Consider the following 55,475-nt stretch of genomic DNA (forward strand, 5'->3'; position numbering starts at 1 on the left):
CAGTCCTTCCAGCCCGACGGCGGCGGGACCTCCGTGCAGCCCTACGCCGACGTGTTCGCCTCCGAGGCGTTCCGGCGCGCCCTGTGGACCACGGTCTGGCTGGCGCTGGGCTCGACCGCCGGCTGCCTGGTGCTGGGCTTCCTGCTGGCGCTGGTCATCGCGTTCGTCCCGTTCCCCGGTGCGAAGGCGGTCGCCCGGTTCATCGACGTCTACCTGTCCTTCCCGTCCTTCCTGATCACGCTGGCGCTGCTGTTCCTCTACGGCACCACCGGCATCGTCGGGTCCGTCCAGTTCCTGACCACGCCGTGGGGCGTGCTCCTGGCCGAGGTCACCTACTTCACACCGTTCGTCATGCGTCCCCTGCTCGCCGCGTTCGCGCAGCTCGACACCGCACAGCTGGAGGCGGCCGGTTCGCTCGGCGCCCGCGCGCCGCGCATCGTGCGGCAGATCATCCTGCCGGAGGCGCTGCCCGCGCTCGCCGCCGGCGGCAGCCTCGTCCTCGTGCTGTGCCTCAACGAGTTCGGCATCGTGCTGTTCACCGGCGCCAAGGGCGTCACCACCCTGCCGACCCTCGTCTACGGCAAGGCGATCCTGGAGTCCGACTACCCGGGCGCCTGTGTGGTCGCCGTCGTCAACGTCCTTCTCTCCGTGGGCCTGTACGGCCTGTACCGGGTGGTGAGCCGTCGTGCTGGTGCATAGCCGCGGGGCCAAGGGGGCGATCTGGGCGGTGTTCGCGCTGCTCTTTCTGCCCCTGTTCGCGCTGCCCCTGCTCGTCGTCCTCGGCGCTTCCTTCGCCACCCACTGGTCGGGCGTCCTGCCCTCCGGCCCGACCGCCGGCCACTACCGTGCCGCAGCCCGCGGCGAGTCCCTCCAGGCGCTCACCACCAGCCTGCTCACCGCGCTCACGGCGAGCGTGCTCGCCCTCGCCGTCGGCACCTGGGCGGCGCTGGCCGCGGCGGCGCTGAGGGAACGTCACCGACGGCTGCTGGATGCCCTGTTCGTCCTGCCCGTCGCCGTGCCCTCGGTCGTCGTCGGCCTGTCCGTGCTGGTCGCCTTCTCCCGGCCGCCGCTGCTGCTCAACGGCACCCGCTGGATCGTGATCCTCGCCCACACCCTGCTGGTCACCGCCTTCGCCCACCAGTCGGTGTCCGCCGCGATCCGCCGTCTCGACCCGGCCTACGAGCAGGCCGCCGCCGCGCTCGGCGCGAGCCCCGCCCGCGTGCTGTGGCGCGTCCGGCTGCCGCTGCTGCTGCCCTCGCTCACCGCCGCCGCCGGCCTGTGCTTCGCCCTGTCCATGGGGGAGCTGAGCGCCACGATGATGCTCTACCCGCCCGACTGGACCCCGCTGCCCGTCCTCATCTACGCGGCCACCGACCGCGGCGCCCTGTTCGCCGGGTCCGCCGTCGCGGTGGTCCTCATTTCGGCGACGCTGCTCGTGCTGTTCGCCGTCTCCCGCATCCGCACCCGAGCGACCTACCGCTGACCGACGCCCTCTTTCCAGTACGGGAGTTCACCTCGCCATGCCCAGAAACACCCTCACGATCGCCACCGCCCTCGCCGTGCTCGCCGCCCCCTTGCTCACCGCCTGCGGCGGTTCCTCCGCCGCCGCCGACGCCAAGGCCGTCACCGTCTACAGCGCCGACGGACTCAAGGGCGAGAACGGCGACGGCTGGTACGACCGCGTCTTCAAGGACTTCGAGAAGCAGACCGGCATCAAGGTCGAGTACGTCGAGGGCGGCTCCGGCGAGATGGTGCAGCGCGCCGTCCGCGAGAAGAGCAACCCGCAGGCCGACGTGCTGGTCACCCTGCCGCCGTTCATCCAGCAGGCCGACGGCAAGGGGCTGCTGCAGAAGTACGCCCCGAAGGGCTCCGAGCACGTCAGCGGCGCCGACAAGGCCGCCGACGGCACCTGGACGGCCGTCGCGAACAACTACTTCGGGTTCGTCTACAACACCAAGCTGCTTCCCAAGGCCCCCAGGACCTGGCAAGACCTGCTGGACCCCACGTACAAGAACAAGCTCCAGTACTCCACCCCGGGCGTCGCCGGGGACGGCACCGCCGTCCTGATCAAGGCCATGCACGACTTCGGCGGCAAGCAGGCCGCCCTCGACTACCTGGGCAGGCTCCAGGCCAACAACGTCGGCCCGTCCGCGTCCACCGGCAAGCTCGCGCCGAAGGTCGACAAGGGCGAGCTCCTCGTCGCCAACGGCGATGTGCAGATGAACCACGCCCAGTCCAAGACCATGCCCAACCTCGGCATCTGGTTCCCGGCCGGGAAGGACGGCAGGCCCACCACCTTCGCGCTGCCGTACGCGGCCGGCCTGGTCACCAAGGCCCCGCACGGCGAGAACGGCAAGAAGCTGCTCGACTTCATGCTCGGCCGGGCCGCCCAGCGGCAGGTCAGCGAGATCGGCGGCGGCTTCAGCGCCCGCACCGACGTCAAGACCACCGACGCGAACGCCATCGCGCTGGCGAGGCTGATGGACGGCGTCCAGGTCTTCGAGCCGGACTGGGCCGACATCGACAAGAACCTCACCGCCTACGTCGACGACTGGAAGTCCGCGACCGGCAGCTGACCCGGCGCACCGCCCACCAGCCGAGATCACCGTCCTCCGGCGGGGTCGGGATCAGCCGGCCCTGACTAGGCTGGGGGGCGTCGGTACGCCGTGGTTCCGGCGCCCCCAGCCCGTGTAGGACCGTACGTACGCAGGAGACGCAGCACATGGCAGACCGCAAGCCCATCGAGTCGTGGCTCACCGACATGGACGGCGTCCTGATCCACGAGGGAGTGCCGATCCCCGGCGCCGACGCCTTCCTGAAGAAGCTGCGCGAGTCCGGCAAACCGTTCCTGGTCCTGACCAACAACTCCATGTACACCCCGCGTGACCTGCACGCCCGCCTGACCCGCATGGGCCTGGACGTGCCGATCGAGAACATCTGGACCTCGGCGCTGGCCACCGCGAAGTTCCTGGACGACCAGCGCCCCGGCGGTTCGGCCTACGTCATCGGCGAGGCCGGTCTGACCACCGCGCTGCACGACATCGGCTACATCCTCACCGACCACGAGCCCGACTACGTCGTCCTCGGCGAGACCCGCACCTACTCCTTCGAGGCCATGACCAAGGCCGTGCGGCTGATCAACGACGGGGCCCGGTTCATCTGCACCAACCCGGACGAGACCGGCCCCTCCACCGAGGGCCCGCTCCCGGCGACCGGCGCGGTGGCCGCGCTGATCACCAAGGCGACCGGCAAGCAGCCGTACTTCGCGGGCAAGCCCAACCCGCTGATGATGCGCACCGGCCTGAACGCCATCGGCGCGCACTCCGAGACCAGCGCGATGATCGGCGACCGGATGGACACCGACGTCCTGGCCGGCATGGAGGCCGGGATGCAGACCTTCCTGGTGCTCACCGGCCTGACGACGTCCGCCCAGGTGGAGAACTTCCCCTACCGGCCCTCGCACGTCGTGGACTCCATCGCGGACCTGGTCGACCTGGTCTGACCCGGCCGTCGCCGGCCCGGGCGGGCCCGGGCCGGGCGGAACCTCACCCGGACGGAGCAATATCGGCGCCCCCGGGGATGCGTCGGCGGTCCCGGACGGGGAGCCTCCAGATAACTGGAGGTACACGATGGGCTCACTGAAGGTCACTGTCTGTGCGGGCGCCGCGGTGCTCGCCGCGCTCACCCCGGCGGCGTACGCGGCGGACACAGGCGCGGTCTCGGTGTCCCCTTCCTCACCCGCCCCCGGCGCCGACGTCTCGCTGAGCGTGCGCGGCTGCGCCGCCCGCACCGCCACCGCCGTCTCCCCCGCGTTCGTCGTCGACGCCCACCTCGCCGCCGCCGACGGCACGCTCACCGGGGAGAGCAAGATCCGCTCCACCGCCACCCCCGGCGCGTACGACGTGAAGGTCACCTGCGGCGACCGCACGGTCACCGGCAAGGTCACCGTCGTGCGGAGCGGCGGGCACCCGAGCCCTCCCGCGCACGAACCGCCGGCGTCCGCCCCGGCCACCCCGATCGCCCCCGTCCACGCGGGCGGCGGCGGCACCGCGCGGCTCACCGCCGAGCGCACCGCGCGCATCGCCGCCGCCGACGCCCACGCCGAGGGGCCCGGCCTCGGGCACGCCGTCATGGGCCTGGTCCTCGCCGGTGTCGCCGCGACCGCGGTGGGGGTGCGGGGTGTGGCCCGCCGGAGCCGCAGGACCCACTGACCATGGCGGACATCGAACGCTCCTCCGGCACCGCGCGCCTGGTCATGGGCCTGGCCTGGGCGGTCCTGCTGCTGGGGCTCTGGCTGTGGGGGATGAAGGTCACCGACGTACGGCAGGGCATGTCCGCGCCGACCACCGGCGACATGGCCGCCGCCGGCCGCCCGCCGCTCCCCGAGCTGCCCCCGGCCGCCCGGCCCCTCAGGGGCGCCGCGCCGCAGCGCATCGACATCCCCGACCTGGGCGTGCAGGCACCGGTCGTGGGGCGCGGCCTGGACGCCCAGGGCGCCATCGACCCGCCGCCCTTCGACCAGGCGGCGGTGGTCGGCTGGTACGCGGGCGGTGCGGCACCGGGCGCGGCGGGGACCGCGCTGATGGTGGGGCACGTCGACACCGCGACGAAACCGGCCGTCTTCTACAGGCTGAGCACGCTCAGGCCGGGCCGCACCGTCCGTGTCGTGCGCGCCGACGGTCACGTCGCCGAGTTCACCGTCGACGACGTCGAGGTCCTGCCCCGCGACCACTTCGACGCCCGGCGCGCCTACGGCCCCCGTCAGCCGGGGCGCGCCGAGCTGCGGCTGATCACCTGCGGCGGCACCTTCGACAAGGCGAGCCGCAGCTACACGGCCAACGTGGTCGTCTCCGCCTATCTGACGGGCACCCGGCTGTAACAGCTCGCCGACCGTCCGCCCGGTGGACCTCGTGGGCGTCGCGGGTCGTATGCCAGGATTGAGCCCCGAGACGAGGCCACCCGAGGGGGAGTTGGATGTACCGCAAGAGGGGGGTGGCGGCAGCGCTGGGGGCGGCGCTGCTGATCGCCGGTTGTTCCTCCGGGAGCGGTGACGACAAGGAAGGCGCGGCGGCCGCGCAGATCACTCAGCAGCCCAAGGAGGCCGATCCGTTCTGGGTCAACCCGGACGGAACGGCGGCCCGGCAGGTCGCGGCCTATCTGAAGGACGACAGGCGGACGGAGGCCGACCAGATCCGCAAGATCGCCGAGCAGCCGACCGGCGAGTGGATCGGCCCGGAGAACCCCGAGGCCGAGGCGCGCGGCTTCACCGAGGCCGCCGACAAGGCCGGCCGCACCGCGCTGCTGGTGCTGTACGACATCCCGCACCGCGACTGCGGCCAGTACTCGCAGGGCGGCGCCGCCGACGGCGACACCTACCGCGCCTGGATCGACGGCGTGGCGAAGGGCATCGGCGACCGCGCGGCCACGGTGATCCTGGAACCGGACGCGGTGCTGCACTTGGTGGACGGCTGCACCCCGGACGAGTTCCACGAGGAGCGCTACGACCTGCTCAAGGGCGCGATCGCCAAGCTCAAGTCGCTGAGGAACACCAAGGTGTACCTGGACGCGGGCAACGCGGGCTGGGGCCATCCCGACCAGGTCGTCGAGCCGCTGAAGTGGGCGGGCGTCGACCGGGCCGACGGTTTCGCGGTCAACGTGTCCAACTTCTACTCCACCAAGGACTCGATCGCCTACGGCAGGCAGCTGTCGGCGAAGACCGGCGGCAAGCACTTCGTCGTCGACACCAGCCGCAACGGCAACGGCCCCTACACCGGCGGCGAGACGAACGAGCGCTGGTGCAACCCGCCGGGCCGGGCGCTGGGCGAGCCGCCGACGACGAAGACCGCCGACCCGCTGGTCGACGCCTACCTCTGGGTGAAGCGCCCCGGGGAGTCCGACGGGGAGTGCAAGGGCGGCCCGAAGGCGGGTCAGTGGTGGGCGGACTACGCCCTGAAGCTCGCCGAGGCATCCAAGTAGGAACGGCAGCACGAAGGGGCGCCCCCGGCAGCGGGGCGCCCCTTCGTCGTGCACGGTGGTCGAGACGCCCCCTAGGGGACGCGCACCCACTGCGCCGTGCTCGGCGTGCCCTGGTCGTCGTCCACGAACAGCATGTACCAGCCGGACGGGACGAGGTTGCGGTTCTTCGGGACCGTCACCGTCACCTTGTCGCCGGACACCGTGAAGTCCAGCGCGACCGAGCGCTGGTCGACGTCCGTGACGTGGGTCGACGCGCTCGGCCGGATCAGCCGGGCCTTCTTGATCGTGGCGGCGTGCTGCGAGGTGAACGTGCCCGAGGCGCCGCGCTCGATGGTCTGCGGGCCGCCGGACAGGTCGGGCCGCGCGTCCCGGTACAGATAGGGCGGCGTGTAGATCTCGATGCGCTGCTCGAACTTGCCCGGCTTGGTGTTGGCCTTGTCGCCGTAGAGCGAGTCGGAGCCGAAGAACATCACCCGGCCGTCGGGCAGCAGGATCGACCCGGAGTGGTAGTTGCGTCCGACCAGCGGATCGGCGACCGGCTTGAAGGCGTTGGCCTTCGGGTCGTAGAGCCGTGCCTGGAGGATGTTGGAGTCGCCGCGCCCGCGGTAGTCCTCCGAGCCGCCGGAGACCAGCACGCTGTCGTCCGGGAGGATCGAGGACTGCGGGTAGCGGGTGCCCTTCTCCAGCGTCGGGCCGTCCACGAACTTCGGGTCCTGCTGCTTCAGGTCCACGATCCGCGTCCGGTTGCTGGACAGCTTGGACTCGCCGACCCCGCCGCCGCCGATCACCATGTACTTCTCGTCCTGGGCCGGCGGCAGCAGCACCGTGCCGGACGTCTCCATCATGTTCGCGTCGCTCAGGCCCGGGATCTTGGTGAACTTGTTGGTGTCCACGTCCCAGACGCCCGGCTCACGCCCGACGTTGTCGGGTCCGTAGCCGGCGTTGGAGCCCGAGTAGAAGATCTTCCCGTTCTCCAGCAGGAACAGCGCCGGATAGGTGGGGAACTGACGGACCGACTTGGTGTAGGACCACGTCCTGGTCTTCGGGTCGAAGACCTCGTTCTTGCCCGGGACCAGCTGGCCGATGTCGTCGAGACCGGAGACGCTGAGGACCTTGCCGTCGCTCAGCGTGGTGAGCGTCGGGTACCAGCGGGCCTCGTTCATCGGGTCGACCTTGATGTATCTCTCGGCGACCGGGTCGAACTCGTAGGCGTCGCGGATGCCCTGGAAGTCCTTCTTGTCCAGGGCGAGCTTCTGCGCGATGCCGTAGGTGTTGCGGGCGTCGGCGCCGGACAGCCCCTGGATGCGGTAGTTGTCCTGGGTGCCGGTCTCGTACTTCTGCCCGCTGCGCTGCGCCTCGACATAGATACGGCCGAGCCCGGGGTCGTTGCGCAGGAACCTTCCGGCCTGGTCGAAGACCTTCTTCGCGCGGGGTACGAGCACCGGGTCCTTGGAGACGAAGGTCTTGCCGTTCTCCTTGCCGGTGAACCGGGTGCCCGCGGGCAGGGTGATCGGCTTGTCCGGGTTCTCGTTGTGGACGATCATCAGGCCGCCGGCCTTGGTGACGTCACCCTTGAGCTTCTCGTACCGCTTGGTACCGCCCGCGATGAGCAGGTTGCCGTTGGCCAGCTGGGTGTGGCCGGTGCAGAACAGGTCGCTCGGCGTGGGCACCTTCTTGATGGTGCCCTTGACCGGGTCCCAGATCCGGGTGTCGAACTTCTTGGCGTCGAAGTTCTCCTGGTTGTTGCCGGACCCGGCGACGAGCAGGATCTTGCCGGTGTGCAGCAGCGCCGCGTGAATGGTGTTCTGGCGGTACTCCTCGGGGAACTGGACGATGTCCCAGTGGCCGTTCTCCGCCTTGTACTCCGGCTTGTTGATCTTGTAGTCGTGGTACTTCGCGGTGCTGAAGCGGTACAGCCACGGGCCGTTCATCCCGGCCAGCGCGAGAACCACCGCCGTGCCTATCGCGAGTCGACGGGCGCGGCGGCGGCCGGCTCGGTCGTTCATTCCTTACGTCCCCCCAGCCCACCAAGGGCGATCTGCATGGTCTGGTCGTTGCCGGAGCCCGGCTCGGCCCACTGCGGGCGCGGGGCCGGGCCGTGCGGCGCGTACGGCACCGCGGCCGCGTGCGCGGGTGTCCCGTGCGCGGGTGTCCCGTGCCCCGGGGCCGGCGGGACCGCGTCCTGCGGTGCTCCCGCCGCGTGGGCGGCCCGCTTCTTCGCGGCCTGCCGCAGTTCATGGCGCCAGACGAAGATCGGCGCGGCGGTGATGAGCAGGGCGAACGTCGCCCAGATGATCATCGCCGGGTGTGAGTGCCCGAGGACGAGGCCCGCGGTGATGGAGCCGCCGAAGATGGCGATGAAGTACCAGTGGTAGCGGAAGGTGCCGAACCAGGTGTCCGGGCTCGCCGAGTCGCCCTTGGGCGTGACCACGAACTTGCTCTTGCGGCGCAGCAGGGAATCGATCAGCGCCTTGGCGTACAGGGGCGCCGACAGCGCGGACATCACCATGCCGGCCACACCGCCGGAGCCCTCGGGCTCGTGCGGGGAGACGTTGTGGCGCCGGTTCCAGATGTACAGACCGATCTGCAGCGCGGAGGCGTTGCCGTAGAGCATCAGCCACACGGTGGGGTCGATGTTCACACCCGAGGCGCCCAGACCCAGGAACAGGGCGCAGCTCAGGGCCGCGAGGATCCAGTTCAGGGCGGACATCGGATAGAAGATGATCATCATCGTGTAGTTGAAGAGACGGCCGGGCGGCAGTGTGCCCCAGCCCTTCCAGTACTGCTTGAGGATCGTCTCGTACGTGCCGCGCGACCAGCGCATCTGCTGGGTGAAGAAGTCCGTCCAGGCGGCCGGGCCCTCGCCGACGGCGAGCACGTCGGGGGTGTAGACGGACTTCCACTTGCGCCCGGTGACGGGGTTCTTGTGGCGGTGGATCTCGAACCCGGTGGCCATGTCCTCGGTGATCGAGTCGTACAGGCCGCCGATCTGCTTGAGCGCCCTGATGCGTACGGCGTTGGAGGTGCCGACGAACATCGGGGCGCCGTACTTGTTGCCGGCGCGCTGGATGAGCGCGTGGAAGAGGAACTGCTGCGACTCGGCGGCCTTGGTCACGAACGAGTCGTAGTTGCCGTACACCTGCGGGCCGATGACGAAGCCGACGTCCGGGTCGCGGAAGAAGCCGAGCATCCGCTCCAGGTAGTTCGGCAGCGGCACGTGGTCGGTGTCGACGGAGGCGAAGAAGTCGTAGTCGTCGCCGTGGGCGTCCAGCCAGGCGTTGTAGTTGCCGTGCTTGGTCTTCGCCCGGTGCGGGCCCTTGGCCTGGTTCCACTTCGCGACGCCCTTGCGGGAGAAGTGGTGCACGCCGAGCCGCTCGCACACGGCCTTGACGTCGGGGTCGTCGCCCTCGTCGAGCAGCCACACGTGCAGCAGGCCCCGGTGGCGCAGCCGGACGGCGGCCTCCAGGGTCTTGGTGACCATCTCCAGCGGCTCCTTGCCGGGCACGAAGGAGGTGAGGAAGGCGACCCGGGTGCCGGTCTCCGGCACGACCGGGACGGGATCGCGGGCGACGAGCGTGGCGTGCGCGTTGGACAGCACGTTCAGGCAGCGGAAGAACTCGATCAGGCCGATCGAGACCAGCATGACCACGTCGAGGGCCGGCAGGAAGTCGAAGGCCGGGTAGTCGCGTTCGGTCCAGTGTTCGGGCTGGAGCAGCCAGAAGAGCAGGACCAGGGAGAGTATGGGGGCCGCGGCCAGCATCAGGGCGACCCGGATGCGGTGCGGCTCCTGGGAGATCAGTGAGCGGTACTGAACGGTGTACGGCTTGTGCGGATCGGGCTGGGTGAGGGGCCCGGCCAGCCTGCTGTAGTGCTCGTAGTCGTATCTCGGCAGGTTTCTCTTGATCCGCCGGAAGGTTCCGGTGGTGCTCATCCGGTGCGCGGGCACCCTGAGCTGAGTGGTCTGTGACGGGTCGGAGCCGTGCCGGGCGCCCGTCGGCGTCGACGTCATGAGTCATCCCCCCACACGCAGGTCAGCGCGTGCTTGTTGGTTGCTTCACCCGCTTCGGTCCCCCTCGACCGTCACGGATGGTTCAGTGGCGGGCCGCTGTCCCCATGTGTCGTCCCAACCCTGTAGACATGGAAAGGCAGCGTTCCGGTTGCATGATGCCCCCTCGGCATCAGCAAGGTGAACGGGGCCCCCTTCTCCCCGCGACATCCGCGCAAAACGGCCCTCAGCCCCCCAAGTGCCGTGTATACGCGTCTTGTTGTCGTCCAGGGTTCTATGGGTTCGGCATGATCGCAAGACGCGAAACACGGTGTTTACCGGTCAAACGCGCTCATTGTGATGCCGGTGGGGGGCGTGGGGGAGCGCAGGGGCGCAGAACGAAACAAGACCCCCCGCCGAAGCGAGGGGTCTTGCTGTCGGTGCGCCGCCAGGGACTCGAACCCCGGACCCGCTGATTAAGAGTCAGCTGCTCTAACCAACTGAGCTAGCGGCGCCTGCTGACGTCGACAACTCTACAGGACGCCCAGGAGTGCCCCTGACCACCCGTGCCGTGTCCCTAATGTCATGAAATGGGAAAGTCGTACATCATTCGGACCGTCACCATGCGCTTCCGCAAGACCGTTGGGAAACTGATCAGCGTGTACAGCCCTGGACAAAACGGACCGGAGTGTGAGGCAGATCGCATGAACAGTCCGGTATTCGAGGAAATCGATCCTGCGAGCGACTGCGGCTGCCCCGGCTGTGCCCGGCTGCACCGGCCCGCCCCGCCGTCCTCCCCGACCCCCGGCCCGGCCGCCCACCGGGTGGTGATCGTCGCGGCCGCCGCCTCCACGGCGCTCGCCGCGAGCGGTGCCGCACCCGCCCTCGCGGCCCCGCAGGCTGCCGGCCGGCCCGGCGTTCCCGCAGGGGACGAGCCGCAGACCCCACAGGGCGGCAAGGCCCCGCTGCACGGGCCGGCCGGTGCTCCGGCGGCACCCGCCGCCCCGGTGAAGCTGCCGCCGATCAGCCGTACGGAGATCATCAACCGGGCGAAGGTGTGGGTGGCGGCCCAGGTGCCGTACAGCATGTACGCCTACTGGTCGGACGGGTACCGGCAGGACTGCTCGGGCTTCGTGTCGATGGCCTGGCACCTGCCCGGCAACGAGTGGACCGGCAGCCTCGGCCAGTTCGCCGACCGGATCACCAAGGAGGAGCTGCAGCCGGGGGACATCCTGCTCTTCCACAACACCGCCGACCCCGAACAGGGGTCCCATGTGGTGATCTTCGGCGGCTGGACGGACTACACGCACACCTACTACCTCGCCTACGAGCAGACCCGCCCCACCACCCGCCGCCAGGCGACCCCCTACCCGTACTGGAGCAACGCCACCAAGTACCTGCCCTACCGCTACAAGGGCGTCACCGAGGGCGCGGCCGGCGCCCCGGCGGGCAGCGGAGGCACCGAGAAGGACGCCACCGCGTTCCCCGGCGCGGGCTCCTTCGGTCCCGGCGCGGACAACGCCCACGTCACCCGGCTGGGTCAGCTGCTCGTCAAGCGGGGCGGTGCCCGCTTCTACAGCTCCGGCCCCGGGCCCGTGTGGACGGACGCCGACCGCAGGGCCACCCAGGCGTTCCAGCAGGCGCAGGGCTGGACCGGCGCGGACGCGGACGGGCTGCCGGGCCCCAGGACCTGGGCGCTGCTGGTCACCGGCACGGGCCGGGACATCCCGCCCCCGGGCGCCCCGGCACCGGCGACACCCCCACCGCCGGCCACCCCCGAGCCCCCGGGCAGGCCCGCACCGCCGGGGACCCCCGCGCCGCCGGCCCCGCCCAGCGCGCCGCCGCCCTTCCCCGGCGCCGGCGCCTTCCGCCCGGGCGCGAACAACGCCCAGGTCACCGCGCTCGGCCGGCAACTGGTGAAGAAGGGCTTCGGCAGGTTCTACACGTCCGGCCCCGGCCCGCGCTGGAGCGAGGCCGACCGCAGGGCCGTCGAGGCCTTCCAGCTCGCCCAGGGCTGGCGGGGCGCGGCCGCCGACGGCTACCCCGGCCCGGAGACCTGGCGACGGCTCTTCCGGTGACATCACCCATCCGCAGTGGTTGGAGGCACGCATTGAGTACGGCCACGACACCCGAGTCGGAAGGGAGCGCGGACGCCGCCGCGTCCCGCCCGCCCCGGCTGATCCAGAACGAGGCCACCACCGAGATCCCCGTCCACCTTCTCTTCCGGGACGACCCCGACCCGCAGCCGGTGCCGGTGCGCCCCACCGTCGTGGCACGCCGCCGGGGCACCGGTGAGCAGCCGCGCGTGCGCCGCCCGGCCCCGGCGGCGCCGCGCCCCGCCGCGCCGCAGGTCGATGCCGAGCTGGTGGAGCGGCGGGCGCGGGTGCTGCCCGGCGCGGTGGGCGTGCTCGCCGGGATGTGCGGGCTCGCCGGGTGCGCGGCCGCCACCTGGTGGGCGGGGCTGGTGCCGCCGCTCGCCGCGCGGGCGCTGCACCTGCCGGAGACGCCGGACGCCGGGCTCGGGCCGGCGCAGTGGGCGGTGTACGCGGGGGCGGGCGCGCTCGCCCTGTTCGGCTTCGGCGGGCTGGCGCGCGGACGGACCGGACGGGCCTGGGTGCTCGGGCTGTTCGGCCGCTACCGGGGCACCGTCCGGCGCACCGGACTGCTGTGGGTCAACCCGCTGCTGCTGCGCCGCGGCGTGGACGTACGGCTGCGGCACTGGCGCGGCGAGCCGATGCCGGCCGCCGACTCCAGCGGGGTCGCCCTGCGGGTGGTCGTGCTGGTGGTGTGGCGGGTGCGGGACACCGCGCGGGCCGCGCTCGGCCTGGAGGACCACGAGACGTTCCTGCGCGAGTGCGTCGAGGTGGCGCTCGCCCGGGTGCCGGTGGAGGTGCCCGGAACCGGGCACGCCCCGGCGGAGTCGACCGGGGACACGCTGACCCGGCTGGTCGCGGCGGACGTGGCGCCGGTCGGTCTGGAGGTGTTCTCGGTGCGGCCGCTGCGGGTGGAGTACGCCCCGGAGGTGGCCGCCGTGATGCAGCGCCGGCGGCTCGCCGTGCTGGAGGCCGAGCACCGGGCGCGCGTGATCGGCTCGGTCGTGGACTCGGTCGAGGACACGGTGACCCGGCTGACCGTGCGCGGCCTGGTGGCGCTGGACGACTACGAGCGCAAGGCACTGGTGAAGGACCTGACGGTGGCGTTCTGCGCCGGGCGCCAGGAGGGCTGAGGGAACGGGGGAGCCGGGCTCTGTGATTGGTCTGGACATGTTCAACGGGCGGCAATAACCTCGGACTTGGTCTAGACCTACCTGCACGGCTCACTGAACTCCCCACATCCCAGGAGCGGCAGCATGCGCACAAGGACCAAGCTCTACGCCGCCGTGGTGGGGCTGGCCACGACCGGAGCGATCGCGCTCTCCTCCGGCGGGGCCAGCAGCCACGGCTACACCGATCTGCCGGTCAGCCGGCAGAAGGTCTGCCAGCTCGGCACCGTCTCCGACTGCGGCGACATCCAGTGGGAGCCGCAGAGCGTGGAGGGCCCCAAGGGCTTCCCCGCCGCCGGACCGGCCGACGGCCGGCTGTGCTCGGGCGGCAACACACGCTTCGCCGAGCTGGACGGCCCGCGCACCCCGTCGGGCGGCGCCTGGCCCACCACCAAGGTGACCGGCGGTCAGAGCTACACCTTCCGCTGGCAGTTCACCGCGATGCACGCCACGACCGACTTCAAGTACTACGTCACCAAGCCGGGCTGGAACCAGGACCACAACCTCTCCCGGTCCGACCTCGACCTCACCCCGTTCCTCACCGTCCCCTACGGAGGCCGGCGCCCGCCGTCCACCCTGTCCCACAGCGGCACCCTGCCGAGCGGCCTCAGCGGCCACCACGTGATCCTCGCGGTCTGGACGATCGCGGACACGGGCAACGCGTTCTACGCCTGCTCGGACGTCACGTTCTGAGGCTTCCTTGAGCCACGGCCCCGGCCGGCGCGGGTAGGTTCCTCCCACGCCGGCCGATCGGGACCGGCGCGGGGTCTCGGGGGGCCGCAGCGGAAGTAGCGTTCTATGCCGTACCGCTGCTCATGATCACGGGGGCGGTCCACGGCGCGGTCAGGGTGCTCGGCCGCGCCCGGCGGATCAGCCGGACCTGGAGCGACGGCCTCACGGCCGAGGCGCGCTGTCTGCGGACGTACACGACGACCAGCGGCGGCGGGGACAGCGCGGTGCACACGCACCTGCACCATGTGTACGAGTTCGTCAGCCGTGACGGGCGCAGGATGCGCTTCGACGAGAGGGGCGGGCCCGGTACGACGCTCGTCGGCGACATCGTGACCGTGCGGTATCCGGCCGACCACCCCGAAGGGGCGACGGCCCTGCCGCCCGCGCCGGGGCGGCTCGCGACGGAAGCCGGCTGTCTGCTGTCCGTCCTCGGTGTGGTGGTCGTCGTCTGCGTGGGTTTCATGATCGCGGCGCACACCATGTTCTCCGTGGCCGGCGGCGCCCTGCCGTAACGCCGAAGGGCCCCTCGCTCTCGCGAGGGGCCCTTCGGTATCGTGCGCCGCCAGGGACTCGAACCCCGGACCCGCTGATTAAGAGTCAGCTGCTCTAACCAACTGAGCTAGCGGCGCATGACTCCCGCCGACCGCTTCACCAGGTGTTTCTCCCGGCCCGCGGGCGGCGACGAAGAAAATACTACCTGGTCCTCGGGGGTGCTCGTGACCACCCGGAGCGGCGGCCCGGCGGCCTAGATCGTCAGTGACAGCAGCAGGGGAGCGGCGCTGCGGTTGAGGGCGTCCGCCGCCGTGCGCAGCCGGTGCGCGTGCTCCACCGGCATCGACAGCGCCAGGCACCCCACCGAGGTGCCCGCGGTGATCGGCACGGCCGCGCAGACCGTGCCCACCGCGTACTCCTGCAGGTCGAGCACCGGAACCGTCGGTGGCTGCGCCTCCAGACGGGAGAGCAGCAGCTTGTCGCTGGTGATCGTGCGCGAGGTGAGACGGGCCATCTTGTGCCGGGAGAGATGGTCGCGGCGGCCGTTGTGGTCGAGCTGCGTCAGCAGGCTCTTGCCGACCGCGTGGGCGTGCGCGGACTCCCGGAAGTCCACCCACTCGTTGACCGGGGGAGCCCCGGGCCCGGCGGCGTACTGGGTGATCCGCACCTCGCCGTCCACGTACCGGCTGATGTAGACGGCGGCCCGCACCGAGTCGCGCAGCCGGTCGAGGGTGCGCTGGAGGTGGGCCCGCAGCGCCTCCTCCCGGCCCTGGGCGGAGCCGAGCCGGGCGAGCGCGTCACCGGCGGCATACGCGCCACCGGTGATCTGCTCGACGTATCCCTCCCGGCGCAGCATCCGCAGCAGCGGGGTCAGCCGCTCGGTGGTCAGGCCCGTGCGGCGGGCTATCTGGGCGTCGGTGACGCCGGCGGTGTGCCGGGCCACGGTCTCCAGCACGCGCAAGGCGTCCTGTGCCGCGTGGTACGGCGCGGTCGGCTCGTTCATCAGCGCCACGGTGTCTCCCCCTGCGGTCGCTTTCAGGCCGTGATCCAGAACCTGGACCCCCTCCACCATAACGGGCAAGCGCCCTGCAGGGAGAGGGTGTTGGCGAGATTGCACCGCTCTCAACTGGGGCAACGACCCTCCGGCATATGTCCGGGTCATGACCCAGTGCGGAGACCTGGGGTGTTGGCACGCACACGGCGCGTAGTCGCGGCACGGGTCACAGTACGGCGCTCAGGAATTCCCGCGTGCGCTCCTGCTCCGGGTCGTTGAAGATCTTCTCCGGCGGCCCCGCCTCCACGATCCGGCCCGCGTCGAACATCAGCACCTGGTCCGAGATGTCCCGCGCGAAGTTCATCTCGTGGGTCACGCACAGCATCGTGATGTCCGTGCTGCGCGCGATGTCACGCAGCAGGTCCAGCACCCCGGCCACCAGCTCCGGGTCCAGCGCGGACGTCACCTCGTCCAGCAGCAGCACCTTCGGCCGCATCGCCAGCGCACGCGCGATCGCCACCCGCTGCTGCTGCCCGCCGGACAGCCGCGTCGGGCGCGCGTCGCACTTGTCGGCCAGGCCCACCAGATCCAGCAGCTCCCGGGCGCGCGCCTCCGCCTCGTCCTTCGACAGGCCGAGCACGGTGACCGGCGCCTCGGTGATGTTCCTCAGCACGCTCATGTTCGGGAACAGATTGAACTGCTGGAAGACCATGCCGATCTTCTTGCGGACCTCACGGCACTGCCGCTCGCCCGCCGGGAACAGCTGCTCCCCGTCGACGGTGATCACGCCCTCGTCGGGCTTGGTGAGCGTCATCAGCAGTCTCAGGATCGTCGTCTTGCCGGAACCGGACGGTCCGATCAGCGTGACGTGCTTGCCGGCGTCCACGGAGAAGTCCAGGTGGTCCAGGACGGTGTTGTCCCCGTACCGCTTGGTGACCTGCTCCAGACGCACCAGCGGACCGAGGTCGGCGGGCGTGGCGGTCGGCTGCTTGCTGGTGTCAACGGACAAGGCGTCGCTCCAGGGTGCGAAGGAGAAGGGAGGCCAGATAGGAGATGACGATGAACGCGGCACCGATCACCGTCAGCGGCTCGGTGAACCGGAAGTGCTGCTGCGAGTACAGCCGCGCCTGACCGAGCATCTCCAGCACGGTGATCACCATCAGCATCGGCGTGTCCTTGAGCATGGCGATCACGTAGTTGCCCAGCGCGGGCACCACGCGGCGCACCGCCTGCGGCAGGATCACCGCCGTCCAGGTCCGGCGCACCGGCAGGCTGAGCGCGGTCGCCGCCTCCCACTGCCCGGGCGGCACCGCCTCGATCCCGGCCCGGTAGACCTGCATGGTGTACGTCGAGTAGTGCAGGCCGATCGCGACGACACCGGTGGTCATCGCCGACATCGTCACGCCCCACTCGGGCAGCACGTAGAAGAGGAAGAACAGCTGCACCAGCAGTGGGGTGTCCCGCACGAACTCCGTGACCACCCCGACCGGCCAGCGCACCCACCGCGTCGGCGTGCGCATCAGCAGCGCCCACACCAGGCCCAGCGCGAACGAGATCAGCGAGCCGAGCACCAGCGCCTGCACGGTCACCAGCAGGCCGTCCCGGAAGTGCGGCATGAAGCCGCTGACGGCATTCCAGTCCCAGGTCACGCGACACCAGCTCCCTCAGGCACCCGCACCGGGTCCGCCTTCTTCTCCGGTGCCCGGCCGACCCCGGCCTTCAGCCGCCTCTCCAGCCCCCGCATCCCGCGGGTGAGCAGGAACGCGATCACGAAGTAGATCAGCAGCACATACGTGTAGATCTCCGCGCTCTCCTGCAACGCGAGGCGGACCAGGTTGCCGTTGAAGGCCAGGTCGCCCATGCCCATCACCGACACCAGCGCGGTGCCCTTGAGCAGCTCGACCAGCAGGTTGCTGAACGGCGGGATCATCTCCGGGACCGCCTGCGGCAGCAGGATCTTGCGCATCCGCTGCCCCGGTGTGAAGCCCAGCGCGATGCCGCCCTCGCGCTGTGCCGGATCGACGGCCTTCAGCGCGCCGCGCACGATCTCCGCACCGTACGCGCCATAGGTGAGACCGAGTGCCAGCGTGCCCGCCCACAGCGGCACCAGCTGCCAGCCGAAGGCCGGCGGCAGCACGAAGAACACCCAGAAGATCATCACCAGCGCGGAGGTGCCGCGGAAGACCTCCGTGTAGAAGCCGGCCAGGAAACGGACGATCCACAGCCGGTGGGTTCGGGCGACACCGACGGTGAACGCCACCGCCGCGCCCAGCAGCGCGCTGCACACCAGCAGCTGGAGCGTGACCCACACGCCCTTGAGTACGAGTTCCCACAGTCCCGAGGTCATCCGCCGCACAGCTCCTTCGCGGTCAGATCGGTCATCTCGGCCCGGGTGAAGCCGAACGGCGCCAGGATGCGCAGCAGTTCGCCGCTCTTCTTCAGCCGGTGCAGCTCGGCGTTGAAGGCGTCCCGCAGCGTGGTCTCGGTCGGACGGAACGCGAAGGCGCCGCCGTCGACATGCGGCTTGCCCTTCACCAGCGGCGCGAACGGCTCGGTCGCCTCCGCCTTGGACGACCTCTTCACCACGTCACGGGTGGTCACGGCGGTCCCCGCGAACACGTCCACGCGGCCGGCCTCCACCGCGTTCAGCCCCGCCACCTGGTCCGGGACGATCAGGATGTCGCTCTCCCGGTAACCCGCCTCGACCGCGTACTGGATCTCCGCATAACCGGTGCCGGTCGCGAACCTGGCCTTCTTCGCGACGACGTCCCGGTAGGTGTGCAGACCCTTGGGATTTCCCTTGCGGACGATGAAGGAATCGAGCATCTGATAGTCGGGATCGGCGAAGATCACCTGCGCGCAGCGCTCGGGATTGACATACATGCCGGCGGCCACGACATCGAACTGCTGGGAATTCAGCCCGGGTATGAGCGAACCGAACTCGGTCGGTACGGGCTGCACCCTGTCCACCCCGAGCCGCTTGAAGATCACCTTGGCCAGTTCCGGTGCCTCACCGGTGAGTTCACCGTTCTTGTCGATGTATCCGAAGGGAATCTCACCGGCGATCCCGAGCCGTACGACGCCCTGCGCGCGCAGCCGGTCGAGCAGGTCACCGCCCTTCCTCGTGGACGCGGTCGCCACCCGTGAGCAGCCCGCGGCACCCAGTGCGCCGACCGCCGCCACCCCCGCGAGCAGCGACCGGCGAGTGGGTCCGGTTGTGTGTGCGCCATGTCTTGCATGACCGTGTGGTGGAGCCATGGCGGCGCTGCTACCCAACTGAACCCGAGGCATGCACCATGGATTTCATGGCGGATCGCTACCTCGAAGTGTCCCTGGTCAAGCGTCAGATCCACTGCACGGCGAAGCTGCTGGACGACCGCGCGCCCCTCACCTGCGCCACGGTGTGGAACGCGCTGCCGCTGGCCGGCGACGTCTACCACGCCAAATACGCCCGCAACGAGATCTACGCGCTTTTCCCACCCTTTGCCGCGACCGAACCACCCCTGGAAAACCCGACGGTCACCCCGATTCCCGGAGATCTCTGCTATTTCTCCTTCGCGGGCGCCGAACTGGGCACCAACGCCTACGGCTACGACCGTGAGGTCCGCGCCGGCACCACCGTCGTCGACCTCGCCCTGTTCTACGAACGCAACAACCTGCTGCTGAACGGCGACGTGGGCTGGGTGCCCGGCATCGTCTGGGGCCAGGTCGTCGACGGCCTGGACGCCATGGCCGAGGCGTGCAACGACCTGTGGCGCACGGGCGCGGCGGGAGAGACGCTCAGCTTCCGCCGCGCCTGACAGCCGCCCGCTCAGGGGGTCGTGGCGCCCGCCTCGTACAGGGCGTGCGCGGCCCGCAGCACCAGGTCGTCACGGTGCCGGGCGGCCACGATCTGCAGGCCCACCGGCAGCCCGTCGGCGTCCGTGCCCACCGGGACGGACGCGGCGGGCTGCTGGGTCAGGTTGAACGGATAGGTGAACGGCGTCCACCCCGTCCAGCGCCTCATCCCCGAGCCGCCCGGCACCTCCGCGCCCGCCTCGAACGCCGTCAGCGGCACGGCCGGCGTCAGCAGCAGGTCGTACGCCTCGTGGAAGCGGCCCATGCGCCGCCCGAGGTCCATCCGCACGTCCACCGCGGCCAGGTACTCCAGCGCCGACAGCCGAGCCCCGGCCGCGCAGACCTCCCGCAGCCCCGGATCCAGCAGCTCCCGCTGACGCGGCCTCAGCTGCTGCGCCACCCGGGCCGCCCCCGCGAACCACAGCGTCTCGAACGCGTCCACCGGGTCGGCCACGTCCGGGTCGGCCTCCTCGACGTACGCGCCGAGCCCCGCCAGCCGCTCCACCGCGTGCCGCACCGCCGACGCGACCGCCGGCTGCACCGCGACCTGCCCGCCCAGCGACGGCGAGTACGCCACCCGCAGCCCGCGCACCCCCTCGCCGAGCACCTCCCTGTACGACAGCCCGGCCGGGCCCAGCGCCGACCAGTCCCGGGTGTCCGGAGCGCCGATCACGTCCAGCGCGAGCGCCGCGTCCGCCGCGGTACGGGTCATCGGGCCGACGTGCGACAGCGTGCCGTAGGCGCTCGCCGGGTACAACGGCACCCGGCCGTACGTCGGCTTCAGAGCGAAGATCCCGCAGAACGCCGCCGGGATGCGCACGCTGCCACCGCCGTCCGTGCCCAGCGACAGCGGGCCCGCGCCGAGCGCCACCGCGGCCGCGCTGCCGCCGCTGGAACCGCCGGCCGTACGGGACGGGTCGTGCGGGTTGCGGGTGATCCCGGACAGCGGCGAGTCCGTCACGCCCTTCCAGCCGAACTCCGGTGTGGTCGTCTTGCCGACGAACACCGCCCCGTGCTCACGCAGCCGGGCCACCGAGGGCGCGTCCTCCTCCCACGTCCCCGCCGGGTCGATCGTGCGCGAGCCGCGCAGGGTGGGGTGGCCGCGCAGCAGCAGGATGTCCTTGACGGTCACCGGCACCCCGTCCAGCAGCCCGGCAGGCTCCCCGCGCCGCCACCGCCCGGCCGACGCCCGCGCCTGCTCCAGCGCCTCCTCGGGCAGCAGCCGCACGAACGCGTTCACCTGCGGCTGGATCCGCTCGGCCCGTTCCAGCACCGCCCGGGTCGCCTCGACGGGATCGAACTCGCCCTTGCGGTAGCCCTCGACGAGCTCGGTCGCGGTCAGGTCGGTGAGTTCCGTCATGCACAGCCTCCCAGGGGCGTCGGTGAGGGGGACGTCAGTGGCCGGGGACGTATCCGCGCTGCTTGTCGACGACGTTGAGCAGCGGCCGCCCCGCCGCCCAGCGCTCGTACAAATCCACGAACTGCGCGCCCAGTTCGTCGCGCCAGCCGATCGTGTCCCCGCTCATGTGCGGCGAGACGATCAGGTCCCGCGCCCGCCACAGCGGGCTGCCGGCGGGCAGCGGCTCGTGCGCGAACACATCCAGCGCGGCGCCCGCGATCCAGCGTTTGGCCAGCGCCTCGGCGAGGGCCTCCTCGTCCACCAGCGGCCCGCGGCCGACGTTCACGAAACACGCCGACGGCTGCATCATGCCGAAGCGGCGCGCGTCGAACATGCCCCGGGTCTGCTCCGTCAGCGGCGCCGCGCAGATCACCCAGTCGGCGCGGGAGAGCAGGCGGTCGAGATCGCCGGGGCCGTGGACGCCGGTGCGCGGGGTGCGGCCCACGAGCGCGGTGGTGACGCCGAGCGCCTTCAGCAGCCGTGCGATCGCCCGCCCGATCGGCCCGGAGCCGACCACGCACGCACGCGTGCCCGCCACCCGCCGGGACTCCCGGTGCCGCCACTCGCCCTCCTGCTGCAGCCGGAGCGTCCGCGGCAGATCCTTGGCCATCGCCAGCACCAGGGCGGCGACGTACTCGGCGATCGGCTGGTCGAAGACACCGCGGGCGTTCGTCACGACGGTGTCCGACTGCGCGAGCTGCGGGCACATCAGATGGTCGACGCCCGCGCTCGCCGTGTGCACCCAGCGCGGCCGCGCCCCCTCGCCGGGCCAGGCGTCCCGTACGGCGGTGGAGGTGAAGTCCCACACCAGCAGCACGTCCGCCGCGGGCAGCCGCGCGGCGAGGCCGGCGGCGTCGGTGTGCACGATCCGCGCCCGGCCGGTGAGACGGCCCAGGCGGGGCGGGGGGTCGGCGTCGAGGACGAGGAGCGTGGGCGGGGCGGTGGTCATGCAGGGGCCGTTTCTCCGGGGACCGGGCGATGATCTGGCGTCTGACATGCGCGGATTGACCACGCTCGCACCGGAACCTACCGTCGTCAACAGGGCCACGCGTACGATCCGTTGCCCTGTCGTCTCCCACCGTGAGGCGGTGCCTGTCATGGAGGCCATGTTTCTGGGCGGCCCCCGCCCGCAGCGCGGTGTCGGTGTCGTCGCGCCCTTCGACTTCGCGCTCGACCGGGAGTTGTGGCGCTGGACGCCGGACGAGGTGTCGCTGCACCTGACCCGCACGCCGTACGTGCCGGTCGAGGTCAGCCTCGATCTCGCCCGGCTGGTCAGCGAGCACGAGACGCTCACCGACGCCGTGCGGACCCTGATCGCCGTGCATCCGGAGGTCGTCGCCTACGCCTGCACCTCCGGCAGCTTCGTCGGCGGGATCACCGGGGAACGCGCCATGTGCGAAGCGATGACCGGGGCGGGCGCGGTGCCGTCCGTGACCACGTCCGGGGCGCTGCTGGAGGCGCTCGCCGAGCTCGGTGTGCGCCGGGTGGCGCTGGTGACGCCGTACACGGTGTCGGTGACCCGGTCACTGCGGGCGTACGTCGCGCAGGCCGGGATCGTGGTCACCGGGTGCGTGTACATGGGGCTGACCCGGCACATCTGGAAGGTGCCGTACCGGGACGTCGTGGAGATGGCCCGGCGAGCCGTCCGCACACCGGGGGCGGACGGGGGGCCGCAGGCGCTGTTCCTGTCCTGCACCAACCTGCCGACGTACGACGTCATCCCGCAGCTGGAGGCGGAGCTGCGGATCCCGGTGATCTCGGCCAACCAAGTCACGATGTGGGCGGCCCTGCGTCGGCTGGGTACCCGCGCGGTGGGGCCGTACCAGGCGCTGACCGACCTCTCGGCGCGCGCCTGGCCCCCCGTACTGCCGGACGGACCGCAGGAACAGCAGGAAGGGCGAACATGACCGCACTCGGATTCCTCTACCCGGGTCACTCGGCCGAGGACGACTATCCGCGCATCGAGCAGCTCCTGGGCAGTGACATCCGGGTGGACGTCGTCCACACGGACATCGGCGAGGACGCGCACCGCGTCGACGCGCTGCTGCGGATGGGCGCGGCGGAGCGGCTGGCGCCGGGCGTGGAGGAGCTGCGGCTGGCCGGGGTCGAGTCGGTGGTGTGGGCGTGCACCAGCGCCAGCTTCGTCTACGGCTGGGAGGGCGCCCACGAGCAGGTGCGCGCGCTGGCCCGGGCGGCCGGGATGCCGGCCTCCTCGACGTCCTTCGGCTTCGTGAACGCGGTACGGGAGATCGGGGTGGGCACGGTAGCCGTCGGTGCGACGTACCCCGACGACGTGGCGGAGCTGTTCGCCGGCTTCCTGCGGGCGGCCGGCGTGGAGGTCACCGGGGTGCGCAGCTCGGGGATCGTCACGGCGGCGGAGGTCGGCACCTGGGGCGAGGCGGAGGTGCTGGCGCTGGCCCGGGCCGCGGACCACCCCGACGCGCAGGCGGTACTCCTGCCGGACACGGCCCTGCACACGGCGGCCCACGTACCGGCCCTGGAGAAGGAACTGGGCAAACCGGTCCTCACGGCGAACCAGGTCACGGTCTGGGAGGGCCTGCGCCTGACCGACCGCCGAGTCAACGCTCCCGCTCTGGGCTCCCTGTTCCTCCGCGAACCCCTGATCCAGGCGTAACGGCTCCACCGGTCACGGGCCCCCCGGAGCGAGGCGGATCCCACCGGGACTCCGCCCCGGACCCCGGGGGCCCGCCGCCGGGCCCCACCCGCCCCGGCCCGCGCGCCGCAGGCGTGACCGCAGCGGCCACCGGACGGTGACGGGCCGCCGCAGGCGCAAAAGGGGCGCGGGGAACTGCGCGACCAGCCACGACGCAACCCGCACAGGCCGCCGCAGGCAACACCTCCCACCCCGGTGGCCTCACAACGCCCCCGCGGGGAGCACACCCCCCGGAGGGAATAACCGGAGACCCCCTCCTGTTAGCCCAGCGGCAGCGAGACCGTAGCGAACCCGTACCCCCAGGAGGACCCACCGTGGCCGTATCCGAACCCGCCGGCGACGAGATTCGGGCCGTGGCCAAGGGGAGCGCGCCCGTCGCGCTGTCCGTGTTGGACCTGGTCACCGTAGGCGCCGGCCGCACCGCGTCCGACGCGTTGCGGACCAGCGTGGAGCTGGTGCGGCTCGCCGAGGCGCGCGGGTTCCACCGGTACTGGGTCGCCGAGCACCACTCGATGCCCGGCGTCGCCTCCTCCTCGCCCGCGGTGATCCTCGCCCACCTCGCCGCCCACACCGACCGCATCCGGCTCGGCTCGGGCGGCGTCATGCTGCCCAACCACGCGCCCCTCGTCATCGCGGAGCAGTTCGGCACGCTGGAGGCCATGGCGCCGGGGCGCATCGACCTCGGGCTCGGCCGGGCCCCCGGCACGGACGGGGCGACCGCGGCGGCCCTGCGCCGCACCGATCGCCTCAACGAGGGCGCCGACGACTTCCCGCAGCAGCTCGCCGAGCTGACCCGGTTCCTCGACGACGACTTCCCCGACGGGCACCCGTACCGCAGGATCCACGCGGTGCCGGGCCCCGTCCAGGCCACTTCGCCCGGCGGGGTGCAGTCGCCGCACCGGCCGCCGGTCTGGCTGCTCGGCTCCTCCGGCTTCAGCGCCCGCCTCGCCGGCATGCTCGGCCTGCCGTTCGCCTTCGCGCACCACTTCTCCGCGCAGAACACCGTCCCGGCCCTCGACCTGTACCGCGAGTCCTTCCGGGCGTCCGACGTCCTCGACGAGCCCTACGCCCTGATCGGCGTGGCCGCGCTCGCCACCGAGGACGAGCGGGAGGCCCGGCGCCAGGTGCGGGCCGCCGCGCTGAACATGATCCGGCTGCGCACCGGACGGCCGGGGCTCGTGCCCACGCCGGAGGAGGCCGAGGCGTACGAGTTCAGCCCGATGGAGGAGGAGTTCGTCACCTCCTGGAACGCCAACGTCGTCCACGGCACCCCCGACGCGGTGCGCTCCGGGCTCGACGATCTGCAGAAGCGCACCGGTGCCGACGAGTTGATGATCACCGGCAACGCGCACAGCGGGGATGTGCGGGTGCGGTCGTACGAACTGATCGCCGACGCCTACGGTTTGCCGACCACGTCCGGCTGAACCCCCGGCGTCGCCAGCAGCGCGGAGATACGATCCGGCGGCACCGGGCGGGAGTACAGCCACCCCTGCCCGGTGTCGCAGCCGATGAGGCGGAGACGGTCGGCCTGCGCCGAGGTCTCCACGCACTCGGCGGTGACCGTGAGCCCGAGCCGGTGCGCGAGCTGGATCATCGCCTCGACGATCACCTCGTCCGCGGGGCTCGGATGCGCGGCCGGGTCGTCGTAGCGGAAGCCGCGGACGAAGGAGCCGTCGAGCTTGAGGACCTTCACCGGCAGCCGGGACAGGTACGCCAGGTTCGAGTAGCCGGTGCCGAAGTCGTCGATGGCGATCTGCACGCCCATGTCGCTGAGCGCCTTCAGCGTCTGCAGCGGGCGGCCCGCCGAGCCCATCACCGCCGACTCCGTCAGCTCCAGTTGCAGCAGATGCGGCGCGAGCCCCGTCTCGGTCAGCGTCCGCGCCACATCCGCCACCAGGTCGGAGTCCCACACCTGACGGACCGCCACATTGACGCTGACGAACAGCGGCGGCTCGTCGGGGTTCTCCAGCTGCCAGCGCCGGGCCTGCCGACAGGCGGTGGCGAGGATCCAGCGGCCGAGCGGGACGATCGAACCGTCCTCCTCCGCCAGCCCGACGAACCGATTCGGCGGCAGCAGCCCGAACTGCGGATGGTTCCAGCGGACCAGCGCCTCCACCCCGTGCAGCCGGCCGTCCGCCATGCCCACCAGCGGCTGGTAGTCGAGCACGAACTCCCCGCGTTCGATGGCCGGCCGGAGCGTGGAGGCGAGTGCCTGACGGGTCATCAGATGCGCGTTGCGCTCGGGGTCGAACAGCGTCCAGCGGTCCTTGCCGTCCGCCTTTGCCCAGTACAGCGTCGTGTCCGCCGCCTGCATCAGCCCGGTGGCCGTCGTCCCCGCCGCCTGCCGTTCCACCACACCGATCGACGCCGAGACCGACAGCCGCTGCCCCGCCAGGTCGAAGGGCTCCTGCAGCGCCTTCAGTGCCGACTCGGCGAGGTCCGCGAGCTGCTCGGTGCCGGTCGAGTCCTCCACCAGCAGCGCGAACTCGTCGCCGCCCAGGCGCGCGACCAGCGGCACACTGGTACGGCCGTGGCCGGCCGCGTCGGCACAGCGGGTCAGGCGCTCGGCGACGGCGGCGAGCAACCGGTCGCCGACGCGGTGGCCGAGGGTGTCGTTGACCGCCTTGAACCCGTCCAGGTCGAGGTAGCACAGGCCGATCCGGCCGGTCCCGCCCGTCTCGTACGTCTCCGCCTCCAGCGCGGCCGACTCCAGTGCCGCCGACAGCCGTTCGAAGAACAGGGTGCGGTTGGGCAGCCGGGTCACCGGGTCGTGCATCTGCAAGTGCCGTAGCTGTGCCTGGAGTTCACGCCGGGCGCTGATGTCGGCGACCGACAGCAGTGCGCCCTCCTCGCCGGCCGGCAGCGGGGAGACGGTGACCTGCGCCCACAGGGAGTGGCCGTCGGGGTGCTTGAGCCGGCGCGTGCAGCGCAGCCGGTCGCGGCGGCCGGCGAGCACCTCGCGGTAGGCGGTGCGGGTGCCGGTGTCGGAGGCGAGGTCGAGCAGGTCCGACGCGAGCCGCCCGGTGAGGCCGGCCCGGTCGCCGCCGAGCAGTTCCCCGAGGGTGTCGTTGGCCTCGACGACCAGGCCCGCGCGGTCGACGACGGCCATGGCCAGCGGGGCGGCCGTGAAGGCGGAGCGGTACGGCGGCTCGGCACGGGCAGGGGTGGCGCTGTCACTCTCTGTCACGACTGACCCGTCGGCATCTGCCGCAGGTGTCGACCCTTCGGACGTTCCGCTCACCGCTCGCTCCCGCAGTGCACTCGATCGCTGTCCGCGCAGGAAAGTGTGCCGATCATAGAGGCTGGCCCCGGGCGGTACCAGCCATGGCCCGTTCCCGTGCGGCCCGCGCGGGCCCCCCGACCGAGTGGCGGATCGTTTCTGTTCGCAGGTGGGCGGCCTGCGCAGCCCTCCGACCGAATGTGACGTTCCGTGAACGCTTCGGGGGTGTCGCCCTGACGGACGCTCACTCGTCCGGGTCAGATAAACAGGGCATACGACAATGAATCCCACCAGGCTGGGTGCGGCGTCCCGTGAACCGCACCCGGAGGTCCCCTTGTCGCGTCAGCTCGCCCTGCGAAGACTGGGCCGAAGAACCCGCAGGGGCCTCAAGTCGGCGCTGGAGCCGCCCCGGCTGCGCAGCACCGCGGCCGTGTTCACCACCATGTCCGCGCTCGCCGCGACCTCCCTGCTCGGCGCCCCGTCGGTCGCCGAGCCCTTCTCCACCGAGCCCTGCACCCTCCAGCGCACCGACGCCCACCACTCCGAGGGCGTGGACACCTGGAACGCCGCCTACCCGCGGCCCGTCCGCGCCCTGAACGCGGTGATGGTCTTCCTGTCGTTCCCCGACGCCGCCCCGCTGACCACCCCCGCCGAGCTGACCGCCGACCACTTCCCGGCCACCAGCGACTACTTCCGCCGCGCCTCCTACGGCCGCTTCACCCTGACCGCCCACCCGATGCGGCACTGGATCCGCATGCCCCGGCCGTCCACGGCGTACCGCATACAGCGTGACTGGAGCGCCGGCCTGCGCGCCCTGTACCTGCGCGACGCGCTCAGGGCCGCCGACGACCAGGTCGACTTCTCCCGCTACGACATCGTGTACTTCGTCGCCGACCCGGACGCCCCCGGCGTCGACTCCGACGCCACCAAGGTCGTCAACCTCGACACCCCGCTCCGGGCGGACGGCACGGACATCCGCCGGGTGGTGACGGTCTTCGAGCGGCACCCACCGGACCGTCTGGTGCTCGCCCACGAGACCGGGCACGTCTTCGACCTGCCCGACCTCTACCACCGCCCGGCCGACGGCAAGGGCGACTGGGACACCTACGTCGGCGACTGGGACATGATGGGCAGCCAGTTCGGCCTCGCCCCGGACCTCTTCGGCTGGCACAAGTGGAAGCTCGGCTGGCTGGACCCGCGGCAGGTGGTGTGCGTGCAGCGCCCGACCCGGCTCACCCTCGAACCGCTCGGCGCCGGACCCGGCGTGCCCGTCCCCGGCGCCGCGGGCGCTCCCGCCTTCGGCCTGGGCGACGGCACCAAGCTCGCCGTCGTGCGCACCGGGCCCGACAGCGCGCTCGCCTTCGAGGCGCGCGGCCCCGTCGGCAACGACAGCGGGGCCTGCCGGGCGGGGGTGCTCGTGTACCGGGTGCACAGCGCCACCGAGTCGGGGCGCGGGCCCATCGAGGTGATCGACGCCCACCCGCACACCGAGGCCTGCTGGGAGGACTCCGTCTACCCGGCCCTCGCCGACGCCCCGGTCTCCCTCGGTGAGAGCTTCACGGTCCCCGGGGACGGCGTACGGGTCGAGGTGGAGGACCGCACCCCGTCGGGGGCGTGGACGGTGACGATCACACCGGGGGCGCCACGGTGACGGGCCCGGATGCTTGACCGTCCGGGCGCGCGTCCTGGCGTACGCCCGGGAACAGAAGAAAGCCCCTCGCTCTCGCGAGGGGCTTTCTTGTCGTGTGCGCCGCCAGGGACTCGAACCCCGGACCCGCTGATTAAGAGTCAGCTGCTCTAACCAACTGAGCTAGCGGCGCCTGCTGACGTCGTAGACCTTAGCATCCTGGTCGGCGGGAGGTGAAATCGAAATCCGCACCGCCGTGCGGGCCGCCCGCACCGCCGCCCACAGCAGGATTTCGGGGCCCGGAAGCCAGGGGTGACGGGTGTCGGGGGCGACCAGCCAGCGGGTCGCGGCGGTGCCCGGCGCGGCCGCGGACACCGGCGGCACGGTCACCGCGTCTCCGGCCCCGTGGCAGATCAGCGGCGGAATCCCGTCGGTACGGCCGGTGCGGCCGCTGCCCGACCCCCACTCCTCCCACTCCAGCAGCGACGGCAGCCGCTGGGCGGTGCCGGGCGCGGCGAAGAGCAGCATCCGGCCCCGGAAGACGGCCACCGGGCCGGAGCCCGGTCCCTCGTCCCAGAGCCGGTCGAGCATGCGCCGCCCGAACAGCGCGGGCGCGCTGATCACGTCGAAGGCGGTGCCGCAGGGCAGGACGACCGGGGCGTCCGGCTGCTCCTCCCACAGGGCGAGGGTGCTGCGCGGGTAGGTGCCTGCGGAGGCCAGCCAGCCGGCACCGTCATGGGTGACATGACACGTACTGCTCATGTCCCCAGGTCTACCGCGTGTGAGCGTGCACTTGCGCAGGGTTGCGGGAAACCGGGACAAGGGGCCGGAGGAGGGGGTATCTTGCCCGCTTCTTGCCCATCTGGCATATGCCGACGGCTGCCGGGGTCGACGGGCGGGCCGGCTCAGACCGGGTCGGACGGGCTGGACCCGTCTCCGCCGCGCAGCAGGTCACGGCCGAACTCGACCATCTTCTTCGCGTAGTCCTCGGTCCATTCGGCCCGCTCGGCGATGTCCGCCGGCGTCAGCCGGTCGAACCGGCGCGGATCGGCGAGCTGTGCCGCGGCGATCGCCTGGAACTCCACGGCCCGGTCGGCCGCCGCACGGAAGGCGTGCGTCAGCTCCGTCGCCCGCTCCAGCAGCGCGCGCGGATCGTCCATCGACTCCAGGTCGAAGAAGTGCTCCGGATCGGAGGCCGCCGCCATGGGCTCGAAGAGCAGGGGCGCGGGGCGTAGCCGCGGTTCGTTCCGACGCGGCGTGGGCTCCGCCATGTCTTCTCCTTCTCGTACGGGGCGAACGTCACGGGGGCGCCGCCACGGGGTGGACCACCCTCCATTGTCCCGCGCCCACGCAAGGGGGCCTCGGCCTCGCGCTTCCCACCGAGACCCGCCACCCCGGATATCAAGCACCCCGGCCCCCGCGATGTTCCCACCGGTCACGAACGCCCCCGCGACGTCCCGCCGGTCATGGCCGCCAGGGCACCCGGTGTTCGGTCAGGTGTGCCAGGACCGCGTGGTTCGCCTCCCAGCCGTCGGGGGCTGCGACTGTTGGCCGCCTCCGGCGGCGTGCCGGACTCCGTCCGGCGGCGGGGGCGGCGTCGCCTGGTGGTCGTGTTGCGGAGCTGCAGGGCCGGTCATGGCCGCCAGGGCACCCGGTGTTCGGTCAGGTGTGCCAGGACCGCGTGGTTCGCCTCCCAGCCGTCCGGGAACTTCACGAGCGTGCCCAGCTGGACCGGTTCCGTCGACGGGTAGTCGTCCAGGAGGTCCTCCACGCCCGCGCGGCACACCACGATGCACGCGTGCCGGTGCCGGGAGGCCAGCACGCACAGGCGGCCGGTCTCCAGATGGAACGCCGTGGCGTCGGGGCGGCCGGACAGCGGGTGCAGCACCACCGTCACGTCGTACTCCCGCCCCTGAAGCCGGTTCGCCGTGTCGACGGTCACGTCGGACACGCCCAGCTCGGCGAGCGCCGCGCGGACCGCCGCCGCCTGGTCGCGGTGCGCCGTGCCGACGGCGACGCGGTCGGCGGTCAGCGGGGACGGCTCGGGCGAGCGCTCCGACACCGCCGCCCCGCCCCGGTCCAGGAGCCGCCGTACCACCAGCGCCACCGCCCGGACCGCCTCCGGGTCCGTGCGCGGGGTGTGCCGGGCCGGCAGCTGCAGCAGCCCCCAGCCGGAGGCCGCGGCCTCGTCGATCACCCGGTCGGGGCCCGAGCCGTCCGACGGGACGGCGAAGGCGAGCCGGCGATCGCCGGGGCCGGTACCGCTGCGGAACGGCGTGTACGGGTAGAACGCGTCCGACACCAGCGGCGCCGCGGAGGCCGGCAGCCTCCAGGACACCGGCAGCCGGTGCTGCGGCAGATCCGGGTTGTGCGCGAGCAGGGTCGTCACCGCCGACGCCGACGGGTCGTACGACAGACCCGCCCACTGCTCGCTGCCCACGATCGCGAACGGGTCCAGCTGCCCGGGGTCGCCCACGAACAGCGCCCGCTCGAACAGTCCCGCCACGGCGAGCAGACCGTCGGAGCGCATCTGGTACGCCTCGTCGACGATCGCGTGCGGCCACGGCTCGTCCACCTTCACATGCGCCCACTTGGCCGCCGTGGACAGCACCACCGGCAGCCCGGCGAGATCGGCCGCCTTCGCCGAGGTGCGCACCTGCTCCAGGTCGTCCAGGGCCCGGTCGTAGGCGTCGGCGTCGCTGCTGTGCAGCCGGCCCACCGGCAGCCCGGGGTTCTTCTCGGCCAGCCGCAGCACCAGGTCGTCGACCTGCGCGTTGGTCTGCGCGACCACCATCAGCGGCCGCCCGGCGCCGGCCAGCTCCAGCGCCGCCCGTACCACCAGCGTCGACTTGCCTGCGCCGGGCGGGGAGTCGACCACGACACCGCGCGCGGTGCCGTGCAGCGTGTCCGCGAGGATCGCGTCCGTGGCCCGGGTCGCGGCCGCCCCCGGATCGAAGGCCGTCTCGGTCACGGTCACAGCACGTCCTCCTCGGTGACGGGATCGGCGGGCTCGGCGGCCCGCTCACCGGGCGGCCCGCCGTGCGTCCACGGGGTGTCCTCCGGGTCCGGCAGCTTCGCGCCGCCGCGCTGCTCGTGCTCGAACAGCGTGAAGCACACCCGGTCGCCCTTCTCGGGCACCGAGCCCTCCTCGGGTTCCTTGCCGCGCCCCATCTTGTCGAGGATCCGCAGCACCAGCAGCGCCCCGTCCTCCTCGGCGCCGACGAACTCCGCCGTCTGCGGCCGCCCGCCCAGCGACCGGTACACCTTCACCCGCTCGCCCAGATGCGGCCGGTCGTCCGTGCGCACCGTCACCAGCGGGCGCGGGCTCGGCCGCTTGCCCTCGCTGTACGCCATGGTCACGTCCGTCACCTCACCGGCGAACGCCTCCCCGGCCAGCCGCCGCCCCGCCATCACCAGCGGATCGTCCAGCGCCTCCTGCGCCTCCAGCCGGGCCTGCTCGCGCTCGCGCGCCGCCAGCTTGTTCGCCGCGGTCACCGCGTCGTCGCGGCGCGGCTGCGGCGGCTCCCCGGCCAGCACCCGGTCCCGGTGCCCGGTGAACGACCAGCGGTCGCGCGTCCAGCGCTCCTCGGCATGCGCGCCCGGCGGCAGCGCCCGCAGCAGGTCCAGCCCCCGCCAGATTTTGTCCCAGGTGGGCAGGGTGACCTGCGCGACAAGCCCCCGGATCTCCTCCTCGGCCCGGCCGAGCGCACCCAGGCGCTCGTCGGCCTGCAGGCCGTCGTCGGCGGCGGCCAGCGCGGTGCGGGCCCGGTCGTAGCGCTCGATGGCGGGGGCGAGCAGCTTGTTGTCGAACGCCGGATCGGTGGCCGGCCCGGCCGGCGGGCACCGCAACTGTCCGCCCGCGTCCCTGGCCAGCTCCGCCTCCAGCGCGGCCTCGGCCCCCGAGACGCCCTCCGGCGGATCGATCCACGCCAGCAGCGCCCCCAGATGCTGGTCCTCCAGACCGGACTGCCCGGTGGCCCAGTGCCGGGCGAGCACCTCGGTGAGGGCGAGCAGCAGGGACGAGCCGGGCACCCGGGCCCGCTCGGCGTAGTGCGTGAACCAGCGCCCCAGCAGCGGCACCCGGGGCGGCGCCGGGTACGGCGTCTCCGGCTCCTGCTCGGCCGTACGCCTGAACCGCATCGAACGCCCCAGCAGCCGCACCAGCTCGACGCCGGCCCGGCTCGGCACGATCAGCTGCGGGGCGTCCGCGCACAGGTCGACCTCCACCTTGACCCGCTTGCCGGTCTCCGGATCGGTCTCGGTGCGCTCGGCGGCCTCCACCACCTCGCCGTACGACTCGATGTACGGCAGGACGACATCGGCCAGCTCGGCCAGGAACGCGAACCGCAGATCCCGGTCACGCGGCTGCGGTACGACCAGCAGGCGCGGCGCGTCCCGGTCGGTGCCGACCAGCGCGCCGAGCGGGGCGCCCGCCTCACCGGCCGTGGTGAGCGGCACCAGGACCAGGGGCCGGTCGGACAGATGCCGGTGCCGCACGGTCGCGGCGGGCTGCGCGCGTCCGCTGTCGACGGCTTCCAGGCGGGCGAGCGTGTCGGTCAGTGACATCCGGCCCCCTCCAGTGCCTCGGCCCGCAGCTGCGCGGCCCGGCGCAGCGCGGCCACCGCCGGATCGTCCGGGTCGCCGGCCCGACCGCGGGCCGCCGCCAGCACCTCGGGCACGGTGGCCAGTCCGCCCAGCTCGGCCCGTACGGCCCGGCCGAGCGAGGTCACCGCCTCGGCCTCACGGGAGCGGCGGCGGCAGTGGAAGGCCAGCTCGCAGGCGGCCAGACACTCGGGCGCGTAGGTCGCGGGCACGGACTCCACGGCCTGCGTGAGCTGCTCCGCGGGCAACTCGGGGGAGAAACACGTCCCCTCGGGCAGGGCGTCGGCGATCTCCTCGATCCGGGTGAGCCGGGCCAGCTGGCGACCGGTCACCGCGCGCTGCTTGCGCACGTCGACCGCGGCGGCGGTCGGCAGGTTGGAGAAGTCCTTGGGGCACACCAGCAGCACACGGTGGCGCACCTGCGGAGCCGGCTCCATCCGGCCCGCGACCTCCTCCAGCGCCAGCACGTACACGGCGGCCTGCCGGGCGGCGGCGCCCACCTTCGCCGGGTCGGCGGAGCCGTCCAGCATCGGGAAGGACTTGATCTCCACGACCGTCCAGCTGCCGTCCGGGTGCACGACCACCGCGTCCGGCTCCAGGAACGCCGGGGACCCGGCGACCTCCAGGGCGAGCATCGGATGGTCCAGCAGCGTCCAGCCGCCCGCCTCGACGGCCTCCCGCAGCGCCAGCGCCGTACGCGCCGTACGCCCCTCGGGTCCGGACGCGGTCAGATCGGGCACATACGTGCGCTCCGGCGCCTCGGCGCCCGGGTCGAGTCTGTCGTGCACCAGCCGCAGCAGTTCCGCGCCGCCGTCCGCCTTGACCTTCGCCTCGAAGGCGTTGCCGCGGGTGAGGGCGAACTGCGACTGCCCGAACACCGACGGCGCTCCGAGCGCGCCCGCCAGCGCCGCCTTGTCCACCCCGGCGCCGTCGAGGAGCGCGCGGCGCCGGCAGCCCGGGTTGGCGGCGAGCGCCGCGAGGGCGCGGGCGTCCAGCGCCCGCGCGGGTACGTCGGGTCCGCGCAGCTCAGCGAGCCGGTGCCGGAGCGCCGTCCCCGGTGTCCGTGGGGGCGGCACTCGGCTCGGCGTCGGCTCCGGGCCGTGATGCGCGCTGCCGTGGAATTCGCTCACCCGCCGAAGTCTGGCATCCGTCACTGACAATCGAGGCGGGAGCGCCGGAAGAGCCGGCCGTGAACCGCGCCCGTACCCGGTCGGCGAACCGCGTCAGGACGGGCGCGAGCAGCAGCCCGACACCCATCACGGCGACCCCGGCGACGGCGTCGAGCAGGTAGTGGTTGGCGGTCCCCATGACCACGAGCGTGGTCCCCAGGGGATAGACCACCGCGGCGACCCGGGCCGTCCGGCCACGGCCGTGGCGCCACAGCATGACGCCGCACCACAGAGCCCAGCCGACGTGCAGACTCGGCATCGCCGCGTACTGGTTGGTCATGCCGCCCATGCCGCGCGGCGCGCTCGCCTCACCGCCCCACCAGCCGTACGAGCTGTAGTGGGCCATCGTGTCGACGAAGCCGTACCCGGCGGCCAGCAGGCGCGGCGGACAGGTCGGCATCAGCGTGAAGCCGATCAGCCCGAGGAACGTGGACGTCAGCAGCCAGGTGCGGGCCGCCCGGTAGTGGGCGCTGTGCGCACGGAACAGCCACACCAGCAGCGCCGGCGTGACCAGGTAGTGCAGCGAGGCGTACCAGAAGTCGGCCGGTATGCCGAGCCAGGGGTTGCGGGTGAACAGCCGGTTCAGCGGGTGCTCGGCGTTGATGTGCAGGAACTTCTCGACCCGCAGCAGCGCCAGCCCGTGGTCGACGGCGTCGGAGACGTCACCGCGGGCGAGCAGACGGCCCGCGGAGTAGCAGCCGTACACGAGCAGGACCAGAGGGAGCTCGGTCCACCAGCGCAACCGGGTCGCCGGGCCCGCCTCGCTGCCTGGTGACTCGGTCTGCGGCATCCGATTCGCCCTCCCCCTTCTTCTCACTGCTGTTCGCGGGTCTTCGCGCCGGGATCACCCAGCCGATGCGGGGGAGTCACTCTACGGCGTGGACGGCACCCGCGGCGGGCCGCCCCCGGTCCGGGAAGACGTCACCACCGCCCACCGGGTTGCCCGCGACGGGGGTACGCGATGATGGAGAGGAACCCCCTTCCGGACCCGAAAGGCCCCTCGCATGGCACCGCGCATCCTGCTGGCACGGCACGGACAGACCGAGTGGTCGCTGTCCGGCAGGCACACCGGCAGGACGGACATCCCGCTGCTCGAGGAGGGCAGGCGCGGGGCCAAGCTGCTCGGCGAACGGCTGCACCGGGCGCCGCTGGACGGCCTGCCCGACGTGGAGGTCCGCACGAGCCCGCTGGCACGCGCGCGTGAGACGTGCGAGCTGGCCGGCTTCGGCGACCGCGCCACCCGGTGGGACACGCTCATGGAATGGGACTACGGCGCCTACGAGGGCCTGACCCCGGCCGAGATACAGGCGCTGCGCCCCGGCTGGTTCATCTGGCGCGACGGGGTGCCCGAGGGCGAGACCCTGGCCGAGGTGACCGCCCGCGCCGACGAGGTCGTCGCCTGGGCCCGCTCGGCGGACCGCGACGTCCTGGTCTTCGCGCACGGCCACATCCTGCGCGCGATCGGCGCCCGCTGGCTGGGCCTCCCCCTGGACTTCGCCTCCCGCATCCGCCTGAACCCGACGTCCCTGTCCACCCTCGGCTGGGCCTACGGCGAACCGGCCCTCGAATCCTGGAACGACGTGGGCCACCTGGCGGGTTGACCGGGACCGGCCGCACACCCGACGTTCACCCGGCACCCGGCGCCGCTGCCAGGGGGCGCGGGGAACTGCGCGACCGGCCACCACCCGACCCGCGGACGACTCACGACCCGGCGCCGCAGGCTCACGGCATGCGCGGCAAGGACGCATGCCGCTCCAGGAACGCCCCCACCCCCGAAGCCCGCCGATGCGGCAGCAGCACCCGCGCGGTCCCCGCCAGCATGCTCTGCACGCGCGACGACTGCACCTGGTCCAGCAGCCCGAGCACCGTCAGCCCCGCCGCGGCCGCCTCGTCCGGCCGCCCCCCGCGGGCCAGGTCGTCCGCCAGCTCCGCCGTGTACAGCGCCGTGTTCCGCGTGAAGTGCGGGTCCTGCAACCGCGCCGCACGACGCGCCTGCCGCGCCGCCCGGTCCCAGTCCCCGAGCGTCGACCAGCACTGCGCCTCGAGCCCGGCCAGCTCCGCCTCGCCGTAGAAGCTCATCCACTCCGGGTCGGCGTCCGACGGCCCCCGTGCGAACAGCGCCTGGGCCCGCGCCAGCGCCTGTTCGCACCCGAACCGGTCCGCGAGCCCCGCCCAGCCGCCGGCCTCCCGCAGTGACAGCAGCGACATCAGCCGCGCCGACCCCAGCGGCCGGGCGACCCGCTGCGCGGCCTGCGCCGCCCGCACCGCCTCCCGCGGCCGACCCGCGTCCCGGGCGAGGAACGCCATGTTGCAGAAGGCGTGCGCCTCCAGCCCCGCGTCCCCGGTCATCCGCGCGGTGGCCAGCGCCTCGGCGTAGTGCGAACGCGCGTCCTCGAAGCGCCCCGAGTCGTGCGCCAGCCACCCCACCGAGATGGCCAGCTCACCCGCGCCCGCGTGCAACCGGTCCGCGGTCGCCTGCCGGGTCGCGCCGGCGTCCAGCAGCGCGTATGCGGCGCGCAGCGGGGCGGCCGCCCTCCGGTACAGGCCGTCGGCGCCGTGCCGGTCGTCCAGCACCCGGATCCGGCGGACGGCCTCTTCCAGGGCGCTCGCCTCGCTCGTCCCGACGCGGCGCGCGGGACGGGTGAGGCGCACCAGGCCCGCGGGGCGCGCGGACGCAGCGGCGTCGGGGGCGAGCCCGATGGGGCCCAGCGAGGCGGCGGCCACCGTGGCGCCTCCGCCGCTGATGAATGCGCGACGCAGCACGTCGCTCTCCTCATGGTCGTGGTGGTGCGTGTCGTACGGGTCCTGCGGCTCATACGGTTCGACGCCCCCGCCCGGTTCAGCACCGCGGGCGACCGGCACGCGCGCCGCCCGCCCGCGTACCGCCGAGCGGGGTGCGAAACCCAGGTCCACGAGCGTGCGGCCCGGGAACATGTGCAGGAACACCCGCTCGTAGGCGTAGTTGGGACAGCGGATCTCGCCCGCCTCGACCCGCCCGATGTAGCGCGCGTCGCAGCTGACCCGCTCACCGATCTCCCGAGCCGCGCGCCTCACCAGCGCGGCGAACTCGGCCGGTGAGCGTGCTCCGCGCAGCTGCCGGAAGACGAGGTTGGGCCGCGGTGGCCGGTTGGGCTGGGACGCTGGGGCAGCGTTCACCGTTGACGACGCCATGGCCGGGTCCTCTCGTGCGAACCGTCGAACCATGCCGGAGCCGGGGTGAGTTGCCCCTGTATCGGGGTGATCACCCTGTTGTCCGGCGGCAAGAACGTACCTGCTGTGGTCGCCCCGCCACGCAGTGTTTAGCTACAAACCGGATATCCCACCCCCGATCTGCCATGAACTGCCATCCTTTGCGGCGGACTTTCGCCGTAGCCGTTGACACGACCGCGCGTTGAACCCGGTGGACCGCGACAGGCCGCTCGCAACCGGCCGTGGCGATCCGCGACAGGGGCCAAGGAATCGCGTGGTGGAGGCCGGGATGGAGACCAGCCGGAGCATCGCACCGTGTACGGCACCGGGTACGCCGCCGGCGCCGGAGGCGCACCCGCCGAGACCGGGAGGCAGTGCCGCGCCCGGCACCCCGGACGCGTGCGACCTCGTCACCGTGCCGACCCGCCAGGGCCTGGAGGCCGTCGACATCCTGCGCCGAGGCGCCTCGGACGCGGTCGGCCCCGTCCTGCACGACCTCGGCTGCGGCACCCTCGCCTTCCTCGTCCCGCCCGGCACGGCGGCCGGCTGGGACGTCCCGGGCAGCACCTGCACCGAGACGGACGGCCGCGGGCTGCGGCTCACGCCGGAATCGCCCGGATCGCCGGAATCGCCGGAATCGCCGGTGGAAGGCTCCGCCTGGCTGCTTCCTCCCGGCGGCTCCGACGGGGCGACCGACCCGGCGGTCCTGCGCCGCGCACTGGGCGAGGCGGCCCGCCTGATCGAAGCGGCGGACAGCTGCCGCTGACCTGTCGCCGTACGCCCCGGCGCCGCGCACCCGCACGCGCGCGTCCCGAACCCCGCGCACCCACCCCACCCCGCGGGCCCACCCCCGCCCAGTGCCCGATCACCTCACGCGCACTCCCCGTACCCGGCAACCCCGGATAATGGCCGGATGGGCAAGTCCAGGAACTCCGGGCGCCGGCAGGCCGCCGCCGATGCCGTCGTGGAGCAGGTCGACGGCGGAACCGCGGAGCTGGTCCCCGACCGGGACCGTTCGCGGGCCTGGACGCTGCTGGTGGACGGCGCGCCGCAGTCGCACGTCGACCTGGACGACCCGGCGTACCTCTCCTTCGAGTACCAGCGCCGCATCGGCCACGTCATCGACCTGGCCGCCCCGCCCGGCAAACCGGTCCACGCCGTGCACCTCGGCGGCGGCGCCCTCACCCTGGCCCGCTACGTCGCCGCCACCCGCCCCCGCTCCACCCAGCAGGTCGTCGAGCGGGACGCCGCCCTGGTCCAGCTGGTGCGCCGGGAACTTCCGCTGGACCCCGCCGCCCGCATCCGGGTCCGGTCGGCCGACGCCCGCGAGGGCCTCGGCAAGGTCCCGGACGGCTGGGCGGACCTGCTCGTCGCGGACGTCTTCAGCGGCGCCCGCACCCCCGCCCACCTCACCTCCACCGAGTTCCTGGACGAGGTCCGCCGGGCGCTCGGGCCGGGCGGTGTGTACGCCGCGAACATCGCCGACGGCCCGCCGCTGGCCCATCTGCGCGGCCAGATCGCCAGTGCCGCCGCGCGGTTCGCCGAGGTGGCGCTGATCGCCGACCCGGCGGTGTTGCGGGGCAAGCGGTTCGGCAACGCGGTGCTCGTGGCCTCCGACGCGCCTCTGCCCGTCGCCGAACTGACCCGCCGTGCGGCATCCGACCCGCACCCCGGCCGGGTCGAGCACGGCAAGGCGCTGCGGGACTTCACCGGCGGCGCCGCCCCCGTCACCGACGCGGCCGCCGTGGCGTCCCCGGCCCCACCGCCGTCGGTGTTCGGTTAGGCACCGCCTTCAGTACGTGCCGACGTCCACCCGCGGTGGCCCGTCGTGCCAGGTGCAGAAGACCGACACCCGGTCCGCGCCGGAGGAGAACTCCACCCGGATCCACGACTCGGTCTTCCACCACTGCATCGACCAGCCCGGGTTCGGGGCGGCCGACACCAGGGACGCGCTGGACGGGCCGATGTCGAACACCACGCGGCCGCCCTTGGAGTCATAGCTCCTGACCCGGCCCGAGGCGGTCGCGGACGGACTCGGGGAGCCGGCCGGCGGGCGGGAGGAGGCGGGCGGCCGGCGGCTCGGCGCGGGCGACGCCGAGGGCCGTGACGTGGCGGCCGGCGGCGCGGACCGGGCCGTGGACGACACCCGTGGCCCGGCGCCCTGCGTCGTCGCCTGCGCCGCCGTGATCGGCAGGGCGCGCGGCGGGTCGTAGACGGTGCCCGCCATCACCGTGTGCACGCCCCACCACGACAGCGTGACGGCCGCGCCCGTGGCGAGCGACCACGCCAGTACGTGTACGAGTCCTCTGCGCATCGCCGGCCATACTGCCTCACCCGTCACTCCCGTGTCCCCCGGACCGGCCCGCGCCCGGCCCCCGCGACACGGCCGGTTCTCCACAGCCCCGGAGTTGTCCACAGCCTCCCACCGGCGTCCCGCGCATGGCGTACGGTGCCGCGCATGGCAAGTGTTCTCGTGGTCGAGGACGACCAGTTCGTACGCTCGGCGCTCATCCGGCATCTGACCGACGCCACCCACACGGTGCGCAGCGTCGGCACGGCGCTGGAGGCGCTGCGCGAGGTCGCCCATTTCCGTTTCGACGTCGTCATCCTGGACCTCGGACTGCCCGACCTGGACGGCTCCGAGGCACTGAAGATGCTGCGCGGCATCACCGACGTCCCGGTGATCATCGCCACGGCCCGGGACGACGAGACGGAGATCGTCCGGCTGCTGAACGCCGGGGCGGACGACTACCTCACCAAGCCGTTCTCCCCGGAGCACCTCTCGGCGCGCATGGCCGCCGTGCTGCGCCGCGCCCGGGCCGGCACGGCGGACGCCCCGCCGTCCACGGTGATCCGGGTCGGCGGCCTCACCGTCGACCCGCTGCGCCGCCAGGCCGAACTGGACGGGGTGCGCCTCGACCTCACCCGGCGCGAGTTCGACCTGCTGGCCTTCCTCGCCGGCCGTCCCGGCGTGGTCGTCCCCCGCCGCGAGCTGCTCGCCGAGGTGTGGCAGCAGTCCTACGGCGACGACCAGACCATCGACGTCCATCTGTCCTGGCTGCGCCGCAAACTGGGCGAGACCGCCGCCAGCCCGCGCTATCTGCACACCCTGCGCGGGGTCGGCGTCAAGCTGGAACCACCGCAGGAAGCGGAGCCGCCGCGATGAGGTGGGCACTGGTGAGGGTCTGCCTGGCGGTCACCACGATGGTCGTGGTCGCCTTCGCCGTGCCGCTCGGACTCGTCATCAAGGAGATGGCCCGCGACCGCGCCTTCTCCAACGCCGAACGGCAGGCGGCGGTCGTGGTGCCCGCGCTGTCCATCACGACCGACCGCGAGCAGCTGGAGCGGGTCGTCGCCTCGGCCGGCACCGGCGACGGCATGGCGATCCACCTGCCGGCCGGCGACGGCACACCCGCCCTCGACCTCGGTCGCCGACGCGCCACCGCCCAGGACATCGAGGCGGTCCGCAGACTGGGCCGTGCCTCCACCGCCCAGGTGCCCGGCGGTTCCGTCCTGCTCCAGCCCGTGGCGCTCAGCCTCGGCACCGTCGTCGTCGAGGTGTACGTCCCCGAGGCCGAGGTCAGCAACGGTGTGGGCACGGCCTGGGCGGTGCTCGCCGGGGTCGGCGCGGCGCTGGTCGTCGGCTCGGTCGCGGTCGCCGACCGGCTGGGCGTCCGGATGGTCCGCCCGGCGCAGCGGCTGGTCGAGGGCGCGCATGAACTGGGCGAGGGCAAGCTCGGCGCCCGGGTGCCGGAGGAGGGGCCGACCGAACTGCGGCTCGCCGCGGTCGCGTTCAACTCCATGGCCGATCAGGTCGTCCACCTCCTCGCCAACGAGCGGGAGCTGGCGGCCGACCTGTCCCACCGGCTGCGCACCCCGCTGACCGTGCTGCGCCTGAACGCCGCCTCGCTCGGTGACACACCCGCCGCCGAGCAGACCCGGGCCGCCGTCGAGCAGCTGGAGCGGGAGGTGGACACCATCATCCGCACGGCGCGCGAAGCCAAGCCGCAGACCGCGGCGGCCGGGCCCGGCGCGGGCTGTGACGCGGCCGAAGTGGTCCGGGAGCGGATGGAGTTCTGGTCGGCGCTCGCCGAGGACGAGGGCCGCAAGTGGCGGGTGGCCGGGGTGGAACGCCCGGTGCGCATACCCGTGGCCCGCGCCGACCTCGCGGCGGGGCTGGACGCGCTGCTGGGCAACGTCTTCCGGCACACCCCGCAGGGCACGGCCTTCGCGGTCGACGTGCACAACGGCGAGGACGCGGTGATCGTGCTCGTCTCCGACGCCGGACCCGGCATATCCGACCCCGAGGCGGCGATGGCCCGCGGCCGGGGCTCGGGCAGCGACGGCTCGACCGGGCTCGGGCTGGACATCGTGCGCCGGCTCGCGGAGTCCACCGGCGGTGATGTGCGCGTCGGGCCGTCGGTGCTGGGCGGCGCGGAGGTGCGGATCTGGATCCAACTGGACGGCCGCCGCACCCCCGCCGGGCGCGGTCACCGCGGGAGCGTACGGCGGCGTCGCCGGCTCTCCGCACGGTGACGCCCCGCCCCCGGGCTCCCCGAATTGGTCTCTACCTTTAACCGGTCCCGATCCCTTCCTTAAGCCCGGCCTAAGAACCTCAACCGCCGTCTGCATCAGGGTTTTTGTCCGGTTCGGGCTCGCTAGCGTGCTGCCGCACCACACCCCCCGCGAACAGCGAAGGCAGGCACGCATGAGCACGCACCGGCGCAGGATCAGTGGCAGGAACAAGGCGATAGGCGGCCTGGTGGCCGCAGCCGTGGCCGGCGGCGGCGCGTTCCTGCTCACCGGCACGGCGAACGCGGCCGGGGTGAACGCCGCGTACACGAAGACCAGTAGCTGGTCGACCGGCTACACCGCGCAGTACGTCGTCACCAACAACAGCGGCCGGGCGGAGAAGACCTGGACGCTCGAGTTCGATCTGCCGGCCGGCGCGAAGCTCGGCTCCCTGTGGAACGGCGAGTCGAGCGTCAGCGGACGGCACGTCACCGTGACGCCCCCGAAGTGGGACACCGACGGCCTGAAAGCGGGCGAGTCGGCCACCGTCGGCTTCGTCGTCGACGGCACCGGCGACCCGTCGGGCTGCCGTATCGACGGCGGCGCGTGTTCCGCCGACGGCGGTGCCACCCCGGAGCCCAGCGGCCGCCCCACCCAGTCGCAGACCCCCACGCCGACCGCGACCCCGACCGCCAAGCCCACCACGACCGCCGAGCCCACCGCGACCGCCGAGCCCACCCGGACGCCCACCGCCCCCCCGTCCCCCACCAGCGGCAACGGCACGACGACGGCCGCCGGCTTCGCCCCGTACGTCGACACCTCCCTCTACCCGGCGTTCGACCTGCTCGCGAACGCCGACGCGACCGGCGTGAAGAACTACAACCTCGCCTTCGTCACCGACGGCGGCGGCTGCACCCCCAAGTGGGGCGGCGTCACCGACCTCACCGCCGACGCCGTGGCAGGCCAGATCGGCGCCCTGCGCGCCAAGGGCGGCGACGTCCGGGTCTCCTTCGGCGGCGCCAGCGGCACCGAACTCGCCACGTCCTGCTCCTCGGCGGACGCGCTGGCGGCGGCCTACGGCAAGGCGATCGACGCGTACCGGCTCACCAAGGTCGACTTCGACATCGAGGGCGGCGCGCTGCCGAACACGGCCGCCAACACCCGCCGCGCCCAGGCCATCGCCAGGCTCCAGCAGAGCCACCCCGGCCTGGACGTCTCCTTCACCCTGCCGGTCATGCCCGAGGGCCTCACCCAGGACGGCGTGAACCTGCTGTCGGGCGCCAAGTCGAACGGCGTGAGGATCACGGCCGTCAACATCATGGCGATGGACTACGGCCCCGCCTACAGCGGCGACATGGGCACCTACGCCGAGCAGGCCGCCACCGCCACCCAGGCGCAGGTCAAGGGCGTCCTCGGGCTGTCCGACAGCGCGGCCTGGAAGGCCGTCGCGGTGACCCCGATGATCGGCGTCAACGACGTCTCCTCCGAGGTCTTCAAGGTCGACGACGCCGCCCAGCTGGTGACCTTCGCCAAGTCCAAGGGCCTGGGCTGGCTGTCGATGTGGTCGGCCGCCCGTGACAAGGCCTGCGCCGGCGGCCCCAAGCCCTCCGCCGACGCCACCTGCAGCTCGATCGCCCAGGACCCCTCCGCCTTCTCCAAGGCGTTCGCGTCCTACCAGTGACCGCCCCGCCCGGCAGAACCTAGGCGGCCTCCACCGGCGGCAGTGCGCCGGTGCGGGCCGCCCGGCCGTACCAGTGGGCGCTGGACTTCGGGGTGCGGTCCAGGGTGACGTAGTCGACGTAGACCGCGCCGAAGCGCTTGCCGTAGCCGTACGCCCACTCGAAGTTGTCCATCAGGGACCACAGGTAGTAGCCGCGCACGTCGGCGCCGTCGGTGAGGGCGCGGCGCACCGCCGACAGATGGCCGTGCAGGTAGGCGATGCGCTCGGGGTCGTGCACCAGGCCGTCGGCGTCGGGCTTGTCGTCGTAGGCGGCGCCGTTCTCCGTGACGTACAGCGCCAGCCCGGGCGCCTCGCGCGAGTAGCGCATGATCAGCTCGTGCAGGCCCGTCGGGTCGATGGTCCAGCCCATCTCGGTGCGCTCGCCCGGCGTCTGGTGGAAGGCCACGTCGTCGGCGCCCGGCCAGGGGGAGTGTTCGCTGGCGCCGTGGCCGTCGGCCCGCACCGGCGGTGCGTCCGGGTCGGCGGCGGAGACCAGCGCGGGCGTGTAGTAGTTCAGGCCGAGCGCGTCCAGTGGTTGGCGGATCAGCTCCAGGTCACCCGGCTGCACGAAGGACCAGTCGGTGAGCGAGGAGGTGGCCTCCAGCAGGGTCCGCGGGTACGCCCCGTGCAGGATCGGCCCGTGGAAGACGCCGTTGGCCAGGTCGTCGATGCGGCGGGCCGCGGCGAGGTCCTGCGGGGTCTGCGACAGCGGGCGCACCACCGAGGAGTTGAGGCTGATCGCCACCTCGTTGCGGGCCGGCATGACCGAGCGCAGCGCCGACGTGCCGAGCCCGTGCGCCAGGTTCAGGTGGTGCGCCGCCCGCAGCGAGGCCACGGGGTCGGTGCGGCCGGGGGCGTGCACGCCGGAGCCGTACCCGAGGAAGGCGCTGCACCAGGGCTCGTTCAGGGTGATCCACTGCTCCACCCGGTCGCCGAGCGCCTCGCCGACGATGTGGGCGTACTCGGCGAACCGGTAGGCGGTGTCCCGCTCCGGCCAGCCGCCCGCGTCCTCCAGTTCCTGCGGCAGGTCCCAGTGGTAGAGGGTGACGGCCGGCTTGATGCCGTGGGCCAGCAGCTCGTCGACCAGCCGGCGGTAGAAGTCCAGGCCGCGCTGGACGGCCGGCCCGCGGCCGGTGGGCTGCACCCGCGGCCAGGAGACGGAGAAGCGGTAGGCGTTCAGGCCCAGCTCGGCCATCAGCGCCACGTCCTCGCGGAAGCGGTGGTAGTGGTCCACCGCGATGTCACCGGTCTCGCCGCCGGCGGTCTTGCCGGGCGTATGGCTGAAGGTGTCCCAGATCGAGGGGGTGCGGCCGTCCTCCCGCACCGCCCCCTCGATCTGGTACGCGGAGGTCGCGGCGCCCCAGAGGAAGGCGGGGGGAAACGTCACCGGGTTGCCCGGGTTCACGGACTCAGTCATGGAAGCGCTCCCATTGGTGGTCGTGGAGACCTTGGTGGGTCATGGAGACCTTGGTGGTCGTGGAGACCGACGAGTGAGGGGAAGGAAGGGAAGGGGCCGAGACGGCGGTGACCCGGCCCCCGCGGTGGTGCGGCGCGCGGTCAGCCCTTGACCGCGCCCTGCATGATGCCGCCGACGATCTGCTTGCCGAACAGCAGGAACGCCAGCAGCAGCGGCAGCGTGCCGAGCAGCGCGCCCGCCATGATCACCGAGTCGTCGGGGATGTAACCGGTGCCCAGCTGGTTCAGGGCCACCTGCACGGTCGGGTTGTCGCCGTTCAGCGCGATGATCGGCCACAGGAAGTCGTTCCAGGCCATCACGAACGTCAGCAGCCCGAGCACCGCCATCGCCGGGCGGGCCGCCGGGAAGACGACGTGCCACACGACCCTGAGGCTGGACGCGCCGTCCACCCGGGCCGCCTCGATCAGCTCGGTCGGCAGCGCCTGCACCAGGTACTGCCGCATGAAGAACGTACCGAAGGCGCTCACCAGGGTCGGCAGGATCACCGTCTGCAGATGGTTCGCCCAGTGCAGGTCCGTCATCCACAGATACAGCGGTACGACGGCCAGCTGCGGCGGGATCATCATCGTGCCGATGGTGAGCAGCAGCAGTGTCGTGGAGAACCGGAACCGCAGCTTGGCGAAGGCGAACCCGGCCAGCGTCGAGAACAGCACCGTGCCCACGGTGATCGTGCCCGCGACGAACGTGGTGTTGAGCATCGCGGTGCCCATCCCGGCCTGGTCCCAGGCGGTTTGAAGGTTCTTGAACAGGTTCCCGCCGAACCACAGCGGCGGCGGGGTCTGCGCCAGGCGCGTGTTGGTGCGCGAGGCGGCGATCGCCGTCCACACCAGCGGGGCCAGCGAGACGAGCGCGAACACCACCAGCACGGCATAGGTGAGAGGGCCGGCGTGCAGCTGCTTGCCCGCGCCCATCACCCGGCGGGGGGCCTTTCCGGAAGCGGTCTTCCCGGGCAGGGTCAGTTCACCGGTCGTCATTGCGCCCTCCTCAGCCGTCGGGAGACCAGCAGGTTGAGCGCGGCGACGATCAGCAGGAGCAGCAGCATGGTCCAGGCGATCGCGGACGCCTTGCCGAGATTGCCGATGATGAAACCCTGGTCGTACATGTACAGACCGAGGGTCTGGAACTGGTGCTCCGAGCCGCCCTTGGAGCCGCTCACGCCGCCGAACAGGAGTGGCTCACCGAAGAGCTGGGTCGCGCCGATCGTGGAGACGACCACGGTGAACAGGATCGTCGGCCGCAGCATCGGGATCGTCACGTTGCGGAACTGCTGCCAGCGGTTCGCGCCGTCGATCGCCGCCGACTCGTAGAGGTCGGCCGGGATCGCCTGCATCGCCGCCAGATAGATCAGCGCGTTGTATCCGGTCCACCGCCAGATCACGATCGAGGACACCGCCGCTTGCGAACCCCAGTCGGATTCGTGCCAGTTCACCGGGTTCATGCCGAGCAGGTCGAGCGCCCAGTTGACGATGCCGTTCTTCTCGGGAGAGAACAGCAGCGCGAACACCAGCGTCGCCGCCGCCACCGAGGTGGCGTACGGGGTGAGCATCACCACCCGCCACACGGTGGAGCCGCGCAGCCGGAAGTTCAGCAGATGCGCCAGCCAGAGCGCGGCCGCCAGCTGCGGCACGGTGGAGATCAGCCCGATGGTGAAGGTGTTCTGCAGGGCGTTCCAGAAGAACTCCGAGGACAGCAGCGACTTGTAGTTCGCGAGGCCCGCCCAGCTCTGCCCGTCCAGGTTGGACAGCTGCACATGGTGCAGCGAGTACCAGGCGGTGTACAGCAGCGGCACCAGCGAGAAGGCGCCGAAGATCACGAAGAACGGGGAGATGAACGCGTACGGCGCCGCCTTCATGTCCCAGCGGTACAGCCGGCTGCGCCAGGAGCCCCTGTCCGCCGGCGGCGTACCGCGACCGTGAGCGCCCCGGGCCGCGCCCGGCTGGGAGCCGGGCGCGGCCTCGGCGCTCGACGCGGGATGCGCGAGAGCCTGCTCGGAGCTGGTCACTGGCCGAGCACGTCCTTGATCTCCTTGGTGGCCGCGTCCCAGCCCTGCTCGGGCGACTTGCCCTTCTGCTCGACCTGGACGATGCCGATGTCACAGATCGCGGTGTCGATCGGCTTGTCCTTCGGGCCGAGCGGCTGCGCCGGGATGGTCTTGGCCGCGTCGGAGAAGATCTGCGTCAGCGGGGCGTTCGAGAAGTACGCCTGGGTGTCGGCCTGCGGCTTCAGGCTCGCGTACGCCGACGGGACGGACGGGAAGCTCGCCTGCTTGGCGAAGACCTTCGCCTGCTGCTCGGGCGCGGTCAGCCACTTCGCCAGCTCGATGGCCTCCTTCTGGTGCTTGCTCGCCTTCGGCACGCCGATGAAGGAACCGCCCCAGTTGGCCGCGGTCGGGGCCGCCGCCACGTCCCACTTGCCGCTGCCGGCCGGGCCGGACTTCTCCTCGATGTAGCCGATCATCCAGGCGGGGCAGGCGACGGTGGCGAAGGTGCCGTTGGCGAAGGCCTGGTCCCAGGACTTGTCGAACTGCTTCAGCTTGGCCGACATGTCGCTGGTCGCCACGCCCATGGCGGCCGTCCAGGCCTTCTTCACGCCGGTGGACTTGTCGTAGACGACGTTGCCGTCCTTGTCGTAGTTGCGCTCGCTCTCACCGCCGAGGACCGCGTTGTAGACGGAGGAGGCGGAGTCGACGTACTTGGTGCCGCTCGGCGCCTTCTTCATGTACTGCTTGCCGAGGTCGACGTATTTGTTCCAGTCGCCCTTCCACAGCGCGGCGAGCTTGGTGCGGTCGGTCTCGATGCCGGCCTTGGCGAACAGGTCCTTGCGGTAGCAGACCGCCATCGGGCCGATGTCGGTGCCGAGCCCGATGAGCTTGCCGTCCTTGGTGGTGGCCTGGGCGTTCTTCCAGTCCAGCCACTGCGACTTGTCGACCTCCTTGCCGAGGTCGACGAACTTGTCGCCCTGGGTCTGGACGGCCTCCGTGACGTTGCCGATCTCGATGGCCTGCACGTCATCGGTGCCGGAGCCGGCCTGGAGGCGGGTGAGCACCTTCGGCCAGTAGACGTCGGTCTTGGTGGTGACGTTCTCCTTGACGACGACGTCCGGGTGCAGCTTCATGTACTCGTCGTACAGTCCGGCCTGCTTGTAACCGAAGACCCCGAAGGTGCCGACGGACAGCGTCACCTTGCCCTTTGAGTTTCCCCCTCCGCCGCCGCTGCCGTTGTCGGCACTCGACGAGCCGTCGTCGCTGGCGCAGCCTGCCAGCAGTCCCGTGGCCAGTACGGCGACGGCTGTCAGTGCCGTCAGCCGGTGGGACCGGCGGGTACTCGTACGCATTGCGTCCTCCTGTTGCCTGACGTGCCGACCCCCCGGCCAACTGCAGTGGTTGGGCCCGTTCTTGCTCGCTGCGGCTCGGGCGGGGAACGTGCGGGACATGTATGTGTCAGGTGGTGTGGGAGCGCTCCCACAGGTGATGTGTTGAAGAGTCGTGGGTTCGTGCGGGGGTGTCAAGGGAACGGACGCGGAGAAGTGCGTTCAGTTATCGGGCCGTTAACTGGAGTCAGGGGTTCCGGCGGGGGCGTCACGGGGCGGTCACCTCGCGTGGCGCGACTGTTAGATTCCAGGCCAGCGGGACGACGACGGCGGGAGGCGGAGCCCATGGCAGGCCACGGAGCGCGGGGACGGAGCGGGGGCCGGCCCACCCTCGAGGAGGTCGCCGCGCGCGCCGGTGTCGGCCGGGGCACGGTGTCCCGGGTGATCAACGGATCGCCCCGCGTCAGTGACGCCACCCGCGCCGCCGTCGAGGCCGCCGTCGCCGAACTGGGCTACGTCCCCAACACCGCGGCGCGCGCCCTGGCCGCCAACCGCACCGACGCGATCGCCCTGGTCGTGCCCGAGCCGGAGACCCGCTTCTTCGCGGAGCCGTACTTCTCGGACATGCTGCGCGGCGTCGGCGCGGAGCTGACCGACACCGAGATGCAGCTGCTGCTGATCTTCGCGGGCAACGACCGCGAGCGGCAGCGGCTCGCCCAGTACCTCGCCGCGCACCGGGTGGACGGGGTCCTGCTGGTCTCCGTCCACGCCGACGATCCGCTGCCCGACCTGCTGGCCCAGCTGGAGATCCCCGCGGTGATCAGCGGTCCCCGCTCGGCGGGGGAGGCGCTGCCGTCGGTGGACTCGGACAACTACGGCGGGGCGCGGCAGGCGGTGGAGCATCTGCTCTCCCGCGGCCGCACGCGCATCGCCCACATCACGGGCCGCCTCGACGTCTACGGCGCCCAGCGGCGCGTCGAGGGCTACCGGGACGCGCTGCGCGACGCGGGGCGGGGCGTGGACGACATGCTCATCGAGGCCGGCGACTTCACCGAGGAGGGCGGCCGGCGGGCGATGACCGAACTGCTGGCGCGCTGCCCGGAGCTGGACGCGGTGTTCGCCGGTTCCGATGTCACGGCGGCCGGGGCGCGGCAGGTCCTGCGGGAAGCCGGGCGGCGCATTCCGGAGGACGTGGCGCTCGTGGGCTACGACGACTCGGCGATCGCCCGGCACATGGAGCCGCCCCTCACGAGCGTGCGGCAGCCGATCCAGGAGATGGGACGGCGGATGATCGACCTGCTGCTCTCCGAGATCGCGGACCGCCGGCCGGCGGCGTCACGGGAACTGGACGCCGTACGGAGGCAGGTGGTGCTGGCGGCGGAGCTGGTGGTGCGGGCGTCGTCCTGAGCGGGGTGGGGTCACCGTACCGAACCCTCTCAGCAGGTGAGGCGCCAGCGGATCTCGCCGTCCTGCTCCTCCTCGGTGGGAGCCAGGCCGGCTGCCCGTGCCACGGCCGCCGAGGCGAGGTGGCCGGGGTGGACATGGGCGACGACGGTACGGATCGACGGCCGCAGGGCCAGCCAGTCGACCAGCCCGCGTGCCGCCTCGGCGGCGTAGCCGTGGCCCTGCCAGGGGGTGCCGACGACCCACGCGACGGCGGCCTCGGCGGCCGGCGTGTCCACCGTGGCCTGCACGGTGCCGATCAGCAGGTCCTCCGCCCGCAGCCGCAGCACCCAGTTGCACCAGGAGACGGCGGGGTCGGGCGAACCGGCGACGAGCCGCTCGTAGCGGGCGCGCAGCGCTTGTGCGCCGAGCGGCGTGCCACCGATGAAGGTGTGCAGCGCGGGATCGGACAACACCCCGGCCATCTCCATCGCGTGCTCGAGGCGCAGGGGTACGAGGTCCAGGCGGCTGGTGCGAAGCGGCTCGGCGTGCAGGGCGGCCCCCGGGGAAGCGTCGGTGAACGCAATCAGCCGGTGACCTCGATACAAGGTCACCGGCTGATCACTCAGGGTGAGTGACGGGACTCGAACCCGCGGCATCCTGGACCACAACCAGGTGCTCTACCAGCTGAGCTACACCCACCATGACCGGCACCGGGATTCTTCCGTCTCCCTGACCGGCCGAGAAAAAGTGTACAGGGTCCGAAGGGGTGCTCGCGCCCGCCTTTCGCGGCGCCCCCTTCGGGGGACCCGATCAGTGCGGTTGAGCTGGGAGGACGTGCTTGGCCGCGATCGTCTTCGCGGTGTCGGAGTCCGGGCCGGGCTGGGGGACGAAGATCGCCTCGCGGTAGTAGCGCAGCTCCGCGATGGACTCGCGGATGTCGGCGAGGGCGCGGTGGTTGCCGTTCTTCTCCGGGCTGTTGAAGTAGGCCCTCGGGTACCAGCGGCGGGCCAGCTCCTTGACGGAGGAGACGTCGACGATGCGGTAGTGGAGGTAGTCCTCCAGGGTGGGCATGTCGCGCAGCAGGAAGCCGCGGTCCGTGCCGACGGAGTTGCCGCAGAGAGGAGCCTTGCCGGGTTCCTTCACGTACTCCTTCACATACGCCAGGACCTGCTCCTCGGCGTCCTGCAGGGTCGTGCCGTTCGGGAGCTCGGCGAGCAGTCCGGAGGCGGTGTGCATCTGCCGCACCACTTCCGGCATCGTCTCCAGGGCGCGGTCCGGCGGGCGGATGACGATGTCGACGCCTTCGCCGAGCACGTTGAGCTCGGAGTCGGTGACGAGGGCGGCCACCTCGATGAGCGCGTCGTCGGACAGCGAGAGGCCGGTCATCTCGCAGTCGATCCACACCATGCGATCGTTCATGTGTCTCACCTTACGGGGGCGGGGGTGGCCCGCGGATGCTTGGTGCACGTTCGTCTGCGGGTGCGCTGTGGCCGGTCGCACGGTTCCCCGCGCCCCCTTCGGGTCCCGCAGGACGACGGGGGCAACGCGAAGGGCCCGTGGGGACGGTGATCCCCACGGGCCCCTCGCTTGTTCAGGAGCCGCTGCGCTGGCCCGGCAGGGTCAGGTGCGCCGGCGATGCCGAACTCAGGGCGCCTACGGGAGCGCGGCGGGACTGCAAGGGGACCGGGGGGTCCGGGTGCAGGGCCGCCGGGGCGTGGGCGCCGGGGTGCGGTCCGGCCGGCGCGGCGGACTGCTGCGCCGGGTCGGCCTCGGCCGGTTTCTCCGCCTGCGGGCGCCTCGCCCGGTACGCCGCGCGGTACGCCGCCGGGGACGAGCCCAGCTGCCGGCGGAAGTGGCCGCGCAGTGCCACCGGGGAGCGGAAGCCGCAGCGGCCCGCGACCTCGTCCACCGAGTAGTCCGACGTCTCCAGCAGCCGCTGGGCCTGCAGCACCCGCTGCGTGATCAGCCACTGCAACGGAGCGCTACCGGTCAGCGAACGGAAGCGGCGGTCGAACGTACGCCGGCTCATGTACGCGCGCGCGGCCAGCGTCTCCACGTCGAACTGCTCGTGGAGATGCTCCAGCGCCCAGGCGACGACCTCGGCGAGCGGGTCGGCGCCGATCTCCTCGGGTAAAGACCTGTCGAGGTAGCGCTCCTGCCCGCCCGAGCGGCGCGGCGGGACCACCAGGCGGCGGGCGAGCGCGCCGGCCGCCTCGTTGCCGTGGTCCGTGCGCACGATGTGGAGGCAGAGGTCGATTCCGGCCGCCGTACCGGCGGACGTCAGGACGTCTCCGTCGTCCACGAAGAGTTCCCTCGGATCCACGTGGACCGACGGATAGCGCTTGGCCAGCGTCGGTGCGTACATCCAGTGGGTCGTCGCCGGGCGGCCGTCCAGCAGGCCGGCCGCGGCGAGCACGAAGGCACCGGTGCACAGCCCGACGATGCGGGCACCTTCCTCGTGCGCCCGGCGCAGTGCGTCGAGCGCCTCCTCCGGTGGCGGTGAGGTGATCGAGCGCCAGGCCGGTACGACGACCGTGCCCGCGCGTGAGATCGCCTCCAGCCCGTGTGGTGCGGAGAGTTCCAGGCCTCCTGTGGTCCGCAGGGGGCCTTCCTCGCCCGCGCACACCAGCAAGCGGTAGCGCGGAACGCCGGCGTCCTGGCGGTCAACCCCGAACACCGACAGCGGAATGGAACTCTCGAAAATGGGGCCGCCGCTGAACAGCAGCACCGCGACGATCTCCTTGCGACGTCGCCCGGACAGCTTCCGGGCCGCGGCTTCCGGCGCGGCAGTGGAGTCGTGGCTCATCCTGCTAAGCCCCCCTCGGTGGTCGCGGCTCCTCGGTTGTGTCGCTCCTGCACGTTTCCCCTCGGTCCTGCACGAGTCCCCCGCCGTAAGACAGTCAAGATCGAATCTACTGTGTCCCGCCAAGCCGCGGTGACCGGTTCGCCACCCCACGGAAAGTCGACATGACAACTTGGCGTAAAGCATTCGATCACGAAGCGTTGCACTCGGGGAGGGCGCAGGGAAGTGCGCCTCGTCGCGGTGGCCAATCCACGTAGGGTGCGGGAGGCCCCCGGGACCCTTTCCTTGCAGGTCGAACGGGGGGTGGCGGGTGTTCGGGGCCCGTCGGGGGCGGTATCCAGAAGTTGGCTGAAAAGAGACGGGTAGGGGCGCGGAAACCGGTCAGCCGACCGGTGAGTTTCCCTCCGTGTGCGCCGGGGGCGCGGAGCGGTGCCCTCCGCGGTGGGTGACGCTCCCCGTGCGCTGATGGCGCCCGCGCTGCGGCGGCGGCTCCTCCAGCAGCCGGACCGGACAGCGCTCCGAGCGGCGCAGCAGCAGCCGGCAGGCGGCGGTGACCGCGGCGAGGCCCAGCGCGGTGCCGATCGCGCCGCCGAGCGAGGTGCCGTACCAGAGCAGCACCACGGGGACCAGGACGCAGCTGAAGGCCGCCCAGCGGACGACCTCGGTCGAGGTGTCCTCGGTTCGCGTTGCGGGCATGACGCCTCCTGGAGTCGATCACCGGGTTCAACGCCTGTTCGACCCGTCGGTCACCGTATGGCGGCAGCGGGATGATCGTCCGGCTCGGCGTCAGCCGACCTCGTGGGAACCGCCTGTACGGGGCAGCAACCATTGCGTTACGGGCGCCGACTCGTGCATGCTCCCTGGAACCCCGCTGTGCAGGCGCGGGATCTGGGCGAAGGAGGCGTGCCGCCGTACCCTTGGGGGTATGGGGTTGGGAAGATGTTTCCCGGACACAGCTCCGCCGCACACTGTCGTCCCCCATAAAGGATCACAACGCCGAGACAGCCATGGCCGGTCACGAATTCTTCGAACCCGCGGACCGCAAGCGGCCGGTCGCCGACCCGTCGGCGATGGAGCCCCAGGCGGCCGAAGAGGCACGCCATCCCTGCGATCCCGCTTTCCAGCACGGCGTGGTCGTCGGCTTCGACGGCTCCACGTCCAGTGAACGTGCGCTGGCGTACGCGATCGGCATGGCGCATCGGTCCCGTTCCGGGCTGATCATCGTGCATGTCGCCAACCGGCTGCCGACCACGGTGTGGGCCGGCTGCGAGCCGCCCGTCTTCGTCGACGTCCCCGACCACCGCACCGAGGTGCTCGGCCTGGAACTGGCCTGCGCGGACTACCTCGCCGAGGTGCCGTGGATCCTGGTCGAGCGCGGCGGCGACATCTGCCACGAACTGGAAGAAGTCGGGCGGGAGTACGAGGCCGACGCGATCGTCGTCGGGTCGACGCACGGCATCGTCGGCCGGATCTTCGGCTCGGTCGCCGGACGTCTCGCCAAGCGGGCGAAGCGGCCCGTGATCGTCATCCCCTGACGGTTCCCCATCCTGCGCGCCGCTCACGGCGCGTCAACATCCCTGTGCAGTGCGTGAAGTTACTCGCGCGTTGCAGGTGTTTGTGCGGTTGTGAAGGGCATATACCGGTCACCGCACAACTGCACATGCATGAAGGGAGCCCGCCGTGGACAATGACGTCTCTGCGGGAAGCACCACCACCATCGCCGGCCGACTCGCCCTGGGCATCACCCTGTTGGCGTTCGGCCTCGGTACGACCGGTGTCATCGACGGTGTGGCGACGTCCGACGCCATGTCGCTGGCCCACTACGTGGGCGGGGTCGCCCTCTTCCTCGTCGGTCTGCTGGCCCTGCGTGACGGCGCCTTCGGAGTGGGATACGTCGCTCTCGGCGCCCTGTGGTTCACCTGGGCCGTCTCGGCGCACGGCTCGGCCAACGCGGCGGGGCTCTTCCTGCTGCTGTTCGCCCTCGTCGCGCTGAGCCTCACCGTGGCCGGCGGGGACACCCTCGGGCAGGCCGTGCACGGGCTGCTGTTCCTGGCGATGCTGGTGCTCGCCGTCGCCGCGTTCGCCGACAGCTCGGCCCTGACCAAGGTCGGCGGCTGGATCGCCGTCGTCTCCGGCGCCGTGGCCTGGTACGCGGCGACCGCGGCGCTCGCGCACTGGCCGACGGCCCTTCCGGGACGTGCGGCGGGCCGGGGGGTGACGGCCACCGGGTAGCTGCCGCCGGCCGGGGAGTGGGCGGCTCCCCGGCGATCCACGAGCGGGCCCTCTGGTGACGTTGGCATCACCAGAGGGCCCGTTCGGTTGTGTGGCCCCTGCGGGGTGCGTCGTGGTTGCTCGCGCCCACGCGACGGAGCCGCAGACCGATACAGCCCCGCGCCCCGTTCAGGGCGCAGGTCCCGCGCACCCCACAGGGGGTCCTACTCGACCGTGACCGACTTGGCCAGGTTGCGGGGCTTGTCGATGTCGCGGCCCAGGGCCTTGGCCGTGTGGTAGGCGAGGAGCTGGAGGGGGATGCCCATCAGGATCGGGTCGAGTTCGTCCTCGTTCTTCGGGACGACGATCGTGTGGTCGGCCTTCTCCTGGTCCTGGTGGGCGACAGCGACGATACGGCCGCTGCGGGCCTTGATCTCCTCCATCGCGGCGCGGTTCTTCTCCAGCAGGTCGTCGTCGGGGACGATCGCGACCGTCGGCAGGGCCGGCTCGATCAGGGCCAGCGGACCGTGCTTCAGCTCGGAGGCCGGGTAGGCCTCGGCGTGGATGTAGGAGACCTCCTTGAGCTTCAGGGACGCCTCGCGGGCCACCGGGTAGCCCCGGACGCGGCCGATGAAGAGCATCGAGCGGGCCTGGGCGAGCTCCTCGGCCAGCTTCTTGATCTCGTCCTCGTTCTCCAGCATCGCGGAGATCTGCGCGGGCAGCTTGCGCAGGCCCTCGATGATGCGCTTGCCGTCGCGGACCGAGAGGTCGCGGGTGCGGCCGAGGTGCAGGGCGAGCAGGGCGAAGGCGACCGTGGTGTTGGTGAAGCACTTCGTGGAGACCACGCAGACCTCGGGACCGGCGTGCACGTACACGCCGCCGTCGGCCTCACGGGCGAT

52 protein-coding genes and 4 tRNA genes (2 of these 56 running past the window's edge) are annotated in these 55,475 nt (G+C 72.2%); 25 read left to right on the top strand and 31 right to left on the bottom strand.

The window, feature by feature from the left end:
* The 7 genes from ACZ64A_RS25615 to ACZ64A_RS25645 form a co-directional block, all read left to right on the top strand.
* Nucleotides 1-699, top strand: the 3' portion of a protein-coding gene (locus ACZ64A_RS25615; protein WP_469813426.1) for a 2-aminoethylphosphonate ABC transporter permease subunit. Its footprint begins 84 nt before the window's first position; only the last 699 of its 783 coding nucleotides appear in the window; its start codon lies beyond the left edge, outside the window; its stop codon occupies nt 697-699.
* Nucleotides 686-1,483, top strand: coding sequence for an ABC transporter permease (locus ACZ64A_RS25620; protein WP_469813428.1), 798 nt, complete (start codon nt 686-688; stop codon nt 1,481-1,483). Before ACZ64A_RS25615 ends, ACZ64A_RS25620 begins: the two co-directional genes overlap by 14 nt.
* Nucleotides 1,484-1,520: 37 nt before the next feature.
* Nucleotides 1,521-2,576: a 2-aminoethylphosphonate ABC transporter substrate-binding protein gene (locus ACZ64A_RS25625; protein WP_469813430.1), complete on the top strand. Its 1,056-nt coding sequence runs from the start codon at nt 1,521-1,523 to the stop codon at nt 2,574-2,576.
* Between the two features lie 146 nt (nt 2,577-2,722).
* On the top strand, nt 2,723-3,502 hold the full coding sequence (locus tag ACZ64A_RS25630) for an HAD-IIA family hydrolase (protein ID WP_469813432.1): 780 nt from the start codon (nt 2,723-2,725) through the stop codon (nt 3,500-3,502).
* 127 nt (nt 3,503-3,629) lie between these two features.
* Complete coding sequence (locus ACZ64A_RS25635) at nt 3,630-4,211, top strand: hypothetical protein (protein WP_469813433.1); 582 nt, start codon at nt 3,630-3,632, stop codon at nt 4,209-4,211.
* Between the two features lie 2 nt (nt 4,212-4,213).
* Complete coding sequence (locus ACZ64A_RS25640) at nt 4,214-4,879, top strand: class F sortase (RefSeq protein WP_469813434.1); 666 nt, start codon at nt 4,214-4,216, stop codon at nt 4,877-4,879.
* Between the two features lie 95 nt (nt 4,880-4,974).
* Complete coding sequence (locus ACZ64A_RS25645; RefSeq protein ID WP_469813436.1) at nt 4,975-5,976, top strand: glycoside hydrolase family 6 protein; 1,002 nt, start codon at nt 4,975-4,977, stop codon at nt 5,974-5,976.
* A 71-nt stretch (nt 5,977-6,047) separates the two neighbouring features.
* On the opposite strand, the gene glxA is transcribed toward ACZ64A_RS25645, so the two are convergent.
* The 3 genes from glxA to ACZ64A_RS25660 form a co-directional block, all read right to left on the bottom strand.
* Complete coding sequence (glxA, locus tag ACZ64A_RS25650) at nt 6,048-7,982, bottom strand: radical copper oxidase GlxA (RefSeq protein WP_469813438.1); 1,935 nt, start codon at nt 7,980-7,982, stop codon at nt 6,048-6,050.
* Complete coding sequence (locus ACZ64A_RS25655; protein ID WP_469813440.1) at nt 7,979-9,985, bottom strand: glycosyltransferase family 2 protein; 2,007 nt, start codon at nt 9,983-9,985, stop codon at nt 7,979-7,981. Before ACZ64A_RS25655 ends, glxA begins: the two co-directional genes overlap by 4 nt.
* Nucleotides 9,986-10,402: 417 nt before the next feature.
* A tRNA-Lys gene (locus tag ACZ64A_RS25660) sits at nt 10,403-10,476 on the bottom strand.
* A 189-nt stretch (nt 10,477-10,665) separates the two neighbouring features.
* Between ACZ64A_RS25660 and ACZ64A_RS25665 the strand changes: the two genes are divergently transcribed.
* From ACZ64A_RS25665 to ACZ64A_RS25680, 4 genes are all read left to right on the top strand, one after another.
* Entirely contained in the window at nt 10,666-12,039 is a 1,374-nt protein-coding gene (locus tag ACZ64A_RS25665; protein ID WP_469813442.1) for a peptidoglycan-binding protein, read from the top strand.
* 32 nt (nt 12,040-12,071) lie between these two features.
* Nucleotides 12,072-13,187, top strand: a complete 1,116-nt coding sequence (locus tag ACZ64A_RS25670) for an SPFH domain-containing protein (protein WP_469813444.1) — start codon at nt 12,072-12,074, stop codon at nt 13,185-13,187.
* A gap of 123 nt (nt 13,188-13,310) precedes the next feature.
* Nucleotides 13,311-13,916 (top strand): lytic polysaccharide monooxygenase auxiliary activity family 9 protein, encoded by a 606-nt coding sequence (locus ACZ64A_RS25675; protein ID WP_469813445.1) that lies wholly within the window; start codon nt 13,311-13,313, stop codon nt 13,914-13,916.
* Nucleotides 13,917-14,038: 122 nt separating this feature from the next.
* On the top strand, nt 14,039-14,467 hold the full coding sequence (locus ACZ64A_RS25680) for a DUF3592 domain-containing protein (RefSeq protein ID WP_469813446.1): 429 nt from the start codon (nt 14,039-14,041) through the stop codon (nt 14,465-14,467).
* 43 nt (nt 14,468-14,510) lie between these two features.
* On the opposite strand, the gene ACZ64A_RS25685 is transcribed toward ACZ64A_RS25680, so the two are convergent.
* From ACZ64A_RS25685 to ehuB, 6 genes are all read right to left on the bottom strand, one after another.
* Nucleotides 14,511-14,584 (bottom strand) — tRNA-Lys (locus tag ACZ64A_RS25685).
* 116 nt (nt 14,585-14,700) lie between these two features.
* Complete coding sequence (locus tag ACZ64A_RS25690; protein ID WP_469813447.1) at nt 14,701-15,459, bottom strand: IclR family transcriptional regulator; 759 nt, start codon at nt 15,457-15,459, stop codon at nt 14,701-14,703.
* A 208-nt stretch (nt 15,460-15,667) separates the two neighbouring features.
* Complete coding sequence (ehuA, locus tag ACZ64A_RS25695) at nt 15,668-16,450, bottom strand: ectoine/hydroxyectoine ABC transporter ATP-binding protein EhuA (RefSeq protein ID WP_469813449.1); 783 nt, start codon at nt 16,448-16,450, stop codon at nt 15,668-15,670.
* Entirely contained in the window at nt 16,440-17,090 is a 651-nt protein-coding gene (gene ehuD, locus ACZ64A_RS25700; RefSeq protein WP_469813451.1) for an ectoine/hydroxyectoine ABC transporter permease subunit EhuD, read from the bottom strand. Before ehuD ends, ehuA begins: the two co-directional genes overlap by 11 nt.
* Nucleotides 17,087-17,788 carry an ectoine/hydroxyectoine ABC transporter permease subunit EhuC gene (gene ehuC, locus ACZ64A_RS25705; protein ID WP_469813453.1) on the bottom strand — a complete coding sequence of 234 codons (702 nt, stop codon included), beginning with the start codon at nt 17,786-17,788 and terminating at the stop codon, nt 17,087-17,089. Before ehuC ends, ehuD begins: the two co-directional genes overlap by 4 nt.
* The gene (ehuB, locus tag ACZ64A_RS25710) at nt 17,785-18,699 is read right to left on the bottom strand and encodes an ectoine/hydroxyectoine ABC transporter substrate-binding protein EhuB (protein WP_469813454.1); all 915 of its coding nucleotides are present in this window, start codon (nt 18,697-18,699) and stop codon (nt 17,785-17,787) included. The genes ehuC and ehuB overlap by 4 nt, the downstream gene beginning before the upstream one ends.
* A 47-nt stretch (nt 18,700-18,746) precedes the next feature.
* On the opposite strand from ehuB, the gene ACZ64A_RS25715 reads away from it, so the two are divergent.
* The gene (locus tag ACZ64A_RS25715) at nt 18,747-19,241 is read left to right on the top strand and encodes a DUF3830 family protein (RefSeq protein ID WP_469813456.1); all 495 of its coding nucleotides are present in this window, start codon (nt 18,747-18,749) and stop codon (nt 19,239-19,241) included.
* A gap of 11 nt (nt 19,242-19,252) precedes the next feature.
* Here the strand turns inward: ACZ64A_RS25715 and ACZ64A_RS25720 are convergent, their stop codons facing one another.
* Together ACZ64A_RS25720 and ACZ64A_RS25725 are read right to left on the bottom strand one after the other, a co-directional pair.
* On the bottom strand, nt 19,253-20,638 hold the full coding sequence (locus tag ACZ64A_RS25720; protein ID WP_469813457.1) for an amidase: 1,386 nt from the start codon (nt 20,636-20,638) through the stop codon (nt 19,253-19,255).
* A 34-nt stretch (nt 20,639-20,672) separates the two neighbouring features.
* Complete coding sequence (locus tag ACZ64A_RS25725) at nt 20,673-21,626, bottom strand: D-2-hydroxyacid dehydrogenase (RefSeq protein WP_469813459.1); 954 nt, start codon at nt 21,624-21,626, stop codon at nt 20,673-20,675.
* Nucleotides 21,627-21,774: 148 nt separating this feature from the next.
* Here ACZ64A_RS25725 and ACZ64A_RS25730 point away from each other — a divergent pair, with 148 nt between their 5' ends.
* The 3 genes from ACZ64A_RS25730 to ACZ64A_RS25740 all read left to right on the top strand — a co-directional run bounded on the left by ACZ64A_RS25730 (nt 21,775) and on the right by ACZ64A_RS25740 (nt 24,775).
* Nucleotides 21,775-22,584: a maleate cis-trans isomerase family protein gene (locus tag ACZ64A_RS25730; protein ID WP_469813461.1), complete on the top strand. Its 810-nt coding sequence runs from the start codon at nt 21,775-21,777 to the stop codon at nt 22,582-22,584.
* Entirely contained in the window at nt 22,581-23,312 is a 732-nt protein-coding gene (locus tag ACZ64A_RS25735) for a maleate cis-trans isomerase family protein (RefSeq protein WP_469813462.1), read from the top strand. Before ACZ64A_RS25730 ends, ACZ64A_RS25735 begins: the two co-directional genes overlap by 4 nt.
* 353 nt (nt 23,313-23,665) lie before the next feature.
* Nucleotides 23,666-24,775, top strand: a complete 1,110-nt coding sequence (locus ACZ64A_RS25740) for an LLM class flavin-dependent oxidoreductase (RefSeq protein ID WP_469813464.1) — start codon at nt 23,666-23,668, stop codon at nt 24,773-24,775.
* On the opposite strand, the gene ACZ64A_RS25745 is transcribed toward ACZ64A_RS25740, so the two are convergent.
* Nucleotides 24,748-26,592: a putative bifunctional diguanylate cyclase/phosphodiesterase gene (locus ACZ64A_RS25745; RefSeq protein ID WP_469813465.1), complete on the bottom strand. Its 1,845-nt coding sequence runs from the start codon at nt 26,590-26,592 to the stop codon at nt 24,748-24,750. The two genes, ACZ64A_RS25740 and ACZ64A_RS25745, sit on opposite strands and share 28 nt — an antisense overlap.
* Before the next feature lie 313 nt (nt 26,593-26,905).
* Here ACZ64A_RS25745 and ACZ64A_RS25750 point away from each other — a divergent pair, with 313 nt between their 5' ends.
* Entirely contained in the window at nt 26,906-28,222 is a 1,317-nt protein-coding gene (locus ACZ64A_RS25750) for a M6 family metalloprotease domain-containing protein (RefSeq protein ID WP_469813466.1), read from the top strand.
* Between the two features lie 95 nt (nt 28,223-28,317).
* Here ACZ64A_RS25750 and ACZ64A_RS25755 read toward each other — a convergent pair.
* The 7 genes from ACZ64A_RS25755 to ACZ64A_RS25785 form a co-directional block, all read right to left on the bottom strand.
* Nucleotides 28,318-28,391: transfer RNA gene (locus tag ACZ64A_RS25755), tRNA-Lys, on the bottom strand.
* Entirely contained in the window at nt 28,382-28,960 is a 579-nt protein-coding gene (locus ACZ64A_RS25760; protein ID WP_469813468.1) for a bifunctional DNA primase/polymerase, read from the bottom strand. The genes ACZ64A_RS25755 and ACZ64A_RS25760 overlap by 10 nt, the downstream gene beginning before the upstream one ends.
* A 143-nt stretch (nt 28,961-29,103) precedes the next feature.
* A complete protein-coding gene (locus tag ACZ64A_RS25765) occupies nt 29,104-29,469 on the bottom strand; it encodes a hypothetical protein (RefSeq protein ID WP_469813470.1) in 366 nt (121 codons plus the stop codon).
* Nucleotides 29,470-29,831: 362 nt separating this feature from the next.
* Nucleotides 29,832-31,169, bottom strand: a complete 1,338-nt coding sequence (locus ACZ64A_RS25770) for an AAA domain-containing protein (RefSeq protein WP_469813754.1) — start codon at nt 31,167-31,169, stop codon at nt 29,832-29,834.
* A gap of 2 nt (nt 31,170-31,171) precedes the next feature.
* Nucleotides 31,172-32,764: a hypothetical protein gene (locus ACZ64A_RS25775; protein ID WP_469813471.1), complete on the bottom strand. Its 1,593-nt coding sequence runs from the start codon at nt 32,762-32,764 to the stop codon at nt 31,172-31,174.
* Nucleotides 32,755-33,876, bottom strand: coding sequence for a hypothetical protein (locus ACZ64A_RS25780; protein WP_469813756.1), 1,122 nt, complete (start codon nt 33,874-33,876; stop codon nt 32,755-32,757). Before ACZ64A_RS25780 ends, ACZ64A_RS25775 begins: the two co-directional genes overlap by 10 nt.
* A complete protein-coding gene (locus ACZ64A_RS25785; protein WP_469813473.1) occupies nt 33,827-34,759 on the bottom strand; it encodes a phosphatase PAP2 family protein in 933 nt (310 codons plus the stop codon). The genes ACZ64A_RS25780 and ACZ64A_RS25785 overlap by 50 nt, the downstream gene beginning before the upstream one ends.
* A 214-nt stretch (nt 34,760-34,973) precedes the next feature.
* On the opposite strand from ACZ64A_RS25785, the gene ACZ64A_RS25790 reads away from it, so the two are divergent.
* Nucleotides 34,974-35,570 (top strand): histidine phosphatase family protein, encoded by a 597-nt coding sequence (locus tag ACZ64A_RS25790; RefSeq protein ID WP_469813474.1) that lies wholly within the window; start codon nt 34,974-34,976, stop codon nt 35,568-35,570.
* 121 nt (nt 35,571-35,691) lie between these two features.
* Here ACZ64A_RS25790 and ACZ64A_RS25795 read toward each other — a convergent pair whose 3' ends face one another.
* On the bottom strand, nt 35,692-37,140 hold the full coding sequence (locus ACZ64A_RS25795; protein WP_469813476.1) for a hypothetical protein: 1,449 nt from the start codon (nt 37,138-37,140) through the stop codon (nt 35,692-35,694).
* A 307-nt stretch (nt 37,141-37,447) separates the two neighbouring features.
* Here ACZ64A_RS25795 and ACZ64A_RS25800 point away from each other — a divergent pair, with 307 nt between their 5' ends.
* Nucleotides 37,448-37,924 (top strand): hypothetical protein, encoded by a 477-nt coding sequence (locus ACZ64A_RS25800; protein WP_469813478.1) that lies wholly within the window; start codon nt 37,448-37,450, stop codon nt 37,922-37,924.
* Nucleotides 37,925-38,071: 147 nt separating this feature from the next.
* A complete protein-coding gene (locus tag ACZ64A_RS25805) occupies nt 38,072-38,941 on the top strand; it encodes a spermidine synthase (RefSeq protein ID WP_469813480.1) in 870 nt (289 codons plus the stop codon).
* A 9-nt stretch (nt 38,942-38,950) separates the two neighbouring features.
* On the opposite strand, the gene ACZ64A_RS25810 is transcribed toward ACZ64A_RS25805, so the two are convergent.
* Nucleotides 38,951-39,472, bottom strand: a complete 522-nt coding sequence (locus tag ACZ64A_RS25810; RefSeq protein WP_469813482.1) for a hypothetical protein — start codon at nt 39,470-39,472, stop codon at nt 38,951-38,953.
* A gap of 144 nt (nt 39,473-39,616) precedes the next feature.
* Here ACZ64A_RS25810 and ACZ64A_RS25815 point away from each other — a divergent pair, with 144 nt between their 5' ends.
* The 3 genes from ACZ64A_RS25815 (at nt 39,617) to ACZ64A_RS25825 (ending at nt 43,351) form a co-directional block, all read left to right on the top strand.
* On the top strand, nt 39,617-40,324 hold the full coding sequence (locus ACZ64A_RS25815) for a response regulator transcription factor (protein WP_469813484.1): 708 nt from the start codon (nt 39,617-39,619) through the stop codon (nt 40,322-40,324).
* Nucleotides 40,321-41,694, top strand: a complete 1,374-nt coding sequence (locus ACZ64A_RS25820) for a sensor histidine kinase (protein WP_469813486.1) — start codon at nt 40,321-40,323, stop codon at nt 41,692-41,694. Before ACZ64A_RS25815 ends, ACZ64A_RS25820 begins: the two co-directional genes overlap by 4 nt.
* A 172-nt stretch (nt 41,695-41,866) precedes the next feature.
* On the top strand, nt 41,867-43,351 hold the full coding sequence (locus ACZ64A_RS25825) for a glycoside hydrolase family 18 protein (protein ID WP_469813488.1): 1,485 nt from the start codon (nt 41,867-41,869) through the stop codon (nt 43,349-43,351).
* A gap of 19 nt (nt 43,352-43,370) precedes the next feature.
* Here ACZ64A_RS25825 and ACZ64A_RS25830 read toward each other — a convergent pair whose 3' ends face one another.
* From ACZ64A_RS25830 to ACZ64A_RS25845, 4 genes are all read right to left on the bottom strand, one after another.
* Nucleotides 43,371-44,807 (bottom strand): GH1 family beta-glucosidase, encoded by a 1,437-nt coding sequence (locus ACZ64A_RS25830; RefSeq protein WP_469813490.1) that lies wholly within the window; start codon nt 44,805-44,807, stop codon nt 43,371-43,373.
* A gap of 140 nt (nt 44,808-44,947) precedes the next feature.
* Complete coding sequence (locus tag ACZ64A_RS25835; protein WP_469813492.1) at nt 44,948-45,841, bottom strand: carbohydrate ABC transporter permease; 894 nt, start codon at nt 45,839-45,841, stop codon at nt 44,948-44,950.
* Complete coding sequence (locus ACZ64A_RS25840) at nt 45,838-46,869, bottom strand: carbohydrate ABC transporter permease (RefSeq protein WP_469813493.1); 1,032 nt, start codon at nt 46,867-46,869, stop codon at nt 45,838-45,840. The genes ACZ64A_RS25835 and ACZ64A_RS25840 overlap by 4 nt, the downstream gene beginning before the upstream one ends.
* Entirely contained in the window at nt 46,866-48,200 is a 1,335-nt protein-coding gene (locus ACZ64A_RS25845) for an ABC transporter substrate-binding protein (protein ID WP_469813495.1), read from the bottom strand. Before ACZ64A_RS25845 ends, ACZ64A_RS25840 begins: the two co-directional genes overlap by 4 nt.
* 321 nt (nt 48,201-48,521) lie before the next feature.
* Here ACZ64A_RS25845 and ACZ64A_RS25850 point away from each other — a divergent pair, with 321 nt between their 5' ends.
* Nucleotides 48,522-49,583: a LacI family DNA-binding transcriptional regulator gene (locus tag ACZ64A_RS25850; RefSeq protein ID WP_469813496.1), complete on the top strand. Its 1,062-nt coding sequence runs from the start codon at nt 48,522-48,524 to the stop codon at nt 49,581-49,583.
* Nucleotides 49,584-49,612: 29 nt separating this feature from the next.
* Here ACZ64A_RS25850 and ACZ64A_RS25855 read toward each other — a convergent pair whose 3' ends face one another.
* The 5 genes from ACZ64A_RS25855 to ACZ64A_RS25875 all read right to left on the bottom strand — a co-directional run bounded on the left by ACZ64A_RS25855 (nt 49,613) and on the right by ACZ64A_RS25875 (nt 53,061).
* Complete coding sequence (locus ACZ64A_RS25855; protein WP_469813758.1) at nt 49,613-50,113, bottom strand: GNAT family N-acetyltransferase; 501 nt, start codon at nt 50,111-50,113, stop codon at nt 49,613-49,615.
* 75 nt (nt 50,114-50,188) lie between these two features.
* A tRNA-His gene (locus ACZ64A_RS25860) sits at nt 50,189-50,261 on the bottom strand.
* 111 nt (nt 50,262-50,372) lie between these two features.
* Nucleotides 50,373-50,981, bottom strand: a complete 609-nt coding sequence (orn, locus tag ACZ64A_RS25865) for an oligoribonuclease (RefSeq protein ID WP_469813498.1) — start codon at nt 50,979-50,981, stop codon at nt 50,373-50,375.
* Between the two features lie 172 nt (nt 50,982-51,153).
* On the bottom strand, nt 51,154-52,368 hold the full coding sequence (locus ACZ64A_RS25870) for a helix-turn-helix domain-containing protein (RefSeq protein WP_469813499.1): 1,215 nt from the start codon (nt 52,366-52,368) through the stop codon (nt 51,154-51,156).
* Nucleotides 52,369-52,746: 378 nt separating this feature from the next.
* Nucleotides 52,747-53,061: a hypothetical protein gene (locus ACZ64A_RS25875; protein WP_469813501.1), complete on the bottom strand. Its 315-nt coding sequence runs from the start codon at nt 53,059-53,061 to the stop codon at nt 52,747-52,749.
* Nucleotides 53,062-53,372: 311 nt separating this feature from the next.
* Here ACZ64A_RS25875 and ACZ64A_RS25880 point away from each other — a divergent pair, with 311 nt between their 5' ends.
* Nucleotides 53,373-53,900, top strand: a complete 528-nt coding sequence (locus tag ACZ64A_RS25880; protein ID WP_469813503.1) for a universal stress protein — start codon at nt 53,373-53,375, stop codon at nt 53,898-53,900.
* 145 nt (nt 53,901-54,045) lie between these two features.
* A complete protein-coding gene (locus ACZ64A_RS25885; RefSeq protein ID WP_469813505.1) occupies nt 54,046-54,597 on the top strand; it encodes a hypothetical protein in 552 nt (183 codons plus the stop codon).
* Nucleotides 54,598-54,800: 203 nt separating this feature from the next.
* Here the strand turns inward: ACZ64A_RS25885 and glmS are convergent, their stop codons facing one another.
* Nucleotides 54,801-55,475, bottom strand: the final stretch of a protein-coding gene (gene glmS, locus ACZ64A_RS25890; RefSeq protein WP_469813506.1) for a glutamine--fructose-6-phosphate transaminase (isomerizing). The gene runs 1,143 nt beyond the window's last position; only the last 675 of its 1,818 coding nucleotides appear in the window; the start codon falls outside the window, past its right edge; it ends in the stop codon at nt 54,801-54,803.

The organism is Streptomyces sp. NPDC104814 (assembly GCF_055583185.1).

Coding starts and splice junctions, on each gene's coding strand:
- ACZ64A_RS25625 (WP_469813430.1), top strand. CDS start 1,521: ATGCCCAGAAACACCCTCACGATCGCCACCGCCCTCGCCGTGCTCGCC.
- ACZ64A_RS25630 (WP_469813432.1), top strand. CDS start 2,723: ATGGCAGACCGCAAGCCCATCGAGTCGTGGCTCACCGACATGGACGGC.
- ACZ64A_RS25635 (WP_469813433.1), top strand. CDS start 3,630: ATGGGCTCACTGAAGGTCACTGTCTGTGCGGGCGCCGCGGTGCTCGCC.
- ACZ64A_RS25640 (WP_469813434.1), top strand. CDS start 4,214: ATGGCGGACATCGAACGCTCCTCCGGCACCGCGCGCCTGGTCATGGGC.
- ACZ64A_RS25645 (WP_469813436.1), top strand. CDS start 4,975: ATGTACCGCAAGAGGGGGGTGGCGGCAGCGCTGGGGGCGGCGCTGCTG.
- glxA (WP_469813438.1), bottom strand. CDS start 7,982: ATGAACGACCGAGCCGGCCGCCGCCGCGCCCGTCGACTCGCGATAGGC.
- ACZ64A_RS25655 (WP_469813440.1), bottom strand. CDS start 9,985: ATGACGTCGACGCCGACGGGCGCCCGGCACGGCTCCGACCCGTCACAG.
- ACZ64A_RS25665 (WP_469813442.1), top strand. CDS start 10,666: ATGAACAGTCCGGTATTCGAGGAAATCGATCCTGCGAGCGACTGCGGC.
- ACZ64A_RS25675 (WP_469813445.1), top strand. CDS start 13,311: ATGCGCACAAGGACCAAGCTCTACGCCGCCGTGGTGGGGCTGGCCACG.
- ACZ64A_RS25680 (WP_469813446.1), top strand. CDS start 14,039: ATGATCACGGGGGCGGTCCACGGCGCGGTCAGGGTGCTCGGCCGCGCC.
- ehuC (WP_469813453.1), bottom strand. CDS start 17,788: ATGACCTCGGGACTGTGGGAACTCGTACTCAAGGGCGTGTGGGTCACG.
- ehuB (WP_469813454.1), bottom strand. CDS start 18,699: ATGGCTCCACCACACGGTCATGCAAGACATGGCGCACACACAACCGGA.
- ACZ64A_RS25715 (WP_469813456.1), top strand. CDS start 18,747: ATGGCGGATCGCTACCTCGAAGTGTCCCTGGTCAAGCGTCAGATCCAC.
- ACZ64A_RS25720 (WP_469813457.1), bottom strand. CDS start 20,638: ATGACGGAACTCACCGACCTGACCGCGACCGAGCTCGTCGAGGGCTAC.
- ACZ64A_RS25725 (WP_469813459.1), bottom strand. CDS start 21,626: ATGACCACCGCCCCGCCCACGCTCCTCGTCCTCGACGCCGACCCCCCG.
- ACZ64A_RS25730 (WP_469813461.1), top strand. CDS start 21,775: ATGGAGGCCATGTTTCTGGGCGGCCCCCGCCCGCAGCGCGGTGTCGGT.
- ACZ64A_RS25735 (WP_469813462.1), top strand. CDS start 22,581: ATGACCGCACTCGGATTCCTCTACCCGGGTCACTCGGCCGAGGACGAC.
- ACZ64A_RS25760 (WP_469813468.1), bottom strand. CDS start 28,960: ATGAGCAGTACGTGTCATGTCACCCATGACGGTGCCGGCTGGCTGGCC.
- ACZ64A_RS25765 (WP_469813470.1), bottom strand. CDS start 29,469: ATGGCGGAGCCCACGCCGCGTCGGAACGAACCGCGGCTACGCCCCGCG.
- ACZ64A_RS25775 (WP_469813471.1), bottom strand. CDS start 32,764: ATGTCACTGACCGACACGCTCGCCCGCCTGGAAGCCGTCGACAGCGGA.
- ACZ64A_RS25785 (WP_469813473.1), bottom strand. CDS start 34,759: ATGCCGCAGACCGAGTCACCAGGCAGCGAGGCGGGCCCGGCGACCCGG.
- ACZ64A_RS25790 (WP_469813474.1), top strand. CDS start 34,974: ATGGCACCGCGCATCCTGCTGGCACGGCACGGACAGACCGAGTGGTCG.
- ACZ64A_RS25795 (WP_469813476.1), bottom strand. CDS start 37,140: ATGGCGTCGTCAACGGTGAACGCTGCCCCAGCGTCCCAGCCCAACCGG.
- ACZ64A_RS25800 (WP_469813478.1), top strand. CDS start 37,448: ATGGAGACCAGCCGGAGCATCGCACCGTGTACGGCACCGGGTACGCCG.
- ACZ64A_RS25805 (WP_469813480.1), top strand. CDS start 38,072: ATGGGCAAGTCCAGGAACTCCGGGCGCCGGCAGGCCGCCGCCGATGCC.
- ACZ64A_RS25810 (WP_469813482.1), bottom strand. CDS start 39,472: ATGCGCAGAGGACTCGTACACGTACTGGCGTGGTCGCTCGCCACGGGC.
- ACZ64A_RS25815 (WP_469813484.1), top strand. CDS start 39,617: ATGGCAAGTGTTCTCGTGGTCGAGGACGACCAGTTCGTACGCTCGGCG.
- ACZ64A_RS25820 (WP_469813486.1), top strand. CDS start 40,321: ATGAGGTGGGCACTGGTGAGGGTCTGCCTGGCGGTCACCACGATGGTC.
- ACZ64A_RS25825 (WP_469813488.1), top strand. CDS start 41,867: ATGAGCACGCACCGGCGCAGGATCAGTGGCAGGAACAAGGCGATAGGC.
- ACZ64A_RS25830 (WP_469813490.1), bottom strand. CDS start 44,807: ATGACTGAGTCCGTGAACCCGGGCAACCCGGTGACGTTTCCCCCCGCC.
- ACZ64A_RS25835 (WP_469813492.1), bottom strand. CDS start 45,841: ATGACGACCGGTGAACTGACCCTGCCCGGGAAGACCGCTTCCGGAAAG.
- ACZ64A_RS25845 (WP_469813495.1), bottom strand. CDS start 48,200: ATGCGTACGAGTACCCGCCGGTCCCACCGGCTGACGGCACTGACAGCC.
- ACZ64A_RS25850 (WP_469813496.1), top strand. CDS start 48,522: ATGGCAGGCCACGGAGCGCGGGGACGGAGCGGGGGCCGGCCCACCCTC.
- orn (WP_469813498.1), bottom strand. CDS start 50,981: ATGAACGATCGCATGGTGTGGATCGACTGCGAGATGACCGGCCTCTCG.
- ACZ64A_RS25870 (WP_469813499.1), bottom strand. CDS start 52,368: ATGAGCCACGACTCCACTGCCGCGCCGGAAGCCGCGGCCCGGAAGCTG.
- ACZ64A_RS25875 (WP_469813501.1), bottom strand. CDS start 53,061: ATGCCCGCAACGCGAACCGAGGACACCTCGACCGAGGTCGTCCGCTGG.
- ACZ64A_RS25880 (WP_469813503.1), top strand. CDS start 53,373: ATGGCCGGTCACGAATTCTTCGAACCCGCGGACCGCAAGCGGCCGGTC.